Below are 51982 nucleotides of genomic sequence, written 5' to 3'. Positions count from 1 at the left end.
GTTTCATGGCGTAGTTTTGGTGTGGTAATTGAAACTTACCATGTCTCTACCCTCCGCAACCCCTCTTTATGCAACAACGCCGCAAGATTAACTAAATTTTTGCGAAACATTGTCCCAGTTTCTAATGCCTCACTTACCTGAAAAGCCTGTTTGGGGCATCGAACAAGAGAAAAAACTTCATTGCTGTCAATAAAATTCACTGATCCTTTACTCAAACTTCAAAAAGTCTAGCCATAGATTAAAGGAACTGTAAAGAAGAAGCTCGATCGAGATCTACGACGGACTTCTGAGCGGACACATCAGCGAACCCTTACCCAACACGGGAGGATGACTGATGAAACGCCTCACCCCTGCGATCGCTATCACAGCATTAAGTTTGACGGCTGTTTTGGCAATGACCGATCGCGCTCAATCCACCAATCTACCTAACGTTCAGCTAGTGGGTCTGGCTGCCAAAAACACGCTCGTCTCTTTTAACCCCAATAACCCGACTAAAAGTAAGAGTCTACAAGTTCAAGGAATCGCCGGGACTTTGATTGGCATCGATGTGCGTCCCTCCAATGGGCTACTCTACGGTCTGACAAACCGCAGCCAAGTTTACACCATCAATCCCACAACTGGAGAAACGAAACTGATCAGCACGCTGTCGATTCCCTTTAAGCCAGGGTTTAGCACTGCGATCAACTTCAATCCGGTGCCCGATCTGCTGCGCGTCGTCAATGCAGATGGACAAAATCTCCGCATCAATGTAGACAGCGGCATGGTGATGGTAGACAAGCCGTTAAACTATGCTCAAGATGACCCCAATGCAAAGAGTCAGCCGCGTGTGGGTGCCGTGTCTTACACCAATGCTTTTCCGGGGCCGCCTTCACCAACCGGAGTTATGCCTCCAACGCGCACCACTCAACTGTTTGACATCGATTCTCGCCGCGATGTTCTCGTCCTGCAAAACCCGCCCAATGATGGCACGCTTAGAACGATCGGTGCTCTAGGCGTTAACTTCAACACGGTTGCTGGGTTTGAAATCTTCTCGCCGCGTGCAGGGGTCAATACTGCCTTTGCTGTCGCCAATTCCACGCTGTACACAATTAATCTTTCAACGGGTGCCGCTACAACCGTCGGGAACGCTCGTGGAATGAAATTGATAGGGTTGACAGCGCTTCCAATGTCGAATTAAGGATGAGGGAGGAGGGATGAACGGCATTGCTGAATCTGAGTATGAATCGCCGATGAAAGTCCTCCAGAATTGGAGGTTGGGGGGCGAATTTATACTACCGTTCAGCAACGCCGGATGAACTATCGTGGATTCTGAAATCTTCTCTTTACCCTTGCACCTCACATCGATCGCACGTCCCACACCGAAATCCGTCTGCATCCTTCTCAAAGCCAAAAGCTTGAAGCAAAAATTGCCAGCGACAGTTGCGGGTTTTGAGAAAATCACGCATCGACTGAGTGGAATTGAGCGGAGCTTGGGGACGAGTTGAATGAATGATGTAATGAAACGGATCAGTCCAGGTTAGCTGCTGGGTGCTGTGGAGGAGAGAAAGCGCGATCGCACCCTCTTTAAATTGTTTATTAACTTCCTCAATGCTGCCTTGTTTGGGAAGTTTGGGGGCGAGTTTTTGGGCGGTTTGATGTTGCGATCGCGTTTGCTTTTCAAAAAATTCCCAGCGCTGTTTGTCGGCTTGATCGAGCCATCCGCTAGTTAGAATTAAAGCGGTCGCAGGCTTGCCGTCTCGTCCCGCGCGTCCGATTTCTTGCACATATTCGCTTAACAAAAAGGGTGCGTGATAGTGAGCAATCCACCGTACGTTTGACTTGTTGATTCCCATTCCAAAGGCATTCGTACAAACGACAAATTGCAATCGATCGCTTAACCAGGCTTGTTCAATTTTGCGGCGATCGTCTGGTTCCAGTCCTGCATGATAGCAATCTGTTTTGTATGATTGCTGACGGAGCCAATCTGCTAATTCTTCACACTCTCTGCGACTCCGGACGTAGATCAGTCCCGATTCTCGCGGGTGATGTTGAAGGAATTTAAGTAACTGTTGGCGGCGTTCTCTCGGTGTGTTGACGGCTTGGATTCTTAGCTTTAAGTTTTCCCGATAGGGATTGAGTCGAAAAACCTGTGGCACTTCGAGTTGTAGAATGCGTTCGATCGTCTGTTGTACTTGTGGATCTGCGGTGGCGGTGAAGGCAGCGATCGCGATGCGACTTCCAGCAGGTTTGTGTTGAAGGAGGGACGATCGCACCGCTCCCAATCGATAGTAAGCAGGTCTAAAGGTTTCGCCCCAGGCAGCTAGACAGTGAGCTTCGTCTAAAATGATGCCGTTGATCTGTAATTCTGGCTGACACAAACGCTGCCAAACTGCTGGATTCAAAAGCGTTTCGGGCGAAAGGTAGAGTAGCCGTAACTGCTGATTTTCTAATGCCCAAAGGACTTTTCTGCGCGATTGAGGAGCCAGTTCGCCATGCAACAAAGCGGCTGGTAAGCGTCGCTGCTGCAATTCTTGTACCTGATTTTCCATTAGGGCAACCAGGGGGGAAACCACGATCGTCAAGCCCGATCGCATCAATGCGGGAAGCTGAAAACAAATCGACTTGCCGCCGCCCGTTGGCAACACAATGATGGCATCTTGTTGAGCAAATAAGGTTTGGACAATTTCACCCTGGGGCGGTCGAAAATCGCTATAACCCCAAATCTTTTGAAAGGTGGCCTGAAGCGTCGCAAGTGAAGACTGTTGAGAAAGTGTCATACGTTGGTGAGTTACGATCGCCCTAGAATGCCCTTTTTTGACAACAGAATGCGACGGCTCAGACCACCTATTTAAGTTATAAATTTTGCCTTAGTGAGCAAGACTAAAGTAGTCGTTGACAACTGCAAATACGAAGATTGAAACGCCGATCAAAATTCCGGTTGCCCAGAATACAGGAAACGGAACTTTGGGTAAAACGGCTCCTTCGGGAGGGCGAGAATGACTGGGTTCAACGTGGTCGGTGATAGTCGGTTTGTCGCCTGGCACCATAACTTTTGTCTCCATAAAAACGGCTGTTTCTTATAATTGCGAAGCCGCTTGATCTCGACATCTAACTTACGAGTTATTCAGATTTCACTTGAAGGCTTACATTGCGTGACCTGGAAAAATCTCAAATCCTAATCGAAATAAAAATTGCTGAAACAGCTACTTGACGTGAGTCAAAATTCCAGATATTCTCTCAAATCAAGGACATCTTTTCGTTACGGGAAAGTCGTCTGGTCGCCCAAAAAATCTAGTCTGTCGCCGCCCAGAGTTGCTACAACAACCGAGGGCAGCTAACCCACGAGACTGTAGCACCAGTCCGGAGGGCTAATGGAGAATTTTACCACTCCCTTGGCCGCTTTGACCTGTCACGATCGTCGGGGCGGCTAGTTTTTTGGGTTTCTTCGGAGACCTAAATTTGGAGTAATGACGATGGCACGTCTTTTGAACGCTGGCTTTTGGCTGTGCGATTTTGCTTACGCACTTTTAGAAGCAATTCAACTTCGATTTCTTCCCGATTCTATTCCCCGCTTCATTCCGTTTTGTGTTTCATCTCTTGTTCCGTTACAGGATCTTTTACCTGACGCTGCCATTCCTCACTCTGATGAGTTTGAAATCTTGCGCGTGTTGCTGATTGGTTCCTCTGATGGGGTAACGGAGACGATTCAAAATCTACACGTTCGACGATTCGCGAATGCCACCGATTGGAGTCCTTTGCTACCCGCGCCTTCGTTTGGCGAAGTGATGAGCATTCTGACTCGACAGCGCCAAAAAGCAGGGGACGATCGTTAGTCGTTGGAAATTAGTCTTTGGGAAGTCGATCGAGTTCTTAAGCTTCGTTAGTTGCATCTTCTGCCCCCCAACCCTTCATTCTGGGGGACTTTCAGATATTGGTTTTGCTTCAAAGTTCCTCACTGGTGGAAAATTTGGGGGGCTGACTGGATTTGCAACCCTTTGCGAGTAACTCAAATTGATAGCGAATCGATCAGCGTTTTGTCTTCCATGCTATAAACTCGCTCGTCAAAAAACGATAGAAACTCTCACAGTGTTATCGAGGTTTTTGCCATGCTGGTGACTCAACAGCCCGTTCTCAAGCGATTTTGGTATCCCGTCATGCCGTTGGCCGATTTGTCTTTTGAAAAACCCCAACCCTTTGAGCTATTGGGACAAAAAATTGCGCTCTGGCTTGACGCAGATGGACAGCCCGCCGCCGTAGTCGATTACCCCCCAGGGGGAACAGATCATCGCTGTTGTCATCGCACCGCCCAACTCTCAAAAGGCATCGTCGCCAATGGACAAATTCGCTGCCCTTATCACGGCTGGTCATATCGCGCCGATGGCACCTGTGGCAACGTCCCCCAACTCACCGCCCAGTCCATTCCAGCCAGCTACCGAGTGCAGTCTTATCGCTGTGCAAAGCGCTATGGTTACGTTTGGGTATGTTTGGATCAAAATCCGCTCTCGCCGATTCCTGAAATTTTAGAGGCAGAAAATCCTGACTATCGGCTGATTCCAGAATTTTATGAGCCGTGGCACTGTAGCGGTTTGCGTCTGATGGAAAATTCGTTTGACAATGCTCATTTTAGTTTCGTTCATGCCGCTTCTTTTGGCGACCAGGCCCAACCAGAACCCGCTTCCATTCAAACCACAATCTTAGAAAACGGTCTTAATGTCAAAACTCAAGTACCTGTCGTCAATCCACCGCTTCAACAAAAAAATCTGCAAATCGCCCAAACTACAACCCTTCGCACCAATGATATGACCTGGTTTATGCCATTCAGCCGAGTGTTGAAGATCACGTATCCTAATGGGTTGCTACATCTGATTTTTACGGCGGCCACTCCCATTAACGATCGTACTTCTCAAGTCATTCAGTTTTGCGTTCGCAATGACACCGAACTGGATGCTAAAGCGGAGGATATTGTAGCGTTCGATCGTCAAGTCACTCAAGAAGACAAAGCCGTTTTAGAATCTACAGATTACGATACGCCGCTCGATTTGAATGCAGAACAACATATGGCTTCTGACCAACCGGGAATTATTATGCGGCGTAAGTTAGCAGCGCTGTTGGGAGGGATGAGGGAGAACTTCGATGATCTGTTCCCCCTTGGGGGTAATCCGCTGCGCGAGGAGGGATGTTCTGATTCTTGTTGATTGGTTAGTAGTCCCAATCGATCGAGATAATTTGAACTTTGGCACCTGGATGATTGCTTGTTGTCTGAAAGGGAATTGACTGTCCTGGAGCGATCGCCGTCGTGTCAGACTTGACAAACCCCGCGTCGATTTCCTTGCCTTGCTCGTCCTGAATTTCATAGTTGACTGTAATGCTCTTAGCAACTTGATCACTTTGATTAGTCACTTGACCTGTGATCAAATTGCCATCATAATTCACCGCACTCGCCACCATATTAAAGCTAGAAGATCTGAGATTGGAGACTTGATCAGACTGACTACACAACGCACTCAAATTCAACATCTTGCCCCCACTGGTCTGCATATAGCAAAGAGGCGGATCGGCACTCAAAGCAATCGGATTAGCGATCGCCTGCTCAGTCAAAATCGGGAGAAGTGCGATCGCGATCAGTAAGCGTTTTAACATAGCGCAACCAAATGATAAGTGGTCAACAATCTCAGCGATCGATAATCAGAAACTCCAGCCCCTCCAAACCAGCAAGCCCCAAATTCATCCCTCCTCTCTCCTTCCCGATCCTCTATGGATCACAAGTTGCAGGCACAGTCGAAGTGTTTGGTTTGGTGCAGAGCGGCCCTAATTGAGCAGGCGCGATCGGCTTGCTGATAAACGCTAAAGGGCCGGCCTTTTGTTCACCATTAAAGGGAGTTGGTTTGGAGGGGTCAAATCCACAAGCCTTGGCATCTTCAGGATTGTTAAACCAAAAGCCAACATGTAAGGTCTTGGTCGGCTTGAGGTTGACATCGGGGTTAAAGCCAAAAATCTGATCCAAAAGAATTGTCTTAACAGAAGTCGCACCAGGTTCGAGGTCAGTTTGATACCACGCCAAACCAAACGAACCCTTGAATTGAGGATCTTTAGCACCGTTCGCTGCAAAAATACTCCGCTCAACCGTGAACAGATCAAATTTGATTCCTGGCTTAAAGCCCTTCAAATTAACAATCATCAGATCATTGCGATCGCCCCGCGCCACTGCTACATCCACCGTCGGCGTAACGCCTGGACTCGCTGCCATACAGGGAATAAATTGAGCATTCGGATAAAGCTGAAACTGTGTGTAGGGTGGGTCTTGGGCTTGAGCTTGTTCAGTAATAGCAGCTACCAACATCAGACTTGTCGCAAAAGCAGCACTGCGTTTCCAAATCGGGGCGAGACTGTGTGGCATGATGAACCTCTTTTGACCCAAGTTTGTAAAATCCCTTGTCCAAGGAGTTACACGTCACAGTCTCAAACGTTATGCAGTTTCTCAGGATTTGTGACTCAAATAAGCGTGCAGTTAACCCCCAGCATCACTTTGGTTGATGTGAATTCGATGAAATCTTTCGCCGCAGTTGTTAATCCCGGCAGTTCCCTAAATCCCCCACGAGTGAGGGACTTTGAACGAAGAATAGTATCTAATAGTCCCCCAGATTGGGGGGTTGGGGGGCAGAAGCGCTGAAGACCGAAGCGAAAAACTCCCATCGAATTCACGTTTGGTTAATGTGAATTCGATGAAATCTTTCGCCGCGGTTGTTAATCCCGGCAGCTCTCTAAATCCCCCACGAATGAGGGACTTTGAACCGGGATCTTGTCTAAAAGTCCCCCAGGTTGGGGGGGCAAAAGCCGTGAACAGCGAAGCGAAAAAACCTCATCGAATTCACGTTTTATTTAAAGGCTCTCCCACTGACATTCAATTAAAAAACTCTCCTACAAATACTAAAAAAGCGCCTGAGTTTCCCCAGACGCAAATCTTCTTACTTGATTAATTGAACCTAGCCTTGAGCTTCGGCACCGCCCACCACTTCCAGAATTTCCTGGGTAATGGCAGCCTGACGTGCTTTGTTGTAAGTTAGCGACAATCCTTTGATCAGATCAGATGCATTCTCACTGGCATTGTTCATCGCCGTCATCCGGGCCGCCAACTCACTCGCCGCCGACTCTTGCAGCGATCGCAGTAGCTGGTTATTCAAATACAACGGCAGCAACGCATCCAAAATCTGCACCGGATCTTGCTCAAAGATCATGTCCTGCGGAAAGCTCTGCGTCGGAGAAGTCACCTTCTCACGCTCGACTTGAAACTGCCCGCCACGAGTTGTCAACCGAAAGATTTCATCATCTGCCACTTCAAAACCCTGGGGGTCAAGCGGCAGGAGCGTTTGAATCACCGGACGAGAACTGATCAAAGACACAAATCGAGTGTAAATGAGTTCGACACGATCGACCCCATCCGACAAAAACAGAGACAGCAGTTGATCCGAAATTTGGGCAGCTTCGGCAGCGGTCGGAATTTGCTCCAACCCTGTATAGGTGCCTTCGATCGGTTGCTCACGACGCTGGAAGTACTGAATCGCCTTACGACCGACGAGGACAAACTTATAGTTGATCCCCTCAGCCTGTAGCTCTTTGGCGCGAGTTTCGGCCCGACGGATCACATTACTGTTGTAAGCGCCGCACAGACCGCGATCGCCAGAAATCACCAGCAATCCGATCGTCTGAACATCGCGCTTTCTGAGCAAAGGCAGATCCGCCTCTTCAAAGCGTAACCGAGACTGCAAGCCGTAGAGAACCTGAGCCAAGCGATCAGCAAACGGACGAGTCGCCGTCACCTGCTCCTGGGCCCGACGCACCTTAGCCGCCGCCACCAACCGCATCGCTTCTGTAATCTTCTTCGTGTTTTTGACCGACTGAATGCGATCGCGAATCAGTTTGAGATTTGCCATGATTTGTACCGATTTACGCTGCTGCCAGGAAGGTTTTTTTGTACTCGGTGATCGCTTCCTTCAAAATCGTTTCCGCTTCGTCAGAAAGTGCCTTAGAGGTGCTGATGATTTCACCATACTTGGGCTTGCTAGTGGCTAGATAGTCGCGCAAACCTTTGGCGTAGGCGGTGATTTTGTCTACCGGAATGTCATCCAAATAGCCGTTAATTCCAGCGTAGATAATCGCCACTTGATCACCCACCGACAGCGGAGAATACTGAGACTGTTTGAGCAGTTCGCGCAGTCGCTGACCGCGTGCCAGTTGGTTTTGAGTCGATTTGTCCAAGTCAGACGCAAACTGAGCAAACGCTTCCAGTTCAGCAAACTGAGCCAGTTCCAGTTTCACCTTCCCGGCGACTTTCTTCATCGCCTTAGTCTGAGCCGCAGACCCCACCCGCGAAACGGAAATACCCGCATTCACAGCCGGACGTAGACCAGAGTTAAACAAGTCAGACGACAAGAAGATTTGGCCATCAGTAATCGAAATCACGTTGGTGGGAATGTACGCAGACACGTCACCCGCTTGAGTTTCGACGATCGGCAGTGCCGTCATGCTGCCTTCGCCCATTTCAGGACTGAGTTTTGCGGCACGTTCTAGCAAGCGAGAGTGGAGATAGAAGACATCGCCAGGATACGCTTCCCGACCGGGCGGACGACGCAGCAGCAAGGACATTTGACGATAAGCCTGAGCCTGCTTAGACAAATCATCATAGATGACCAGCGTGTGCCGACCTTTGTACATAAAGTATTCAGCCAGCGTTGCACCTGTGTAAGGAGCGAGGTATTGCAGCGTTGCCGCATCGTTGGCGTTAGCAGCCACAATGATCGTGTAGTCCAGAGCACCTCTTTCGCGCAGCACGTTGGCAATGTTGGCCACGGTGGACGCTTTTTGACCGATCGCCACATATACGCAGACCACGTTCTCGCCTTTCTGGTTCAAAATCGTGTCTACCGCAACGGAGGTTTTGCCCGTTTGACGATCGCCAATGATCAATTCACGCTGTCCCCGACCGATGGGAATCATGGTGTCGATCGCCGTAATTCCCGTTTGCATGGGTTCATACACGGACTTACGATCGATAATCCCAGGGGCAGGCGATTCGAGCAGACGCGATTCGTTGGTTTGAATGTCGCCTTTGCCGTCTAGGGGACGAGCCAGGGCATCCACGACGCGCCCAATCATGGCATCCCCGACGGGAATCTGAGCAATTTTGCCTGTTGCGGTGACGTTACTGCCTTCTTGCACATCGCGACCGTCGCCCATCAACACCGCGCCCACGTTGTCTTCTTCTAAGTTGAGCGCAATTCCGACGGAGCCGTCTTCAAACTCTAGCAGTTCTCCCGCCATTGCTTTTTCCAGACCGTAGATCCGGGCGATGCCGTCTCCGACCTGAAGCACCGTTCCTACGTTGGAAACCTTTACACCTTTGTCGTAAGTCTCGATTTGCTGACGAATAATATTGCTAATTTCGTCGGGTCTGATTGCTACCATTGGAACCTCTTGGAAGGGATGAAGGAGGAGGGAGGAGGAATGAAACGTTTTTGAGTGCGGGTTAAATTGCCACTCCGTTTCTAGGTTGCACTACCTAGACGGAAGGAAATTCGACGGAGTTGACCCCGCAGGCTGGCATCAATCACTTGAGAACCCACTTTGATGATCACACCGCCAATTAAATCAGGGTCGATGCGGGTTTCGATGTCCACTTGATTGGCCGAAGTCATCGATTTGACTCGTTCGCGAATCGTGTTCTTTTGATCGTCGTTGAGGTCGATCGCCGAAGTCACTTCTGCCAAAACGGTCTGCTTGAGCTTCCGCAACAGCGTTTGATACTGTCTGCAAATGCCTTCTAGAAATCCGATGCGGCGGCGATCAACCAGCAGATTCAAGAAGTTCTGCATGTAGGGGTGAACTTGCTCCCCAAATACCTGCTGAAGCACGCTGCGCTTGGCATCTAGATTGACGATCGGGCTGGCCAAAAACTCTCGCATATCTGGGGAATCGTTGAACGCAGCCAGAATCGCGCCGACATCTTCACCAAAGCGATCGGTCAAGCCTTGAGACTGAGCCAGCGACAAGAGTGCTTGAGCATACGGCTCCAGAACTTCAGCCGTCAAAATACTATCTTTCATTAAGAAACCTCCAACTGAGCGATGCTGCTGTTAACCAGTCTTTGCTGCACATCATCGTTCAGACGGCCAGGAAGCTCACCTTCTGCGCGCTGCATGGCCAAAACTGCGATTCGCTGGCGCAATTCATTGATGACGCGCTCCTGATCACTGCCCATTTCTTGAGCCGCCGTTTCGCGCATTCGCTGAATATCTTGTTCTGCCTTCGCCAAAATGGATTCTCTCGCAGCCTTTGCCCCGTCTTCAGCAGAAGCACGAATCTTGGCGGCTTCACCTTGCGCTTGAGCTAACTTTTGCTGCTGCTCGGCTAGAGCGGAAGCAGCGGACTGTTTACGTTGTTCGGCTTCCTTGATGGCAGTTTCGATCGCGCTACGACGCTCACCCAAAATCTTACCCAGGAACCCTTTTCCGAAATAAACCACTAAGGCGATCACAATACTGAGATTGATCAGATTGGTTCCCAGGATGTCAGCGTTCAGCCCGAAACCACCTTTCTCTGCTGCCTCTGCTACCTCAGCGCCCAGTAAAGTGGCTCCGGTAGCGAGTTGCCAAAAAATTTCCATGACACTCATCCACAACTGCGTCGTTGACTATCCTATGTCTGCTATCTTGTGCCCAAACGTCTCAGAGCAGTCCGTTAAATTCCGACTAAAAGTTTATCTAGAATTTCACGACTCAGCGATTCAACCTGCTGCTCTAGCGTTTGCATGGCAGCTTGCTTTTGCTGGTCTAACTCTTTCTGAGCTTGCTCTCGTTGAGCTTGAGCTTCTTGTTGAGCCTCTGCCACTTTTTGAGCAGCAATTTTTTGAGCGTCCGCCTGCGCCGTAGCGATCGTCGCCTGGTACTGTCTGCGAGTGTCTGCGAGTTCAGTTTCGTACTGTTTCGCCATGCTCTCAGCTTTGGCCAGTCGTTCTTTCGCGTCGGTATCGTTACTGCGGATGTAATCGCTGCGGTCTTCGATCACTTTTGTCAATGGCTTGTAGAAAACCACGTTCAAAATTGCGGCTAAAAGAAGGAATTGCACTGCCATCAGGGGCAGAGTCGCATCGAAATCAAACATTGTCTTGGGTTAGGGCTAGAAAGTGCAAGCAGACTGCAAAAGGTTTTGAGTGCTGAATCCTCAAGTGAAAGGTTCAACACTCAGAACTGGGAAATCTACCCTATGAGAAGGGGTTTGCAAACAGCAACACCAGCGCGATCACCAGACCGTAGATGGTCAGCGATTCCATGAACGCGAGGGTCAACAGCAGCGTACCGCGAATTTTGCCTTCTGCTTCGGGCTGACGCGCAATACCAGCAACCGCTTCACCAGCCGCGTTACCTTGACCAATACCGGGGCCGATCGCAGCCAGACCAATTGCCAGAGCAGCAGCCAAAACGGAAGCAGCAGAAACGATGGGATCCATAATACTTATACCTTTGGGTTAACAGGACAGACGAGTGTTGCGTCTTGAAAACTGAACTGGGCGAATCCCGGACTAAATTCAGCGTTCAAAACAGTTGAGGATTTTACGGCGCGTGTTCCTCTTCACCGTGACCTTCGATCGCCTCATGAATATAGGCGGCAGCCAGAGTCGCAAACACAAGCGCCTGAATCGCACTGGTGAACAACCCCAACAGCATGACAGGTAACGGCACAAACAGAGGAACCAGCAGCACCAAGACTGCAACCACCAGTTCATCCGCCAGGATGTTGCCAAACAGACGGAAGCTCAGGGAGAGAGGCTTGGTAAAATCTTCGAGAATCGCAATGGGCAGTAAAATCGGCGTGGGTTGGATATACTTCGCAAAGTAGCCCAGACCTTTTTTGCTGAAGCCCGCGTAGAAGTAGGCCAGCGACACCAGCAACGCTAATGCCACGGTCGTATTGATGTCGTTCGTTGGGGCAGCGAGTTCTCCCTCTGGAAGTTTGATCAGCTTCCAAGGAATTAGCGCTCCCGACCAATTGGAGACAAAGATGAACAGAAACAGTGTGCCAATAAACGGCACCCAAGGACGATAATCTTTTTCACCCAATTGATTTCTTGCCAAGTCACGCACAAACTCTAGCGCGTACTCCATCAAGTTTTGAATGCCACTGGGAATGCGCTGAATGTTTCGCGTCGCCAACAGTGAGGCACCGACGAGCAAAGCAATCACAAACCAGGAGACAAGAAAAACTTGCCCATGCACCTTTAAGTTGCCAATCTGCCAATAGAGGTGATGACCAACCTCCAGGCTGGCGATCGGAAGGGATTTGGGAGCGTCGAGGAAATTTAGCATTTCAAGTTCAGGCGGCTTTCCCCAGTTCAAGGAGTAAGAATTTTGTACAAACCCCTGCTCTTCCCTGTTCTAAGAATGATCAGGAGTAAACAGGATTCGCAACGTGTAAACGAGGAGCGTTCCTTTGTAGGTCAAAAATCCCAAAAAAATAGGAAGTACATGTAGCTGATTCCACTGAGTTGCGACTATGATTAGCCCAACAAAAATCGCCATATGAGATTTCCCGATCCGGTCTTTTTGATTACCCAGTTGCTCTACGTTTCGAGCCAACAACTTCAAGTAAACCACACCTGTGACTGCTCCAATTAAATAATTAAGAGCGATGTTCAAGGAGTAGAAATACCAAACGGGGAAAAAGATGATCCCAGTGAGTGCGATCGTCAAGATCAACAACTCCTGTTGGAGCCGATAAAATTCTTGCATCGATCCACTGGTTTCTGGCAGTTGAGTACCTTGGGAGGTTTCCTCCATAGCAGGTGCGTTCCAGGAAGTTAGGTGAACATTGCCATGATAATCATTGGTTTCCAGAGGTGGCTTCCCAAGGAGTCCAAGGCTAACGCGACAGTGATCAAACCAGAAGCAATCATACCACGCAGGGGTAATAATACTTAACGCAAGAAGTCGCTGAATTTAAAGCAAAAAGTCAAGAAACAAGACGTTTTTTACCCAATTGCAGGCATTTGGAAAGCAGAAGACCCTTTTCGATCGAGTTGCAAAACAGCAAAAAGCCCCAACACCAGGTCAGGGCCAATTTTTTCAACAGACAAATGAGCTAAATGAGCGACTTAAGGAACAACTGACAAAGAGTAAATGATTGAAAGCAGCAGAATCTAGAATTTTACAGTTTATTGTCCATCCCTCATCCCTCCTCGCTCTCATCCCTATTCTTTACCTGTTACCTTCTCAACCGCTTCTTTCACGCCTTCTACTACAGGGTTTTCGCCAGGATGCTCTTCCTTGTAGACCTTCATTTCCTTTTTATATTCCTTCTCTAAGCCATTTGGATCTTTGGTCGCCTTAACCGCTTCCTCATAGGCAGCATTCCGACTGGCAGGAGTCTTGACTACTTCACTAAAAGATTTTTCGGTCGCTAGCGGGCTTGCTTCTTCTGCAAAACTAGGCTGACTCCCCATCACAAAACCTGATGTAAGAATAAGAATAGCTAGACTCAAAATCACAACACCGTTGCGAATCGCTTGTTTTAGGGTTGAAAGAAGTTGCATATATAGTTCCTCGTATGGGGATTTAACTGCCCTTCAAGCTTTTTAGTTAAAGGACTGAAACGAATCATACAAATCGGCAGAAACAACGACCTCTATCAGAGGAACGATTGATCGATTGTCAGGGGTTGTTCATTTTTCTTTCGTCCGATCGCTCCTCATTCCTCCCTAAAATATTCAGAATACGTCCGTTCGCTCTGCACAGGACAAATGCTTTGACAGCGTTATGATTTCGTAGCGGTTTAGATCATCTGCATCCACTTCACACTCAACCCCAGTACTTTTCTATGACCTCCAGCCTTCGTTTTCTTATGTGTCCTCCTGACCACTACGACGTGGATTATGTGATCAATCCCTGGATGGAGGGCAACATTCACAAATCGTCTCGTGATCGTGCCGTCGAGCAGTGGCAAAAATTGCATAGTGTCATTCAAAATCACGCGATCGTCGATCTGGTTAAGCCTGAGATTGGCGTTCCGGATATGGTGTTTACGGCCAACGCGGGTTTGGTGCTGGGCAAAACGGTCGTTCTGAGCCGCTTCTTTCACAAAGAGCGTCAGGGAGAAGAACCTTTCTTTAAACAGTGGTTTGAAGATAATGGCTACACCGTTCACGAATTGCCTAAAGATTTGCCCTTTGAAGGAGCCGGAGATGCGCTGCTCGATCGCGAGGGTCGTTGGCTCTGGGCGGGGTATGGCTTCCGTTCAGAATTAGATTCGCATCCTTATTTAGCGAAGTGGTTGGATATCGAAGTCGTTTCTCTGCGGCTGATGGATGAGCGGTTTTATCACCTCGATACTTGCTTCTGTCCGCTTAACAATGGCTATTTGCTTTACTATCCGCCTGCGTTTGATGCGTACTCTAACCGTATGATCGAGATGCGCGTCCCCGAAGCCAAACGGATTCCGATCAGTGAGCCGGATGCAGTCACGTTTGCCTGTAATGCGGTCAACATTGAGGAAGTCGTCATTCTTAACAAGGCCAGCGACGAACTGAGACAACGGCTAACCCAAGCCGGATTTCGCGTGATCGAAACGCCTCTGACCGAATTTCTCAAAGCAGGCGGCGCGTCTAAATGTCTAACGTTGCGCGTCACAGAACCTGTGCGAGTCGAGCTTCATGCGAGTGCGGCGATCGAGAGTCGTACCGTTCGTTTAGACGGGCATTTATTGGATTCGGGGTTGATTAACCAGGCGCTGGATGTGATTGTCGAAGCGGGCGGCAGCTTCCAGGTTCTCAATTTCAATTTGGGCGAACAGCGACAAAGTACCTCATCTGCTGACGTAAAAGTGACGGCTCCCTCCCACGATGTGATGGAAACGATCATGAGTCAGTTGATTGACCTCGGAGCGTTGCCGCCGCCTCAAGAGATGTGTGACTCTCAGCTAGAAGCCGTGATTCAAACTGGGGTGTCGCCGGATGATTTCTATGTGACGACAATCTATCCGACGGAAGTGCGTATCGACTGTCGATGGGTCAAAGTCGAAAAGCAGCGTATGGATGCGGCGATCGTCATTCGTGCGGATGGCTCCCCTCCTGTATGCAAGCTGCTGCGGGATTTAGAAGTGGGCGATCGCGTTGTCGTCGGAGTTGAGGGCATTCGTACCATTCGCAAAACCGAGTCGCGGGAACAGCGCAATACCCAGGAATTTAGCTTTATGGGAGCGGGAGTTTCGAGTGAGCGGCGCGTCGAACTGGTCGTCGAACAAATTGCCTGGGAACTGCGCCAAATCAGAGATCAGGGCGGCAAAGTCGTCGTGACAGCCGGGCCGGTCGTAATTCACACAGGCGGCGGCGAACATCTGGCGCATCTGATTCGAGAAGGCTATGTGCAGGCGCTGTTGGGAGGAAACGCGATCGCCGTTCATGATATGGAGCAGTCAATCATGGGCACTTCTCTCGGCATGGATATGAAGCGGGGCGTTTCGGTTCGGGGGGGGCATCGCCACCATTTGAAAGTGATCAACGCGGTGCGTCGCTGTGGCAGCATCACTCAAGCCGTCGAACAGGGCATCGTCAAAAACGGCATTTTCTACGAATGTGTGCGCCACAAGGTTCCCTTTTCGCTGGCGGGTTCGATCCGCGATGACGGGCCGCTACCTGACACTCAAATGGATCTGATCAAGGCTCAAGAAGACTATACGCGCCTGATTGAGGGAGCCGACATGATTTTGATGCTGTCTTCGATGCTGCACTCGATCGGCGTGGGTAATATGACTCCCGCTGGGGTGAAGATGGTTTGCGTCGATATCAACCCGGCTGTGGTGACGAAATTAAGCGATCGTGGCTCCGTCGAGTCGGTGGGAGTGGTGACGGATGTTGGCCTATTCCTCAGCCTTTTGGTGCAGCAGTTAGATAAGTTGACCAGTCCCTATCATCTGGCTGAAGTCGTGTGAGCCGTTCTTAACTAAGGCTTAGGCTGTTTGTGGAGATCAGCTAGAACCCATCGCTTCTGGTCTCCATTTCTGTATTGAGAACCTGCTTTCTAGCAAAACTCATTTTAGGGATTGCTGACGGCGACGATCGATCCAGCATCTCTCAGAAAATATGCGGATTACTTACCATAATTCAGTGCATATACTGAATCTTTCGGTTCACTCGCTACAAAAGCTTTTGTCTGGATTGATTCTAAAATTCTTTCTCTCAGGCTCATAAGTCTTTCAGAATGTCTGTCTTTAGGCAATTCACAACCCACGCTTTTTAAGGATTCCTGATTTTGTAGGTTGTAGCATTCTATCGGGCTAACTTCTCAAAAAACAATCTTATAAATTAGTCGTAGACAACTACCACAAAAAAGTTTCGGTTAAATAAGTTACATCGGTTTTCGAGGATTACTAGATTAATGAAGTGCTTGTAAACCGACTTTGAAATTGATATTAACCTAACCTTCATCCAGGTACAAAAAAGGGTGTTGCGATCGAGACAGATTTATACTTTGCTAATTAGTCAGTTCTGTGTAGACTAAAGCAATTTTTGAGGATTTTGAACTTAAGGCGCTTGAGCTATTCCCGCTTCTTACACGGCACTACCTTTAGGTAGAATAAGTATACGGGGATGCTACAGTGTCAACCAATACCACTGCTGCTCTTGTAGACACCGAATCGATTTTTCTAATCCTTTAGAGTTGCTAAAAAATCTAACGATTTTAAAATCGAACCTGTCTGTATTCGCTACAAAAAATCTACCTAGAGTCGAACGATCGAAGGCTCATAAAAAAGGATGAATCATCTGGCAGAAGGTGTGTTTCTTTCCGTCTCTTTACGAGGTTGAAGAAATTCTCAATCATTCAAAGATGAGTGTTATTACGGTACTAAATCAACAATTGCTCCTCTATAACTATCGATAAGCGCTCTTACAGAAGGGAATTTGTGGTCTATTTCAAGGCATTAAGCCAACGTTTTGTACGACCCAAAATTTCCAACTTTCTAACACGGTTCAGCTATCTTGCTGATCTGAATTTCATCCTGAAGATGCTAGGTTTGGTTAAATGAAAGAACTGTTTACTTTTGATTGCTTAAAATAAAGCGATTCGATCTAGACGCTTCGCCAAACCTGATTTGAAACTGTTATCCAATTGCAGCGTAATAGGGACTGCTTTCATACGATGAAGTACGATTCCTTGGACTACAAGCCTACGAATCATGAGGTGGGTGTTTACGAGTGTGAGATTCACCTCAAATTTAGGCTCGTTGAGGAGAAAGGGGCACTGAAAGACCGGGAACAACTCCTGGAAATTCTAATTGATGCGTTCACTTGCGGAAGTGACGAATATATGGAACCGCTTCAGGTTGAGGTCGAGGCACAAGAAATTTCCGAAATTGAAGCCTCACCCCAAATGCGTCGCCAATTGATTCGCCTGCGGAACGCCAAAGATTAGATCGAGAAGAGGGCGCGATCGAGACGGATGAGTTCCCCGTTTCTCTCCTGTCCTCTTCTCAATTGCAACAAGTCTCGATTGATCGCAGAATAGAAGCAGTTGCCTCACTCCTTGACTGCGATGATCACTGCTTTAGCTGACACCAAAAATCTTCTCTCTGATCTGATCAAGCGCTACGGTTCTCAAGTTGACCATCTAGCGATCCGTCTAGAGTCCGCCGAAGGAACTGATATCTTGCTCAGAGGAAACAAAATTGAAACCCTGAGCGAAGGGATCTCTTTGGGCGGGCAGGTGAGAGCTTGCTACAAGGGCGGCTGGGGATTTGCCAGCTTTAACCAGCTTGCGACGCTGGCGGATCGGATCGAGGAAGCGATCGCCGCTGCTCGAATTGTAGGCTGTGACGAAACGATTCTTGCGCCCATTACGCCCATCCAGGATATTTGCACCTTGCCGCTCACAGGCACCGATCCCCGACAAATTACGCTAGCTCGCAAGAAAACACTTTGTCAATACTACGGCGAGATTCTGCGAAGCGTCGATCCGAAAATTGCTACGATTTCGGTTCGGTATGGCGACAGTGCCCAGAAAATTGTTTTAGCGACATCCGAAGGCACCCTGATCGAGCAGTCCTGGGTAGACATTGAGATGCGATTTGCGGCGACGGCTCGTGATGGCGAAACAGTGCAAACGGGACGAGAAACGATCGGCTCCCGTAAAGCCTACGAAGATCTGGAAGGATTAGACGAGCAGGTTCATCAAGCGGCACAGCGATCGGTGCAGTCCCTCTCCCTGCCGCCTGTCAAGGGCAACACTTACACCGTTGTCATTGATCCCATTCTCACTGGACTGTTTGTGCATGAAGCGTTTGGGCATCTCTCAGAAGCAGATATGGCCTATGAGAATCCTGATTTGCTGGAAGTGATGAGTCTGGGACGGCAGTTTGGCCCGTCTGAGTTGCAGATTTTTGATGGCGCGGCGATCCCTGAGCATCGAGGCAGCTATTTTTACGATGATGAAGGTGTAGCAGCGACGACGACTCAGCTAATGACCGATGGCGTTCTCACTGGGAGACTACACTCACGCGAGACGGCTGGCAAACTGGGGGAAACGCCGACCGGAAACGCCCGCTGCTTGAACTATCACTATCCACCGATCGTCCGTATGACTAACACTTGGATCGAGCGAGGCAAGACACCTGTGCAAGATCTCTTCAACGACATTCAAGAAGGCGTATATGCCCGCAACTGGCTCGGCGGTATGACCAATGGCGAGATGTTTACTTTTACAGCAGGGGAAGCGTGGATGATTCGCAACGGCAAAATTGCTGAACCTGTGCGAGACGTGACGCTTTCTGGAAATGCCTTTAAGACGCTGGCAGACATCGAAGCGATCGGGGATGACTTTTATTGGGATGAGTCGGGCGGCTGTGGCAAAGGAGGGCAGAGCGGTTTAGCCGTGGGATGTGGTGGCCCAAGCTTGCGGATTCGAGATGTGGTGGTGGGGGGAGAAGCGATCGAAGAGTAGTGTCCCCAATCTCAAAACTCGTCTTTTTCTTCGACCTCTTTTTCTTCGCCAGGGAGTCTGCCACGTCGTTTGCGGGCTTCCATTGCACGTTCTAGTAAGGTTAGCAGTCCAGGGGCTTCTTCTTGCAGCGTGAGGAGGAGCCGTTCGCCTTCTTCTATGTCACCGGGGTCTTCTCCCGTTTCCATAACGGCTTTGAGTCGGGGGAGGGCGAGTTCGTCAACCAGTTGCACCAGACTATGGAGACATCGATTAAACTGTCGCTCAGTCAGTATGGAGTCTTCTAGCGGAAACTCAATAATGGCGCGAATTTCTCCATCGGAGGGATCGTACTCCCATTGCAGCATTTTGGTTTCCCATGAAATACAGAGCATGGTCTGGAGAATGGCATCTTTGTGTGGGTGATCCTTTACGCCAGCCAGCACACGAGGGGCAAATAGCTCAAAAAATTCTCCGTCTTCATCCAATTGGATCACGATGAGAAAATCTTCGATGTTTTCACCATAAACGCCAGTGAGAATGCGGCACTCTTCGGGATCAAGTCGATATTTCCAGCCTTTTTTAGTCAAGTAAGTGGCGATCTGTTCTAGCGTTGTGCCCATAGAGTCGTGAGGGATGAGGGATGAGGGATGAGGGATGAGGGATGAGGGATGAGGGATGAGGGATGAGGATTGTTTTTGCTGGTTACTCGACCGTGGAGGCAATCAGGAGTTTCTAGCCAGTTGGAGTAAAAACCTAGCCCAGTGTAGCTGTCGGATGTGGCGTGGTGTCAAGCTGAGAATGGCGGAGGTGTGGCTGCTTCCGACTTTAGCGCTAAGGCCGAGTCTACCTGTTTTAGCAAATTCTCCAGGGTTGAGGAGTTATCTAGGGTGATAGTTGCTTGATGACATTTCTCAGCGATCGCCATTTGGCTGTCAATTCTCGCTTGTGCCTGTTTTCTAGTCAGGCCGCGCTCAATAAGTCGTTGAATCTGTTGCTCTAAGGGGCAAGACACGACCCAAATTTCTGTTACCAAATCGGTCATTTGCGCCTCAAATAGTAAAGGAATCACCAGCACGATCGTTCCAAATTTTTGAATCAAGCGATCGCGCTCTTGAGTGAGAACTTGCCGTACATGGGGATGAATCTGCTGGTCAAGCCAGATGCGTTCTGAAGGTTGGTTGAAAATGATTTCGGCGAGTTGAGTGCGATCGAGCGTGCTATCTGAGCGCAAAATTTTGGAACTGTAGCGATCGACGATTTTCTCTAGGATTGGGCTTCCAGGCTGGACGGCATCTCTGGCATACAGGTCAGCATCTAAAATTGGCAGATGATTTTGGGCGAGGTAGTTAGAGACGGTGGTTTTGCCCATGCCAATACCTCCTGTTAAGCCAATGATGCGCGGTGACGTGACCCAGCGATTCATTTGAAAACTTACCTGTCTGTCGATCGATTCGCTTCTAGTGTAGACTCCAGACTGGAGGAGCGCGTCACATGAAAGCCTTTTCGCATTACTTAATTTTGCTGGTTGCCATTCTCATTGGGGCTGTCTTGAGATTTTGGAATCTGGATGCCAAGCCACTTTGGATGGATGAAGTGATCACAGCGCTCTTTAGCTTTGGGCGAAATTATTACGACGTGCCGCTTGAGAAAGTAGTTTCGCTGAATGCGATCGAGCAGGTGTTTACCTTCAGATCCGATTCCACTTGCGCTGACATTGCTCAAACGATCTCTGTACAGTCCGTTCATCCGCCTTTGTTTTTTTGTTGGTTACACAACTGGCTTGGATTGTTGCAGTCTGATTCGTGGGTGTGGAATGTGCGATCGCTCCCAGCATTGTCCGGAGTGTTTCTAGTTGCTGCACTTTACTATCTAAATCGCGTTGCTTTTTCCATTCCAGCAGGGTTGTCCGCAGCGTTTGTGATGGCGGTGTCTCCATTTGCAGTTTATCTTTCTCAAGAAGCGCGTCACTACACGATTCCAATGTTGCTAATCACAGTGTCGCTGGTGGGACTGGTGCGAATTGGACAAGACCTGCGATCGCGCCCACAAAACTGGGGAGTCTGGCTGGGATGGGTCGTTGCGAACAGCGTCGGATTTTATGTCCATTATTTTTTTATTTTGGCGACGATCGCTCAAATTCTCACGCTGATTGTGCTGCTCAAGCTCACTCATTCCCGACACTCTATTCTTCCTTTGATTTTGGCGGTTGGAGGAATTGGACTCACTTATCTTCCCTGGCTACCAACTTTTGTCAGTCATTTTAGTCGCCCCGAAACCGATTGGTTGCAGTCTACTCAGCCTATTTGGATACAAGCGATCGCGCCGCTCTATCAATTAGCTGCCGGATGGTTGTTGATGACGATCGCGCTACCTGTCGAGAATCAACCACTTTGGGTAGCCATTCCGTCTGCGCTGTTGATGTTGCTGTTTGGCGGTTGGGTGGTATGGCGAGTGTCAAGGGGAATAAAACGACTTTGGAATGCCCCAGACACCCATTGGGAAACGCTGATACTAACGACTTTTGTCATGGCAGTGTTAATAGAATTTCTGGCGATCGTGTACGGCTTGGGCAAAGATATTACACAGGTTCCCCGCTACAATTTCATCTACTATCCAGCTATCTGTGCCTTGTTGGGCGCAAGTCTAGTTGCAAAACGCACCGACCAATTTAGAAGCCCGCCTCACTCCTCACTCCTCACCCCTCACTTCTCACTCCTCACCCTGCTAATCGTCGGTTTCATCAGTTGTGGATTTGTAGTCAACGATCGCGTCTTTCTCAAGCCCTATCATCCCCAACAAGTCGCTTCAAGTATGCTCACGTCTGGTTCATCGGTCGTTGTCATGGCCTATGAGGATTTTCAAGAGATTGCGTTGGGTTTGAGTTTTGCGTTGGCGTTGGAGCGACCCTTGACAAATGACTCGAAGAGACCGCCCCATTCCGATCGCACGAATTTTGCTTTTTTGGGGCGATCGACACAAAGTTACGAATCATTTTGGCGCAAATTGCCAACCCTCAAAACTGAGATAATTCCACAAAATTTATGGTTGATCGCTCCTGGGCTGAGGAAATCAGACTTTCCGACTCAACTTTCTCTCAATTCAACGCTTTGTCAGATTGATCTCGATCGCTACTACCGAGTGGGTGTTCCTTATCAAGGCTATCGATGCGAAAGTGAGCCGTAGAAAATCACATCGATTACCGCAGTAGAACACGACTTCGAGGGCCAACTGGAGACGCTTTCTGAAACTCTAAGACGACTCGATTGACTTCAAAAAATTGATTGCTGCGGTAGACACTTCCTACATCAATAGGAGAAGCCTGAGAAACTGAATTAGTAGCTGGGTTGCTAATAGAAATTGGATTGCTGACAGGATTTAGATTGCTGATAGGAAGCGGATTGCTAATAAGAGGCGGATTGCTGATGGGAGGCGTTCCGCTGGGGGAAATCGGAGCTAATCCACTCGGTATCGTAATAGTCAACTGAACGGGCATATTATTCACCGGATACGAGAAGACGGTTGGCTGGGGAGCAATTTGAGGCGTTGCCTGCAAGTTGTATTGTGACCGAAAATCAAACACGGTTGGACTCGAACCGCCGTTACGATCGCTATATCGTGGCCCCTGTCCTCGAATGTTAAAGGTGCCTTGATATTGTTGTCCGGTTTGGGGATCGGTTGCTGTTCCAGTATATTGACCCTGCACCACAAATTCGTCCTGAATGTTGCCGTGAAATTTAACAGGGGCGACATTGTTCGATCGCTGAATTAGCTGCAATTCGCCATTGGATAGAACTGGAGATAAAAGCGTTCCATCGGTTGAGACTACCGGAATGCCTCGAAAATCGACAAAATATCGCCCGTTGCTATCCATTCGCACCAGATTGGGATTGATGTCTTGAGCCGAGAAAACCAGCACTCCATTGCGAAAATAACGCCCCTGACTATCTGTGTCTACTCGCGTGGTTCCTTGATTAAAATTGGGATTCCGGCTAGGTGGTGTGATTGTTCCGCTGACGGTTCCGGTACTGTTAATCGTGACTTGTGCCACTGCGTTGAAGGGAATGAGTGCGATCGCGATTCCATTCCCAATCATCCAAGCATATTTGAACATTTTTGTTTGCATGATCATTCTTGATAAAAAACTAGAATCGAAATGTGGCTCGTAGTGCCCCGATCATTAACGTGTCGTTGGCGGCATTGTGACCGGGATTGAAGACAACCAGCACACCCGGAGTCAGGTCGATCGCAGGGCTTAACCTGGCTCGATAAAACAGTTCCAGGTGAAGTGCGCTGTCAGGCTGTCCCCCAGATTCGCCGTCAATGCTAAATCGCGGAAAGTTGTAGCCAGAAGGTAGCGTGCTTGAGGTAATTTTAGGCGGCTGGCCCACCAAAATGCCCCCCAAATTGCCCGGTGCAAACAGATCAGGAAAGGCAGAAAAGACCATCCAGTTTGTCGTTTTGACCGAGCCTGAAACATTCGCCGCTGATGAAGTTGTCCAACCGCCCCAACCGCCGATCGTCCATTTGGGATTGACGCGCCAGGCGACGGTTGCTCCGACTGCATGAGTGTTAAATTCGCTGTGGGTGGGGGCAAAGGGTGACAGCAGTTGAGAATCGCCAACCCCGTTGCCCAAAAAGCCGTCGGGCGAGTGAGAAAACAAGTAATTGATGCCAACCTCGATCGTATTTGTCGGCGCGATCGACAGTTGAACCCCGGCTGTGTAGCGTCCGCCAAACAATCCGCCCTGCCGTTTGTCCCCTGCAAAAGCGGGCATTTCTGCACTATAAACTCCCTGCAAACTGACGCGACGAGCAATCTGCCAGTCAAATCCGATGCCTCCGGTGCCACTGCCGATCGTCAAAATGGGATTGCGCTGGCCCAACAGTGATAAGGCTCCGTCGCCCGACCCTTCGAGCGGATTGATCCCCCGAAAGGTATTGGCCGCATTCACTCCGGCCGGCCCGACCACGATGCCAAACCGATCGCTGAGGGGAAACCGATACGATAAGTCACTGAGGACTAGCTGATTGTCTAGTTCTGACTCGTAGGCGAGCCGTCCCATATTGGTTGAGAGTTGGGGAGCGGACGATCGCAAGTTTCCGGTTTGCAGTCCTGTGAGCAGTAAATCATTGCCGCGAAAGGAGGTGGCAAGTGAGATTTCGACGTGATTGCTGAAGGTGATCTCAGACTTGCCGCTGCGCTCTTGGATGCCATCGCGAGGAAACAAATCGGCTCCGACTTCATTGCTGCCGTGGACTGAGAAAATCGCCTGACCAAACAAGCGGGTTGTGGTCGAAAACTGATTTTTTTCTAGCGCCACTGTTCGCGTTTCCAGGGCATCCAGTTGACCCCGCAGGCTGGCTAATTCTGCCGCAAATTCTTCTTGTAGTTTTTGCAGCGTGATCAGATCTTCTCGTTTGACTTGATCATCAGAAGTGCTGGCGATCAATTCATTCACTCGACTCAGACAAGCATTCAATCCAGCCGCAAATTCATATCGAGTCAGGGCCCGTTGCGAAGCAGTTCCCCCTCTGGGGTAAACGCCGCGAAAGGTTTTGTCAGAATAGCCCTCAATGCATCCGTATCGCTCGACGAGGGTTTGTAGCGATTGGAACGCCCAATCGATCGGCTGTACATCTGCAAGTTGAGAGACAGAATTGACCTGCGCCATTGATGGCTCGTCGTCTAGCTTTTGAGCGGATAAGCCAACAGCAGGTAAGACAGGCGAGGAAACTTCTGGAGGAGTAGACAAATTTTCTGGAGGGTTTGAGAGGATTGAAGCTTCTAGATTGGAGGCGATCGCAGATTCAGTCTTCTCTGATTTGACCGCAGTAGAACTTTCTGAGACTTCTGGCAAAGTGGATGAATCCTCCTCACTGAAAGACTTTTGCTCTACAGTTGCCTGATTTTCTTCTAGGCGTGTTTCTGCTTCCTGGGCTGCTTTTTGACTAAACTCTGGCTGAATCTCCCGCTCTGGCGAAACAGATGGCGCGACTTCGGACGGCTGCACTTGAATAGGAACAACCTGAGACAGCGCGATCGTCGGCTGATTTTGAGCCTGATTGGGATCGAGTCTGGGCTGTTGTGAAGTCGCTAATGTAGCAATCAATCCAAAGTCCGTCATTGCAGTGGGGTTGTAGTTTGACCTTATTCTTATACTTAGAAACTTGTATCAATCAGCACGATATTCTCGCTTGACACTGAAGTTGGGCGTTTCTACGGATAGGTCAATTGACATAATTGGCATTTTCAACCTCTCACCGCTGGTAGATGCCTGACGAGGTAGATATTTATACGGTGGGGTGGGAAAAAGTAGAAGAGAGTGTAAGCTGTGCAAATATTTATTCCAAAAAAATTAAGTGCTGGACGGTTGGCGATGTCGATCGCGCTGTTAATTCCTGTGATGGCATCCTGTGCGTCAGAGATGGTTAAAGCCCCGGCTGATACTTCTCCGACTCCAGCGCAGAATGCCCCTGCGATCGCTCCGACTACACCCCCCACCATTAGCGCGTCGCCAACTAACAAGACATCGGGCGAGACATCGGGCAGCATTGTGGATGTGGCCTCTGCTAACCCTTCGTTAAAGATGATGACGGCGGCAATTCAAGCAGCAGGGCTAACTTCAACTTTGCAAGGAAAGGGGCCGTATACGGTATTTGCGCCCACTGACCAGGCGTTTGCGTCCGTTCCGGCGGCGACTCGGCAACGGGTTCTACAACCTGAAAATCGCGCAATTTTGACTCGCATTCTGACCTATCACGTTGTTCCGGGTGAGATTACTTCTAGCCAGTTGAAGTCAGGAGATGTGAAAACGGTTGAAGGTAAAACGATCGATATTCAAGTCAAGTCAGCCCAAGTGACGGTGAATGAAGCAAAGGTGACACAGCCTGATATTCGAGCCAACAATGGTGTGATTCATGTGGTCGATCGGATTATCATTCCCCCTGACGTAAACCTGTAGATTTAATTTGGGAATAGTTATAGAGAGGAAACGAAACAAATAGGGGCGGTTGAAACCGCAGCTAAGAGAACGAAGTCCGCCTTCGCGGGCTAAAGGATAGGGAAGTGTGAGACGTAACTTTACACAGTTGTATGTGCATCTGGTGTGGGCAACGTGGGATCGATTGCCACTCATCACACCAGACGTTCAAGAAGCACTTTATAACCTGATTGTGTATGAGTGTGAGCAGATGGAATGTCAGATCATCGCGATCGGGGGTATTGAAGATCATATGCATTTGCTAACCGGGTTTTCTTCAAGTTTGGCGATCGCTACCCTTGTCAAACAGATCAAAGGAAGTTCGTCTCACTGTATGACGCATCAGACGAAACCAGGTAACTTTTTTAAGTGGCAAGGAAGTTATGCTGCATTCACAGTCAATCCACAAGACCTTAACCCTGTTGCTGCCTACATTCACAATCAAGCCAATCACCATCGTCAACGGACGGACATTTCTTCCTGGGAAATCCCGATATCTAACTGACCAATAGAGCGTTCTAACCTGCGAAGGCGGGTTTTGTTCTCTTAGCCGCGGTTTCAACCGCCAGGTTATTTTGAAATTTACTTGACGCGAACCAAAAATCCCGATATTCTCTCAGATTAAGGTTGCCTTTTCGTCGCGATGAGGCAACTCGATCGCCCAAAAAATCTAGTCTGTCGCCGCCCAAGATTGCTGACAACAACCAAGGGCAGCTAACCCGCAGGACTGTGATCCCCAGTCTAGAGGGCTAATGGAGGATCTTATCACTCCCATAGCCGCTCTGACTTGTCATGCTTGTCGGGGTGGCTAGTTTTTTGGGTTTTCTTGCAAAACCTAAGATGGAGTCAATCCTCATGGCCGAAGCTATTTTGAACGCAGGGTTCTGGCTTTGCGATTTCGCCTACGCAATTTTAGAAGCGATTCAAGAACGCTATTTTCCCGAATCCATTCCCAAAGTAACGCTGGTGGTCAGGCATCCCCAAACGTCCCTCAAGCTCCAGGACATTCTCGCCGAGTTTGAGATTCCCCAAAGATCTCCCACCTTTGAGTCGCTCCGCATTTTGATCATCAGTTCTCCTGGTGGCGTGACCGAGACGATTCACAACCTACACGCAAGGGGATTTGCCGAAGTCAATGATTGGAGTGCTTTGCTGCCTGCCCCCGTGCCCGGAGAAGTGATGAGCATTCTCAGTCGGCAGCGTCAACGCTTGTAAGTAGCTGACGGTTAGAAGCCGCCTCTACCCAAACAAAGTCTACCTTCGTAAACTAGCAGTGTTTAACCCGCGAAGGTAGGTTTTGTTCTCTTAGGATCGTGAATTAAACAACCTGTAATTCTCGCGGTTTCGCTTCGTTTGATTCGGCTTCTGCCCCCTAAATCCCCCAAATTTGGGGGACTTTGAACCGCGAAACTGCCTTAAATTCTAGAATTTCTGCTTTCTCAAAGTCCCCCAGAATGGGGGATTTAGGGGGCGAAGTCGCTTGGCAATAAACGATCTTATTTAATTCGCGATCCTTAGCTGCGGTTTTAACCACCAGGTTGATTGTTTCAAGGTCTGAGTTGATCTGACCCATCTCACGCCTACCAATTATTCCTTATAGCAGCGCCTCAAGTTTTTTTGTAATTTGTCAACTTGATGGTAAAAATGACGGAGATTACAAGTCACCTGAAAAGCCGTGTTTCGTTTTTTTACTAAATTAGATTACCTGCTGCGAGAAACGCTCCTAGGATTGCAGCGCGGCGGCTGGATGAATTGGGCCGCCATCAGCACCGTCACCGTTTTGCTGTTTTTGTTTGGCATCGGACTGCAAACTTCGTGGCAACTAGAAGGATTACTCAATCAGTTTGGCAGCCAGTTAGAAGTCTCGGTCTATCTCGACACGGGCGTGGGCGCAGAAACCCTCAAGCCGATCGTCGAAAAAATCCCCGAAGTCGCCGCCGTTCAGAGCATTCCTAAAGAAACAGCCTGGACGAATTTAGTTAAAGAATTGGGCATTTCTGACCTCAAAGATGTGACCCAGCAGCTAGAAGGCAACCCGCTCGTCGATGAGCTAAAGGTCAAGGCAAAGTCTTCTGAACAGGTGCCCTCGCTTGCCAAAAAGTTGAAAGCGCTGGGCGGCGTGGACAATGTGCAATATGTCGATGAAGCGGTCAAGCAAATTGCTCAACTCAATCGCGGACTAAATTGGGTCAGCTTGGCGATTACGGGCATGTTGACGCTGACCTCGATGGCGGTGATTAATACGACGATTCGGTTAATTGTCATGGCTCGTCGCCGCGAGATTGAAGTCATGCAATTAGTTGGCGCAACCGCTAGCTGGATTTATTTTCCGTTTATTCTTCAGGGCGTGACGTTTGGTGTGGTGGGCGCGACGATCGCCTGGGGGTTTATCCGCAGTGTCGAACAATTTTTGCAAAACCAACTGTCTCAGCAAGCCGACTTTGTGCAGTTTTTGACCACAGGGTTGCAGCTTAAACCAGAGAATGCGATCGCGCTCCCTCTGATCCTGTTGGGGTTTGGGGGCTTTATAGGATTGTTGGGCAGTCTGTTTGCTGTGCGTCGTTTTTCGACTCGTTGATCGGTTTCGCACTAATGGTCAATTTTCCAACAGTATTGGGCTGCGCTGTCGATCGATTGCGTCATCAAAAGTTCGGTGATGTGGTTGGCGGATAGCGGCGGCGAGAAGAGATAGCCCTGAATCTGATCACACTGCATGGTTTGAAGCGGTTCGAGTTGAGCGATCGTTTCTACCCCTTCGGCCACGACATCCATTCCCAGTTTGTGGGCGAGGACGATGATCGCTTCTACGATCGCCCGATTTTCAGCACTGACATCAAGCTGATGAATAAACGAACTGTCAATTTTGAGTGTGTTAGCCGGAAATCGATGCAGATAACTTAAGGATGAATAGCCCGTGCCAAAGTCATCAACGCTGATTTGAATGCCCAGATGTTTGAGCCGACCCACTTTTGCCCGTGTGACTTCTCCCCGCTGCATAAAAATCGTTTCTGTAATTTCTAGCTTTAGGCTCTGAGGCGGTAACTGCGTCTCGATCAGAATGTGATTAATCTGCTCTAATAAATCAATTTGTAAAAACTGTCTGCCGGATAAATTGACGCTGACTGTGAGCGATCGACAGCCCAAAAATTGCTGTTGCCACACGCTCATTTGAGAACAGGCTTGCTGAAGCACCCAACCGCCCAGTTTAACGATCAGTCCCGTCTCTTCGGCAATGGGAATAAACTTGGCAGGAGAGATCCGTCCTTGAGTCGGATGATTCCACCGAACGAGCGCCTCAAACCCAGTCAAGCAGGCGGTTTGTGAATGCACGATCGGCTGGTAGTAGACTTCAAATTCTTCCCGTTCGATCGCACGTCTCAGATCGGTTTCTAACTGCAATCGCTCAACTGCTTGCGTATGCATGTTGGCATTAAAAATATCATAGCCCGCTTTGCCATTTAATTTAGCGTGATACAAAGCAATATCGGCATTGCGTAAAAAGCTTTCTGGGCGCTTACTGTCGATCGTGCTCAAGACGATTCCAATACTCATGCCAATAAAGATTTCATTCCCATTCACGTTAAAGGGTTGCTCAAACTCTTCTAAAATACGATCTGCAGCTCTCGTAACGTCTGTAATGTCAGTAACTTGATTGAGAAGGATAATAAATTCGTCTCCGCCAAAGCGACCAATGATATCAATCGATCGCAAACACAAACTCAATCGTCTCGCAACTGAGATCAACAACTGATCGCCAATCAAGTGACCCAAGCTATCATTGACAAACTTGAAATGATCCAGATCTAAAAATAGAACCGCAAATAGACTACTGGTAGAATCAGCAGTGGTAATACGGTTGTTTTCTTCATAATGCAGAATGACTTCGTGTAGTTTTTGCTGAAATGAATTGCGATTGAGCAGTCCTGTTAATGCATCGTGAGACGCTGTGTAGACCAGTGTGGTGAATGAAGATTGTAGCTGTCCTGCCATCCGATTAAATGCAGTGGACAACAGAGAAATTTCACTAATTCGAGAGTCCTGAACTCGCTGCTGCCAATCTCCACTCGATAAGGCATTCGCCGTGTTGACCATTCTCAAAATCGGCTCGACGAGCCTTCGGGAGGTCACTGCCCCGATCGCCGAAGCCGCCACCAGCGCCAGCAAGCACAAGAAAATAGTGGCCTGAGTATTATGGTGCGCCACTTCCATAAAATCGGACTCTGGCACCACGACGACAATGAGCCAATCCAAGCCAAAGCGATCGTTCCAGGGACTCACGCTCACAAACTGCTGTACTCCCACGCGCTCAAAGCTAAACTGCTGATTTCCCTGAATTGCATTGAGATTGCCAAAGTGTTGAGATAAGTGTTGTAGCGTCGATCGCGTCACCTCATCTGCACTTTGACTGGCACTTAGCCTTTTGGCTTCCCCGTTGACTACCACAAACGGTTGACCGACTGAACTAGCAACCAGCAACCCATTGCGCTCTATGATAAAGGTTCGACCAGAGGGACTGATTCTCAAACCGCGCAAAAACTCACTGACTTGAGACAGTATCAGATCCACACCGATCACACCCACTAGTTTTTGTGATTTGTCATAGATAGGGTAGCTCGAAGAAATAGATAATACAGTCGGCTTGTCTTGCCATTGATAAATGCGGCTCCAAGTGGGACGGCCCGATTTCACGGCATCTGCATACCAACCTTCGTCATGAATAGAGGCTTGATTGGTCAAAACGGCTTCGAGGCGGGTGCGTCGTCCCTGGCGATCGACTTCATAAACAGAGGTTTTGTCTGGTGATGTTGTACGACTTTCATTGATCAAAAAACTGCCACTGTCGAGTCGCTCAACTCCAATAAATTCGCCTTGCTTGCCGCCAAAATTGATATAACCCACGTTAAAAATTTGCATCTGTTTCCAGAAAAATTGTCCCGTGGTTTTTAGGTCTTTGAGGTTGAGTAATCCCAGTTCGATCGCAGCTAAATTGGTTTGATTAATCTGGTGCGGAATCTGTAAATAGCCATCTAAGTGATGAGAAATCTGATTGCTTGTCTCGGCTTGAAGCTGGCTAGAAAGGTTATGAATCGCTCTTTGATTATTGCGAAGCGAGATCCAACTTGTCAGTCCTACTACAGTTACGATTTGTAAGACAAATGGCAAGACCAAAATCAGGCGTAGCGGGATGCGATGAGGAATCGATGGCGGCTTCAGCATAGGAACGATTCATAAATAATGCGACCCAAAGCGGCACATTTGAGCATTTATTATTATTCCCCGATCGCGTAGAAATTCTAATAGTTAGGATTCTAGATGAGAAACTGGCACATCTTCGCTTCCTAACTTGTTGATAAGTATCTCACTCATTGTTTAGAAATAGTTCACCAATCTATAGCAGTCCTAAATCAGTTGTGAAAATTTTGAAATAGCACGTTCTTACTGATTAATTCTCAGCTATTGATTGGTGACTAACCACTAACCACCGAATTTCTACAACCCAAATGGGACAGCTATATCACTAATCTTTACCTGAACAATACCACGATCTAGAACATTGAATAGTTCAAAATGTAGCGATCGAATTAAAGTTTTGTTGCTTACTTAGAAGCGATCGCTTGCTCTAAATTCACCTGATTGGCACACGTTTGACCCTGCTCAATCTCACTGATATTTGAAAGTGTCGTTTCGGCAATATTCTGCAAAGCTTCTTTAGTAAAAAATGCTTGATGAGCCGTAATCAGCACATTTGGAAAGGTTAATAACCGCTCAAACAAGTCATCTTGAATAATTTGATCAGATAGGTCTTCAAAAAATAAATCTGCTTCTTGTTCATACACATCTAAAGCTAGAGAACCAATCTTTTGAGACTTTAATCCATGAATGACTGCTGTTGTATCAATCAGTGCACCTCGACTGGTATTAATCAACATTACGCCTTTTTTCATTTGAGCGATCGTGGTCTGGTTGATCAAGTGATGCGTCTCAGGGGTTAAAGGACAGTGCAGAGTAATGACATCTGAGTCAGTCAACAGTTTTGTCAGGTCTACATATTTCGCCCCGGTCGCCTCACAAATAGGATTGGGATGCACATCATAAGCGAGAACTCGGCAACCAACCCCTTGCATAATTTGAGCGACAATTTGACCAATTTTTCCAGTGCCAACGATACCAATTGTGCGATCGTGCAGGTCAAATCCTAACAGTCCTTCTAGCGAAAAGTTGCCCTCTCGAACCCGATTGTAGGCGCGATGAATTTTGCGGTTGAGGGTTAACATTAGTCCGATCGTATGTTCTGCCACTGCATGGGGTGAATAGGCTGGAACACGCACGACCCTTAGTTTCAATTTGACAGCAGCCTTGAGGTCAATGTTGTTGAATCCTGCACAGCGTAAAGCAATTAATCGAGTTCCATGTGAGGCTAAAATCTCTAGAACATGGGCATCCAACTGATCATTGACAAACACACAAACGGCTGGAAATCCTTTTGCTAAAAGTGCAGTCTCTGGACTCAGACGAGGTTCTAAAAAGACCAAATCGTGCTCATAGTCATAGTTAGCAGTAATCAAGAATTGGCGATCGTAAGGCTTCGTATTAAAGACAGCAACTTTCATAGGAAGATGGGGAAGATTAATTTTGAAACGAATCGCAAACTGATGAGAATCTAATCAACAAAGCTCTCTGAAAAACGTGACTTCTTAAACATTCGAGAACCAAAATAGCAACCCTCCCCATTTCCTAACGGTTATTCATTTTCTAACATCTGCTTTGCCTTTAAAAGCTGCTGCCGATGTTCTTCTTTTAGAGCCGGATACTCCAAGTCGAGAGAAGCCAACTTAGTACAAATGATGTCAGCTACTGCTAACCGAGTAAACCATTTGTGGTCAGCAGGAATAATATACCAGGGAGCCGCCTCAGTGCTGGTATGGTTGAAGACATCTTCATAAGCATTCATGTAATCATCCCAAAAGCCCCGCTCTTTGGCATCGTTGGCTGAAAACTTCCAATTTTTTTCGGGTTGATTAATTCTGGCTAAAAACCGCTTCTTTTGCTCTGATTTTGAGACATTGAGAAAGAACTTAAGAATGATAATGCCGTTGTCAACAAGGTACTTTTCAAAGTTGTTGATCTCTGTAAAACGGCGTTTCCAGATGTCTTCCTTAACGGCTTGAGTAGGTAATTGTTGCTTTGCCAAAATCTCTGGATGAACGCGCACCACTAGCACTTCTTCGTAATAGGAACGATTGAAAATTCCAATCCGACCACGTTCGGGAAGTGCTTTAGACGATCGCCACAAATAGTCGTGATCTAAATCTTCTGAAGACGGAGCTTTAAAGCTAAAAACTTGACAGCCTTGGGGATTAACGCCTGACATCACATGCTTGATCGTGCCATCTTTTCCGGCGGCATCCATCGCTTGAAAGAGAATTAACACAGCATGAGTATCTTGTGCATAGAGGATATCTTGAAAAGCAGCCAAGCGCTCTACATCACTTTTAAGTTTCCCTTCGCTTTCTGCTTTATCTTTATAATCACCTGTGTATCCAGGATTATAATCTTTAGCTAAAGAGATTTTTGCACCTGGAGGAACGATGAGACGATCGTATTTCATAACAGCCTCCGATCATTTAATTGAGTCATGATCAACAGTAGCGGTTAGCCGCCAATAGACCACTATCTTGAGAAGGGGAAACATGATCAATTTTGCGCCGTGGGATGCTTTACTTCGTCGATATGTCGATGATCGGGGGCGAGTAGATTATCAGTCCTGGCAACGAGAACAGCCCGCAGCTCTAACCAGTTGGCTGTCTGAAATTGCGTCCCTAAATCAGGTTGATGGAACGATCTACGACCAATTAGCATTGTGGATTAATCTATACAATGCCTTTACGATTTCTAAAATTTTGCGGCGATATCCAATTGATTCAATTCGTCCAAACATCTTAGGAATTCCAAACTGGATTGCGTTTCTGAGATTTTTTATGCAGCGATCGTACTCTGTAGCGGGTATACATTACAGCCTGGCCCAGATTGAAAACCAGCGTTTGAGAACTTTAGAAGATCCTCGAATTCATTTTGCGATCGTTTGTGCATCGATCGGCTGTCCGCTGTTAAGAAATGAGGCTTACTATCCCGAAAAAGTTCAGCAGCAATTAGAAGAAGATGCTCAACAATTTATTAATTCAGAAAAAGTTCGGTATGATTCGGAAGCTGATACGCTTTATTGCAGCAAGATCTTTAAATGGTATCGAGCCGATTTTCTCAAAGCTTCTGATTCGATTCAAGACTACATTCGCATCTATCTTAAGAATGATTTGATCAACCCAAAAACCTCAATCAAATATCTCTACTATGACTGGAGTTTGAATCAGCGAACATCCTCATAAAATTGCTTCAAATACTCTGTAGAAACTCCCATTCCCCAAAGAATGCCGATGTATAGATAGATGCCTGTTGCCTTCCAAGCGCCCCATTTTCTGACGCGACGATCGGAGCTTTGTACCACGCGATCGACTTGCCAAATGCGTCCTTTTTGCAGCAGTTTGCGACACAAATCACCATCTTCCATAATCGGCAACGCCTCATCAAAACCGCCACAGTCCCAAAAATCAGTCCGACGACAAAACATCACCTGATCGCCAAACAGCAGGCGCAGCCCTTTAACAAATAAGTGAGGTCTAAACAACAAGGGAGCGTAGTAAGTTTTGAGATAATTGTGCAGCGAAATTCCCCAGCGAGTCTTTTGCTCTCCAACCATCAGCGAAATGAAGCCTCCACAAGCAATTTCGGGGTTTGTTAGCGTTTGCTCCATCACTGAGACGACATCATCGGGCACCCAGGTATCTGCATGAAGAAAACATAAAATTTCTCCTGTTGCAGCATTCGCGCCAGCATTCATTTGAGGAGAACGTCCGCGTCGATCGCTCTGAATAATTTTCGTTTTGATAGCTGAATGAATCGATTCTAAATAACGTTGTGCAAGGGCGATCGTGTCATCCTGACTGCCACCATCCACGATGATAATTTCCCAGGCAGGTGGATGCAAAACCATGAGCTGACGCAGCGTTCGTTCTAAACAAGCCGCCTCATCTAGCGTAGGAATGACGATCGATACCTGAGACATGGTTCTCCTCTTTGTTCTCTTCTATTGAGGCTTTAACCCAAATAGAAAGCGTATCCAGTTCAGTCGTTTGATAGTCAAATCGTACAATACGATCGTGATCACAACAGTTGCTGTACTAATTATCAAGAACTTTTCTACAACCCCAATTTTCCACTGAACCACATAAAAACTAATCGCAACGAGAACGGATTGATGCAACAAAAAGATTGGATACGAGGCTTGATTGAGATACGTTAGAAAACGGTTGTTAAAACTTAAATAACGTTGTCCCAATGCGAGTAGAGCAATCACCCAACACCACGAGTGAACGCCGCGAAACATTTGATACACCACATATTCAAAAGAATAACCACGCACTGGAAGCAAATTTGCAATACTCAGACTCAATAAAATAAATGTTCCGATGATTGCCAACGACAATGAGAGAATTTGATGTCGATCGATTGCTTTCTCTAATCGATCGTCTGAGCTGAGAACAAACCCGTAAATCAAATAAGTTAGATACAGCAGCACATTCGCCCAATCGTCATACAGATTTTGAAAGCCAAACCAATGAGGTCGCAGCGTGCCTTCAATGATCGCTAACGGGATAGCGGGTAAGAAAATAGCTCCCGGTTTTTCGAGAAAGCCGATCCAATTTGAGTATTCAGGCTGCTTGCGCTTAAGAAGCAATAAAAAAGGTAGCGCGACGATCGACAACACCAGCAGATAAATGACAAACCACAAATGCGCCCATTCAAAATTACCGTTTGGACGAATGCCATTAAAAAACTGAGGATAAAACTGAAGATACGACCCCTGAAATTGATGGTGACTGAGCAACTTGTAATAAACCTGGGGCGGCACCAAAACTAGAGTACCCAATACAAAAGGGACAAACAGGCGCTTGAAGCGATCGCTGAGATATTGATGGGGCGATCGTCCCTGGAGCGCAAACCAGGTGGCTGACCCCGACAACAAAAAAAATAGTGGCATGTGCCACTGATGAACAAAAAAGATAAAGGCTGTTAAGGCTGGACTGAACGGATCATTCTGAATATAAAACTCGCCCAATTCACCCCGATAAAAAACAGCCGCCGCATGAAAATAAACCAGCAGCAATACAGCTAAAACTCTTAACCAGTCTAGATCGTAGCGTCGGTTTGGGGAATTCACGGAAGCGCAGCAATTGAAAAAAGTTAACTAAACGCTAACAGCTAAAATGCAAGGCGCGGTCTAGCTCTCAGTAACGTTTACTTGAACCTGCATTTCGACGACTCTGGCTGGAAAGGTCGGCACGCTCACGGTTTCGTCGTCTAGACATTGACCTGTTTGTAGGCTGAAGTTTTGTTTGTAGATGGGAGAAGCGACCTTGACAACGCCGTTGCGATCGCCCACCAGTCCCCGTGACAAAACAAAGGCTTTGCTAAACGGATCGTAGTTAGCGATCGCATACACGTCATCGCTTTCACCGACTCGAAAAATAGCAATCTGCTCTCCTTTGACGAGGGCACAAACGCCTGTATTCGGTAAGATTTGATCAATTGAACAAACAGTAATCCACTGAGTCACGGTTTCTGAATTTGGGAGTGCTTGGATCATAGAGATGAGGGATGAAGGATGAGGGATGAAGCCAGATCAATCAGAGTTAATGGTTTGTCTTGAACCAATCGATTTTTACAGTCGATCGCCTGTTTTCAACAGTTCCTTTTCGTGTTCAAAGGCGGGGCGGGTTTGGCCGCGTTCCTCAATTTTTACCAGGCTGGGATCGGGTTGGTCGGAGTTGATGAAATGATTGAAGCGAGCTAACTTTTGAGGATCGGCGATCGTCGCTTTCCATTCGCAGGCGTAGGTGGCAACTTGATGTTCCATTTCGGCTTCTAGCTCGGCGCAAATACCCAGTGAGTCGTCAATGATCACTTGTTTGAGGTAATCCAGTCCGCCTTCTAATTTGTTGAGCCAGGTAGCAGTGCGCTCCAATCGGTTTGCGGTGCGAATGTAGAACATTAAGAAGCGATCGATGTATTTAATTAGCGTTTCTTGATCGACATCTTCAGCAATCAGTTGAGCGTGTTGTGGTTTCATACCGCCATTCCCACAAACGTATAAATTCCATCCTTTTTCGGTTGCGATAATGCCAAAATCTTTGCTTTGAGCTTCGGCGCATTCGCGGGTGCAACCAGAGACGGCAGATTTGAGCTTGTGGGGGGCGCGCAGTCCTCGGTAACGGAGTTCGACAGCGATCGCTAAACTGGTTGAGTCTTGCACTCCAAATCGACACCAGGTGCTTCCTACACAGGATTTCACGGTTCTCAAGGCTTTGCCGTAAGCGTGACCCGATTCAAAGCCTGCGTCGATTAGTTTCTTCCAAATGTGAGGTAACTGATCGACTCGTGCGCCTAATAAATCAATTCGCTGTCCGCCTGTAATTTTGGTGTAGAGTCCAAATTCTTTAGCAACTTCGCCCAAGACAATCAGCATTTCTGGCTTGATCTCGCCGCCCGGAATGCGCGGAATCACCGAATACGTCCCGTCTTTTTGAATATTGGCCAGAAACGCATCGTTTGTGTCCTGCAAGCCCGCGTGAGGCTGATTGAGAATGTAGTCATTCCACGCAGACGCGAGAATGGAAGCAACGGCAGGTTTACAAATTTCGCAGCCTTTCCCCTGTCCATGTTGCGCCAGTAGAGACTCAAAGGTTTGGATGTGTTGTGACCTGACTAAATGATATAGCTCTTGTCGAGAATAGGAGAAGTGTTCGCAGAGATGATTTTTGACCTCAACGCCTGCTTTTTTGAGTTCTGCCTTCAGCAAGTCTGTGACTAACGGAACGCAACCGCCACAGCCTGTTCCGGCTTTTGTGAATTTTTTGAGGGTGCCAATTTCGGTAAAGTTATTTTCTTGAATGGCGCTGCAAATTTGTCCCTTTGTCACATTGTTGCAGGAGCAAATCTGGGCGGTGTCGGGCAGTCCTTCAACGCCCATTGAGACGGCGGCTTTTCCTTCGCGGGGCGGCAACAACAAATCTTCGGGATGAGGCGGCAGTGTGATTTGGTTTTGCATCAGTTGCAGCAGCGTGCCGTAGGCCGACGCATCCCCAACCAGAATGCCGCCTAACAAGCGATCGCCCTTTTCATTCAGCACCAGTTTTTTGTAAGTGCCCTGGACAGAATCGACGATCGCAAACTCTTTGGCACCGGATGTTTTGGCAAATCCATCTCCAAAGCTGGCGACATCAACACCTAGCAGTTTCAATTTAGTAGACATATCTGCACCCGTAAAGGTGTTGCTACCTTGATTACAAAGCTGATTAGCCGCGGTACTGGCCATCGCATATCCTGGAGCCACTAAGCCATAAATCCGATGATTGTGAAGGGCACACTCGCCGATCGCTAAAATATCAGGATCAGAAGTCTGACAGCGATCATCAATGACAATACCGCCGCGATCGCCAACGGCTAATCCGCACTCTCTAGCCAGTTCATCACGAGGACGAATCCCCGCAGAAAACACAATCATATCAGTGGGCAGTTCGTCACCCTCGGCAAAGCGCATTTTTGTGACGCGCCCATTTTCATTCACAATTTCAGTCGTGGACTTTTGAGTATGAACGGCAACACCCAGTGCTTCGATTCTGTTTTTGAGAATAGTTCCGCCAACATCATCGACTTGGACAGGCATCAAGCGAGGGGCAAACTCGACGACGTGGGTTTCTAAGCCCATATTTTTGAGCGCGTTGGCGCATTCCAGTCCCAGCAGTCCGCCGCCAATCACGACACCCATTTTGCACTGTTTGGCGTAGGCTGACATGGCTTCTAAGTCGTCGATCGTTCGATAAACAAAGGTGCCAGCGGTGTCTTTTCCGGCGATCGGCGGCACAAATGGATAGGAACCTGTCGCCATCACCACTTTGTCGTAGTGAATCACCACACCATTCGCTGACGTGATTGTTTTGCCAGTGCGATCGATGCGTTCTGCTTTGTCACCGATGTAGATTTGAACGTTATTTTCCTGATACAACCCCGGCTCGACTAGCGACAGATCGGCTGCTGTTTTTCCGGCAAAAAAGCCACTTAAGTTGACGCGATCGTAAGCGACACGAGGTTCTTCGCAAAAGGTGATCAGGTTCCAGTTTTGGGAGGCTTCTTTGGCGATCATTTCCTCCAAAAAGCGGTGCCCGACCATGCCGTTGCCAATGACAACCAAATTCTTTTTAGTCATAACAGGAGTTTTTGTAGCACATTCCTTGTTAAGACTAGGCGGAGTTCTAAATTGTGACTAGCCCCTAATTGTAGTGGGTGATACGAAAAGTCCTATAGCTATTCACAAGCTGCATGATCCCAATTCGATTTTTGCATTCAGGATGGGATCTTAATCATTTCGTCTGAATTGAGTTAGAAAAAAGGTTTGAAGGCGATCGACATTAGGTGCTTAAAATCTTTCTACTGTCCAAATCTCAATTCATCCATCTCACTAACGTCTCCAGATTTTTGTAGCAATGCAACCTGAGCGAATAGTTCCACAGTCACCTCTAATCGCTCACTCAAGCCTCTCCTGACCAAAGCATCTTGAGCCGCCTTATAGCTACAAAGAATCTTCTGAGTTTGACGATGCAGATCAATTGAATCTTGATGATAGCGATAGAGATATAAAGGCTGCGATAAATGATAAATGTCGGTAACTTCTGATAGCTTTAGAATCAAATCATAGTCTTGACTAAACTCTAATTCAGGATTAAATCCTCCAACTTGATCATACAAACTTCGACGCATCAACCGAAAATGCATCACCATAAAGCTGACCAACAAGCGATCGCGGGAGTAGGGAATCTGACACCGAGAACCATACTCGACTGGCTCTCCCTGGGAGTCGATCGTGATGTAATCGGTATAGACCAACCCAACATCAGGGTTGCTATCCAGAATCGCCTTTGTCTGTTGTAAAGCTTCTTTGGCAAGTAGATCGTCACTGTCCACAAGCCCAATATAAGTTCCGGTAGACAGTGCAACGGCTTTGATTAAAGAACTGACTCGTCCAGTGTGTGGGGCAGCAATTAGTCTAATTCGATCGTCTTGATCTGCATAAAACTGAGCGATCGCCAACGACTGATCTGTAGAGCCGTCATCCCAGATCACAAACTCGAAGGAGCGATCGATTTGAGTCAAGACGCTTTCGATCGATAGGCTCAGATATTGCTCACGGTTATGAATCGTCATGATCAAAGAGGTGTCAACCATTTGAGTTAAGCAACGGACTCTACCAGTTTTGCCAAGAGCGACCTTGCCACTCACCAAAATTATGGAGAAGTTAGGTGTAATGAAGCATAGGAATCGCATAAAATCTCCTTAAGCTAGTGTTGCATGTACTTATCTCTTGCTATCAAGCTACGGTTCAAATATCTGATGGCTGAATTTCAAGGAAACTACTGTAATGCTGAGTGCTTTCTGGGTTTACTAATAAACTCAAAATTCCTTGCCAACCTTGTCCGTGTCCATCTGTGAACGACCAAAGGCTGACATAACTATTCTCGTTCTGGCTGATAACTTGTAGCTGCCAACCTGCTTGCTGCATCTCAGTGCAATAATAACTGACCAATCCTGCTGATGAAAGTGATGTGATGAAACATGCAGTGGTTATAGTAGTATTTATGGTGCCCCTTCTTTCTGTTCGACGAACTTCAGTTTGAGCAGCCCGTCCTAATGATGGGATGGGTTGCTGACTCAATTTCTCCTGAATCTGTGAGCGAACACTTTCTCTAGGTGGAGTACTCACCTGTTCAGGTGGTGGAGACCAGGAAAGTCTCACATCAGAACAATTGAGCATAGCTGAGTCAACTGCTATCGAGAACTGAGTTCCCTGAGTTGAATGAAAAAAACCGTTCCGAAGGGTTTCCAAGTGCGTAGAGGTTTCAAACCCAATTTCTGCATCATCATTCCAAGCCGACCATTGTTGCCAGCCCAGGTTGATGAGTTGTTCAGCTAACTGTTCACAAACCTGTTCAGGCGAGAACGGTACCTGTAAAAAGACCCAAATTCCGTTAGGCTCTTCAAAGCCCCCCAGGATCTGAGTCTGCGCTGGAAACTGCAACAAGACAGGAAATGTGGAGGGCAGTTGCTCGATCCATAACTGCTGGGTTTCGTCGGGGAGGAAGGTGTCAGACAAGAATTGCCACAGAATAGCTTCTGGAATCGATTCCGTTGAGGCGACTGAAGGAGAAGAGGATGAGGGGAAGAGCCTCTCAAAAACTGTATCCAAGTTCAGCATTTCCAGGTTAGCAGTGTACCAATTAGGGTGGTCTCTGTCTGCAACGAATCTAAGAAATAGTTGCCACAGGTGGTTGCGGCGATCGCGCAGCGTCCAAACACTCCAGAGCAGGTGTTCTTGTGTTTCCCTTGTTTGTCGTGCCCACCCTGCTTGCATCAATTGGCTTTCGTAATGAGCCAGCAAATCAAGACCGCTCAACGATGTTTCGATCTTAGACGTGCTATGCCAGCTTTCGTTTGACCCACCCCCGCGTCGTCCTTGAAGATCAGCATCTGTGGGTGGAACCTCAGCATCGATGGGTGGAATCAGATAAGGAAGCGGTAGCTGATTCAATTCATTCGTCTCCCAGTCCGCCTGACAAGGGGAGCGGTAGGCATTCTCATCAAATAGTTTGAGTTTGATGAACGTAACGTTCTCCGCCATCCGACGAGTTTGCAGGGTGAGGGCAAGCGGTCTCTCCGAGTAATCCGCAGGAGGTTGCGGGCGATAGCAGAACGTAAGGAGGGAGGTTGAATCGTGCCTTAAGCTGTGCCTCATGGTAGATGTACGAACAAATAGTAGATTAAAATCTACTCGATCTTCATCTGAGCGCTTCTGAAGCCAGCCCAAGGTGCGTAAGCGGTTAGAGTATTCAACCTTGATGGACAAGGGAGGCTGAGGTGACTGCATTAAAATCGTAAACGTTGCTCCTTGCCGCAAACTTGCCGTGATTTGAGACTGTTCTAATAGAGGTAGCTCGATCGGGAGTCCCTCTGGCAGTTGTCCTAACCAAATCTGTCGTAAATAAAGAGGTTCGATTCCACCTAGTAGATGCAAGGCGAGTTTCAATGGGACTGGGCGAGAAGATTGAGGCATTATAGTATGTCCGGATAGTGGGTTCTGAAACCATACCTATGCACGAGTGAAGCTTAATGGCTCTAATGAATTGACACCAAAAGATCTCAGATTCTCCATCAACAACATTCCTGGGTTCAAATTTGTGAAAAGGGGAGTTCTTCAGGTTTTGATATCAATCTCAGTAGCAGGGAACATGAACCTACTATCTGTGCTAGTCCTTAGAAGATTTTGACTAAGAAAATTCAAGCGATCGCTTCTCTAATGATGCGCTGAGCCTCTAGTTCAACTGTAAACCTCAGTTTCTTCTAGGCCTAATGATGACTGCTGCTAATGGCACTATCTGTTCAAGTAGGAAAGTTAGGAAACACATTGCAGTGTTCTGTAAAAACTCTCAGAAGACGCATTATTCGTTCTTTTCCTGGATTTAGCTCTTCGTAAGCGGGTAAACTCGTCAACAATTTAAGCTAAATACATCGATACTGCGAACGTTAGGTTAATCGAAGAGGACTTTCTACCGTAGAAAGACTCATCTTGATAATCGACTTTCCTGTAAACAATATACAACGCTATAGCAAAATGAAAATGGACAACTGATATTCGATCGCTCAACCCTCACTCACTTTCCGTTCTGTCACCAGCGTTAGACTCACCCATTCTCCTTGGCTGTTGTAGTTGCGAATTAGGCGTTGGCGTTGGTCAGATTCTACAAGCCATCCCACTTCCAAAAACAGAGGGTTACCTTTGCTAATTTGTATTGGACACGTCGAAGAAGCCCCATCAGGAAGGAGCAGAACCTGTATCGGTTGGGAACCGCGATCGAACAGCAGTTTTGAACCCTCGATCGTCCCTGTAGAAGTGATTTGCCTAGTTTTATCAAAAGAGATTTTCTGAGTAATTTGGTTGCCGTCTTGATGCAAATTTAGGGTAGTTGAGTAGGTTTCTGGCTCTCGTAAATCGGCGTAAATAGTGGTAGCGGAACCGTGCCATTCTCCAAGCAGACTTTCTAGCGTGAGGGGAGATTGCTCTGGAGCATTGCTGCCCGTGCGTTTTTCTCGAATCAGCGTTAATGAATCAAGCTGACCGTCGAGATCAAAGAGTTGCACCAGACGCAGACGACGATCGCCATAAAGCAGCGCCAATTCTCCTCCAAACTGTGAAAACGGAGCCATCTGAATCGGCCCCTGCGAAAAGGCTCCCGTCTCAAAAAACTTCAAACCGCCGCCCACGGTTGTGTAGGATAACTTGACTTCTGGCTTACCTGCTCGACGTAGATTTAGATGCACCGTTTGGCGATCGTCTAGTTCCAAACTCAATACAGAAGGCGTGTCACTCAAGGTTTCTCCCTGGGGCGACAGTTGCGTAAATGATCCGTGCCATTCGCCTAAGTTTTGGAGGAAACAATCCCATTGAGGTTTCATGCCTGTGTCCTGCTAATGTAAATTCAATGAAGTTGTTCACTACAATTTCGATTTGAGTTGCTCCCTTGTTTAGTCTACAGAATTAGGATTCTTGTCTAAAAGTCTCCCAATAACGAAGCCAAAACCTGTAGGGTATGTTAGGCCGCGTGAAACGTACCGATCTCAATCACCCGCTTAATCTTCTATTTTCAAGCAGGTCTAATCAAGCTGCAAGAAAAATTAATTGAAGAACAGCTTATTTCAACCGTTGGCGGTGCGTTTCGCTTGGCTCAACATACCCGATGTAAGTCGATCTATCAATTCAAGTTTTAAGCCTGCACGCCCGCGTAAGAGGCTCCTGGTAGAAAGGTGGCCATATACTTCTCGACTCCTTTGGGATTGGAGAGTAACTGGGCTGACACCTCGATCGCTTGCTGACCTGGATAGGCATCTTCAACTCCATCAGACACCGCTTGCAGGGCGACTTTGACCACTTCGACCGGGGAAACTTTGGGATCGGGCCAGTCTTTTGCAAGCGACGTGTCTACCGTTCCGGGTAAAACTGCAACAACCAACGTTCCTTGGGCAGCCAGTTCTGCGCGAACTCCTTGAGTCATTGAGAGAGCGGCAGCTTTGGAGGCACTGTATGAGCCACTAAACGGTAAATGGGCCCGAGCCAGCAGCGAGAGAATGTTGACGATCGCGCCTCCCCCATTTTTCTCAAGCACTGGGGCAAAAGCCCGACACATCGACAACATCCCAAAGTAGTTGACTTCCATTTCGGCTCTGGCCGCGTCAAGATTGGATGCAGAAATCACCCCCTGATTGAGCGAGGTTCCGGCGTTGTTGATCAGCAGGGTGACATCTGGACATTGGGCAGCAGCTTGAGTTACCGATTGCACGTCCGTCACGTCTAGCTGAACAGGAATAATGCAGTCTGGATCAAGGGCAACGAGGGCGGCTACTTTTTGAGGACTACGGGCAGCGACATAAATCCGGGCGGCTCCTCCTGCTTTCAGGGCTTCTACAAATTGAGTGCCAATCCCGCCGTTTGCGCCTGTAACGAGGGCGATCGAGTCTTTGATTTGCATTGAGTAGCTCCTTTCTGTAATTTACGCTGTTCATAACAGACTTTGAACTTTGGACTCTAGACTTTAGACAGGAAAACACTTTGGGTCTCTGGACTAATGTCTCCGGACTAATGCGCTAACGAAGTCCAGAATATAAGGCGAACTCGATTCCCGTGAATTCGTTTTCAATAACTTTAGATTTTGGAGCAGTTTTTGGGCAGTCGATTTGACAAGGAACTGGGAAACGATCGGGTCACACAGCCTCTAGTTCCGAAGCCACGATAAAGCCACTTCATATTAACCCGGCGATGAAAGTTATCAGAGGCAATCTAAAATGTTTAAGGGTTTCAGCCTCAAAAATGCACTCTCATACCCAATCAATTTGTTAATGCTACAGATCCTTCGCCCCCTAAATCCCCCATTCTGGGGGACTTTGAGAATCCGATACTGCTTTGGCTTGAAGTCTCCCACAAGTGGGGGATTTAGGTTGCTCTCCAAGATCTGTAGCACTCAAAGATCAATTTGGTATCATGATTGCCGGAGTAATATTTGCATCTCTTTGAGCTTTTGTTAACGTCAGTTCGATGAGAGGGACTCGCTTCGTTAGAATCGCCTTCAGCCCCCTAAATTTCCCAAAATTGGGGGACTTCGACCCAGAAAAAGTTCCAGAGCTTAAAGAAATGATGCTGATTCAAAGTCCCCCAGAATGGGGGATTTAGGGGGCGAATCCCTCAATGACGAGGCGAAAAAACTCTATCGAATTCACGTTTTATTAGAAATGCGCTCCTAACAGTTGAATAAGGAACGATCTAACTAATGCGTCAACTAACTAATGCGTCAACTTTTCAACGGTTGCTTGATCGCTGACCAATTGACCATCTTCCATGTGGACAATGCGATCGGCGATGTCAAGAATTCGATTGTCGTGGGTCACGAGTAGAATCGTGCAGTTTTGTTCTTTTGCAAGTTTTTGCATAATCGTCACTACGTCGCGCCCCGATTGACTATCCAGTGCAGCGGTCGGTTCATCCGCTAAGACGAGTTGGGGATGACTGACTAAAGCACGGGCGATCGCAACTCGTTGCTTTTGTCCGCCAGACAGATTTTCGGGGTAGTAATGAGCGCGGGACTGCAAGCCAACTGACGCTAACATTGACAGCGATCGAGCTTGGCGATCGGGCAGTGCAATTTGTGGATGTAGTTTCAGCGACATGGCAACGTTTTCCCACGCTTTGAGACATTTGAGCAAATTGTGAGATTGAAAGATAAACCCGATCTGACTTCGCACCTGCCTTAATTTTTGCTTGTTTGCGTTTTTGAGTTCTTGATCGAGGACGGTCAGGCTACCTTCTTGCAGCGATCGCAGTGCCCCAATCAAGGTTAACAGTGTCGTTTTGCCGCTACCCGATGGGCCGGTCAAAATCACGATTTCACCAGACTGTACCTCAAAATTAATGTCTGTCAACACTGACTTTCGCAGGTCTTTGGCACCAAAGTAATGATTGAGATTGCGAATTGAGATTACGGGAGACATCGGCATACTCTAAAACACATCTGCGGGATCTGCGGAGCGAAGTTTTCCAGAGGCGATCGCGGCGGAGACCAGACACATCACGAGCGTTAATGCAAAAACAGTCACTGCAATCTCAAGGCTCATGATCAGTTCTAATCGAGTCAATTGACCCAAAAACGCATACATTCCCAACGAAGCGGCATATCCTGGAATAAACCCCAGCACGCCTAAGATCATCGCTTCTTGAAAGATCACAATCAAGAGTGCGATATCAGAATAACCCATCGCTTTTAGCGTTGCATATTCTGCTAAATGATCATTCACGTCTGCATATAAGACTTGATAGACAATAACAATTCCTACAATCAATCCCATGATGGTGCCAAACCCAAAAATCGGCCCGACTGCGGTTGTTTCCTGAAATTTTAGTTCTTTATCAATGAGTTCTTTGTGGGTATAGGCTTTGATGCCGGGGACGTTGGCTTCGATTCCTGCTTTGACCGCTTGAAGGTTGGCTCCTGGCTCTAGTGTGATGATGCCAATACTGACTTGTTGCAGCACTGTTGCCCCAAACAACTCGGCATACGTGGATTCGCTCATGATTAAGTTGCCTGATCCCAAAAAGAAAGAGTTTCCTAGACTAAACAGTCCGACGACTGACACCCGACGATTGTTGAGAACAGCCTTCACCGATCCTGTTTGCTCAAACAGTGGAACGATCGGGCCAAAATCAGGTTTAGCCAATCGATCAAACAAAATCTGATTAGGAACCGTCAGACGATGCTGTTGCTCAATCACCTCTGGAATATTAAAAACCGATTGAGTTGGGTTAAAGGCATAAACTCGCCCTTCAAACGACTTTTTTTCGGCAGAATATGACCAGGATGTGGGCGAAATGTAGAGGGGAGTTGTAGCAGCCACGCCTTTGACTCCTGCCGCCTGATAGAGACGAATGCGATCGAACCCATTTGCACCTAAAAACTCTGTACTCGGATTCAATAAAAACAAATCTCCTTTGAGACTTTTAGGCAAAACAGTCGCGCCACCGCTAAAGAGTGACAGAAATCCTAGCTGCATAAAAATCAGCACATTGGCGAAGGCAATTCCGCCCATTGCAACCGTCAACCGGACTTTTTGATGCGATAGCTGCGACCACGCCAAAGGACGCTCTTTAAAGACAGCAAACTTGCTCAGTTTCATAAGGGCAAAAGGTTAAAAGACTGGATTGATTAGCGATCGCGACCCGTCGGAATTTGATCAGTTTGACCAGGGTTCGCGTTTTTAGAAATTTCTAGTTTGATTTTCACTTGCATGTTCGTTAGTGATGCAACTTTTGCGTTATCACCTTTGTTAATTCTGACTTTAACGGCAATCACTCGCGCATTTTGATCAATCACAGGACTATTAACAGCGCTGGCATCTTGAAGTGACTTTTTGCCAATCTGTAAGCCAACCTGCTCAACAACTCCCTTAATCTCGCCTGCAAAGCTACCATACTCGCTGGTAATCGTCGCTTGTTGTCCCGATCGGACTTTGGCGATGTCTGTTTCTGATATCTCTGCGATCGCAAACATACGATCGGTGCGGGCGAGTTCGACAATTCCCTGGGTGGTGTTGACCTGCTCACCAACACGGGTATTAATTTTGAGAATCTGTCCCGCGATCGGAACTCGCACCTGGGCATCTCTTACATTCGCTTGTTGCTGCTCAACGGCGATCGAGGCTTTCTCCAATTGAGCCTGGGCAATCTCCACATCCACAGGGCGAACTTCCTGCAACTCAGAAAGTTTTGCCTGCTCTTGATTAATCTCTGCGGTCAGGGTCGTGGTGGTTTGGGTGAGTTCGGCAGTGCGTTCGGTTAGCGTGGCTTGAGCCGTGGCGACATCTCGTCGAGCAAGATCGACATCGGCTCGATTGATGGCTCCTTCTCTCAATAGAGATTGGCGACGATCGAGGGTCTGCCGCGCCTCTCTCAGGGTAGCTTCCGCGCTGCCGATCGCGGCTCGTTGTCGGAGAATTTGCCCCTTGAGTTGGGCTTCTAATCGCTCGATCGCAGCACGCTGGGCAGTAATCTGAGCTTTTTTGGCATCACCTTGCGTTACTTTTTCAAGTTCTGCGATTCGTAGACGCACATCGGCTTGAGCATCTCGCAGATCAGCTTCTCGGCGATCGATGCCCTGCAAAATAGCAATCACCTGATTCGCTCGCACAAACTCTCCTTCTTTAACCAGGATTTGATTGACTCGGCTATCTTGGGCGTTGGGGACTGATAGTTTGATCACTTCGCCTTCTGGCTCAATCCGTCCTAAAGCAACGACTGACTCGATCGCGGCTGCTTGTGCTGGGTTTTCGGCAGAAGAGTTTGGCGCATTGGTACTGCAAGCGTGACACAGCATGAGAATGCTAATAGAAATAGAAAGTCTAACAGAGTGACGAATCGCATTAGAAAAGTATAAGAATGCTACCATTGATGAAATGGGTAAACGTTGCGACGAGTTCAGTATAGCGATGATACACTCAAAAGACCATTTCTGAGAGTCATGAAACTCAATGACGTTTGGAGTTTAAACTCGTGACGAAAGTCATGATCTAACAGAATTATTTCAGTCTAAAATCGTGGGAAAGAAGTCGTGTGTGGATTATGCGATCGCCCATCCAGCTAGATACCAGTTCTCCAAAATCATTGAGTCTAACCCTACGTTATCTCGATTGGAGCTTGATCGGTGTTGGGCTGCTATTAGGATTATTGGGCGAAGGCTATGCCTATCCACAAACGCTCACTTTTCAAACCTGCATTGCCAGCGTTGCCTATATTATTCTCAGCTTTTTTATTCCGATTAATGGTTCGATTAGTCAAAGAAGAATCTATGTATCGATCAATCTAATTCTGGCGATTTGGCTTTCGTTGGTGAGTCCGATCGCAGCAATCCTACACTGGTCGATTATCAAAAGCTGCTTCTTACTCAATCTCAAAGAAGTTGTTCTAACGATTGCATTAACGAGCATTTTTTATGTGGTGGGCACGCTCTGGAGCATTCCTCAGTTTTCTGAGATGCTGACAATGAACGGAATTCAAGTGCCTGATGCCCCAAAGCTCATTTTGATGGGAAACATCGCTTATTATCTGGGCGCTTGCATCTTCTCGATTTTGATGAGTTTGTTGGTGATGGCAGAGCGCAAAAGCCGACAAACCTCAGAACTGCTTGCTACAGAAGTTGAAACCCTCGCAGCCAGTTTAGAACGATCGCGCATCGCCCGCGAAATTCATGACTCATTAGGCCACACGTTGACCACGCTAGACATTCAGATAGAAGTTGCTCAACGGCTACAACAGCGCAACCCCGAAAAAGCGCTACAGGCTCTAGAGAATGCCAAACGCTTATCCAGTCAGTGTTTACAAGATGTGCGATCAACGGTGCAGACGATTCGACAGCCGACGTTTAATCTCAATCGAGCCTTGACCACCCTTGTCGAGCAGGTTAATCAATCGCAGCAGTTTGCAATGCACGTCGATCTCGATTTGCCCGATCTGCCGCTCAACATCAGTCATCCGCTCTATTGCATTATTCAAGAAGGTTTGACGAACATTCAAAAACATGCCCATGCATCTTCGGTCAGTCTTCACGCTGGGACAGGTGCCAACACGTTAATCATCGAACTCGACGACAATGGCCGAGGATTTGAGCTTGAAAAACCGCGATCGGGCTTCGGCTTGCAGGGCATTGAGGAGCGCGTTTCTCTCTTGGGCGGCGAGTTTACGCTGTATAGTCAACTTGGACAGGGCACCCAACTTCGAGTAAAAATTCCACAATGATTCGATTGTTGTTGGTCGATGATCAGCCTCTTTTTCGGCAAGGACTTGCTGACTTGTTGGAGTTAGAAGACGATTTGCAGGTTGTCGGACAAGCGGAGAATGGAACGGTCGCGATCGCGCTCACGGCTCAACTTCAGCCCGATGTGATTTTAATGGATGTGCGAATGCCGATCTGCGATGGCGTGACGGCGACTCGTGAGATTCATCACTGCTATCCGTGGATTCGGATTTTGATTTTTACGACCTTTAGCGAAGATGAATATGTGTGGCAGTCCCTTCAGTTTGGGGCGTTAGGCTATCTGCTCAAAAGTACGCCGTCTGCTCAAGTAGCCGCAGCGATTCGTACGGTTTATCAGGGGCATAGTCAACTCGGCCCTACGATCGCGTCTAAGGTGTTCTCAAAGATTTCTGTCCCTCTGCCAAAGCAAGATTATCGACATCTTTTTAGCGATCGTGAACACGAAGTTCTCATCCTAATTTCTCAAGGAAACACCAATCAAGAAATCGCCCAACGCCTCCATCTTGCTGAGGGAACGGTTAAAAATCATGTGTCTCGCATTTTGTCTCAGTTAGGGTTGCGCGATCGGACTCAAGCAGCACTTTGGGCACAACAAAATCTTTAACCAGATGGGTAAATCTATTAAAGAAACTCTCCTAAAGCGTTTGGTATCGCATTCCGGGCAATTGGGACACTAAGCCCAACATTTCTAACTGAAACAGAGCGCTGGAGACGAGTCCGGCGGCCATGCCTGTTTGCTGAACAATCGCATCAAAGGCAGCCGATTCGAGATTGGATTGGGTGACGATCGTGCCGACTGATTGCAATACTTGAGCCAATTCAGCACTCAACTCCAACAAGGGTTGGGCAGATTTTGCGGCATCGAGTTGAGGCATCGTTCCCAATAGTTCTAGCAGTTCTGACTCGCCGAGAATCATCTGTGCGCCTTTGCTGATCAGGGTCAGACAGCCTTTTGATTTGGCATTGTCGAGGCTGCCAGGAAGGGCATAGACATCGCGTCCATAATCGTTGGCAAGATAAGCTGTGATCAGAGCGCCTGATTTTTTGGGAGCCTCAATCACCAAAACTGCACGACATAACCCTGCCACAATCCGGTTGCGTCGAGGAAAGTGAGTGCGATCGGGCTGCGTCCCGTTGGGATATTCGCTCAAGGCTAGACCGTTCTCAATGAGTTCTTGATAAAGCTTGCGATTTGACCACGGATAGACGACATCGACACCCGTTCCTAAGACGGCAACTGTCTGACCGCTGGCTTCTAGACAACTCTGGTGAGCTTCGGTATCGATGCCTTCTGCCAGTCCTGAGACGACGATGAAGCCATTTTGTACCAGCGATGCGCTTATTTTTCGCGTCCAGCGGCGACCATAGTCAGAAGGGTCACGAGTGCCGACGATCGCGATCGCAGGTAAATCTGTCAGATCTTTGATCATCGAAGGTTTGCCGCGATAATACAGAACGGGCGGCGGATCGGGGATTTCTTTCAGCAAAGCGGGATATTCGGGGTCGGCGGGTGTCCAAAACTGTGAGTTTTTTTGTTCGTGCTGTTGGAGCAGGCGATCGGGTTGATAGTTGTGTCGATCGGTGGCGATCGCTTCTGCGGTCAATAGTCCAATGCCTTCGACGGCTAGAAGTTGATCAGGGCGAGCATCCCAAGCCTCTGACAAACTGCCAAACTCCTGGTAGAGTCGCTTAATCAAAATCGGCCCCACATTGGGAATTTGCGCCCAAGCCAGCCAAAATGCACGTTCCTGAGTCAATCTCCTACCCTCGCAATCTGGTAATTTTGAGTTGAGTATTCCCTCTATGGCGAGTCTTCTGTCATTTTTAGGGGCTGATTAGAAAAGATAAATCAGCGAAGCTGGACTAGAGAGCCGTAAATCAGTGGAGTATGCGATCGACGACTCTCTAAACCTCTACAGTTGAATTGTCTTTTTGTTGTGCAATTCCTCCAAATGTATTAATGAACCAGCGCCCATGACAATATCGAACTTCATCAGAGAACGTTGCACTTGATAGCCCGCTAACACGCGAATCACTTGATATTCAGTCG

At 47.8% G+C, this 51982-nt stretch carries 46 protein-coding genes; 14 read left to right on the top strand and 32 right to left on the bottom strand.

The window, feature by feature from the left end:
• The first annotated feature begins 334 nt into the window (after positions 1 to 334).
• Positions 335 to 1177 carry a DUF4394 domain-containing protein gene (locus ACJ2PR_RS17185; RefSeq protein WP_446877904.1) on the top strand — a complete coding sequence of 281 codons (843 nt, stop codon included), beginning with the start codon at positions 335 to 337 and terminating at the stop codon, positions 1175 to 1177.
• A 145-nt stretch (positions 1178 to 1322) separates the two neighbouring features.
• On the opposite strand, the gene ACJ2PR_RS17180 is transcribed toward ACJ2PR_RS17185, so the two are convergent.
• On the bottom strand, positions 1323 to 2756 hold the full coding sequence (locus ACJ2PR_RS17180; protein ID WP_446877903.1) for a RecQ family ATP-dependent DNA helicase: 1434 nt from the start codon (positions 2754 to 2756) through the stop codon (positions 1323 to 1325).
• 90 nt (positions 2757 to 2846) lie between these two features.
• Positions 2847 to 3041: a hypothetical protein gene (locus ACJ2PR_RS17175; protein ID WP_446870494.1), complete on the bottom strand. Its 195-nt coding sequence runs from the start codon at positions 3039 to 3041 to the stop codon at positions 2847 to 2849.
• A gap of 411 nt (positions 3042 to 3452) precedes the next feature.
• On the opposite strand from ACJ2PR_RS17175, the gene ACJ2PR_RS17170 reads away from it, so the two are divergent.
• Positions 3453 to 3812, top strand: a complete 360-nt coding sequence (locus tag ACJ2PR_RS17170; RefSeq protein WP_446877902.1) for a hypothetical protein — start codon at positions 3453 to 3455, stop codon at positions 3810 to 3812.
• Between the two features lie 273 nt (positions 3813 to 4085).
• Positions 4086 to 5174 carry an aromatic ring-hydroxylating dioxygenase subunit alpha gene (locus ACJ2PR_RS17165; RefSeq protein WP_446877901.1) on the top strand — a complete coding sequence of 363 codons (1089 nt, stop codon included), beginning with the start codon at positions 4086 to 4088 and terminating at the stop codon, positions 5172 to 5174.
• 4 nt (positions 5175 to 5178) lie between these two features.
• Here the strand turns inward: ACJ2PR_RS17165 and ACJ2PR_RS17160 are convergent, their stop codons facing one another.
• The 11 genes from ACJ2PR_RS17160 to ACJ2PR_RS17110 all read right to left on the bottom strand — a co-directional run bounded on the left by ACJ2PR_RS17160 (position 5179) and on the right by ACJ2PR_RS17110 (position 13561).
• The gene (locus tag ACJ2PR_RS17160) at positions 5179 to 5619 is read right to left on the bottom strand and encodes an FxLYD domain-containing protein (protein WP_446861023.1); all 441 of its coding nucleotides are present in this window, start codon (positions 5617 to 5619) and stop codon (positions 5179 to 5181) included.
• A 112-nt stretch (positions 5620 to 5731) separates the two neighbouring features.
• Positions 5732 to 6376: a hypothetical protein gene (locus ACJ2PR_RS17155; RefSeq protein ID WP_446870491.1), complete on the bottom strand. Its 645-nt coding sequence runs from the start codon at positions 6374 to 6376 to the stop codon at positions 5732 to 5734.
• Between the two features lie 586 nt (positions 6377 to 6962).
• Positions 6963 to 7910, bottom strand: coding sequence for a F0F1 ATP synthase subunit gamma (locus ACJ2PR_RS17150; protein ID WP_446877900.1), 948 nt, complete (start codon positions 7908 to 7910; stop codon positions 6963 to 6965).
• A gap of 13 nt (positions 7911 to 7923) precedes the next feature.
• On the bottom strand, positions 7924 to 9441 hold the full coding sequence (atpA, locus tag ACJ2PR_RS17145; RefSeq protein ID WP_446877899.1) for a F0F1 ATP synthase subunit alpha: 1518 nt from the start codon (positions 9439 to 9441) through the stop codon (positions 7924 to 7926).
• Positions 9442 to 9521: 80 nt separating this feature from the next.
• Complete coding sequence (atpH, locus tag ACJ2PR_RS17140; protein ID WP_446877898.1) at positions 9522 to 10079, bottom strand: ATP synthase F1 subunit delta; 558 nt, start codon at positions 10077 to 10079, stop codon at positions 9522 to 9524.
• Complete coding sequence (locus tag ACJ2PR_RS17135; RefSeq protein ID WP_446877897.1) at positions 10079 to 10639, bottom strand: F0F1 ATP synthase subunit B; 561 nt, start codon at positions 10637 to 10639, stop codon at positions 10079 to 10081. Before ACJ2PR_RS17135 ends, atpH begins: the two co-directional genes overlap by 1 nt.
• Before the next feature lie 74 nt (positions 10640 to 10713).
• Positions 10714 to 11136 carry a F0F1 ATP synthase subunit B' gene (locus ACJ2PR_RS17130; protein ID WP_446861029.1) on the bottom strand — a complete coding sequence of 141 codons (423 nt, stop codon included), beginning with the start codon at positions 11134 to 11136 and terminating at the stop codon, positions 10714 to 10716.
• A 100-nt stretch (positions 11137 to 11236) separates the two neighbouring features.
• Positions 11237 to 11482, bottom strand: coding sequence for an ATP synthase F0 subunit C (gene atpE, locus ACJ2PR_RS17125; protein WP_446861030.1), 246 nt, complete (start codon positions 11480 to 11482; stop codon positions 11237 to 11239).
• A 103-nt stretch (positions 11483 to 11585) separates the two neighbouring features.
• Positions 11586 to 12338, bottom strand: coding sequence for a F0F1 ATP synthase subunit A (gene atpB, locus ACJ2PR_RS17120; protein WP_446877896.1), 753 nt, complete (start codon positions 12336 to 12338; stop codon positions 11586 to 11588).
• A 69-nt stretch (positions 12339 to 12407) separates the two neighbouring features.
• Positions 12408 to 12809 (bottom strand): ATP synthase subunit I, encoded by a 402-nt coding sequence (locus ACJ2PR_RS17115; RefSeq protein ID WP_446870488.1) that lies wholly within the window; start codon positions 12807 to 12809, stop codon positions 12408 to 12410.
• Between the two features lie 410 nt (positions 12810 to 13219).
• A complete protein-coding gene (locus tag ACJ2PR_RS17110; RefSeq protein WP_446877895.1) occupies positions 13220 to 13561 on the bottom strand; it encodes a hypothetical protein in 342 nt (113 codons plus the stop codon).
• A gap of 284 nt (positions 13562 to 13845) precedes the next feature.
• Here ACJ2PR_RS17110 and argZ point away from each other — a divergent pair, with 284 nt between their 5' ends.
• The 3 genes from argZ (at position 13846) to ACJ2PR_RS17095 (ending at position 18959) form a co-directional block, all read left to right on the top strand.
• Entirely contained in the window at positions 13846 to 15954 is a 2109-nt protein-coding gene (argZ, locus tag ACJ2PR_RS17105) for a bifunctional arginine dihydrolase/ornithine cyclodeaminase (RefSeq protein WP_446877894.1), read from the top strand.
• 1208 nt (positions 15955 to 17162) lie between these two features.
• Positions 17163 to 17435, top strand: coding sequence for an Npun_R1517 family heterocyst differentiation transcriptional regulator (locus tag ACJ2PR_RS17100; protein ID WP_446861035.1), 273 nt, complete (start codon positions 17163 to 17165; stop codon positions 17433 to 17435).
• Positions 17436 to 17555: 120 nt separating this feature from the next.
• Complete coding sequence (locus tag ACJ2PR_RS17095) at positions 17556 to 18959, top strand: TldD/PmbA family protein (protein ID WP_446877893.1); 1404 nt, start codon at positions 17556 to 17558, stop codon at positions 18957 to 18959.
• 11 nt (positions 18960 to 18970) lie between these two features.
• Here the strand turns inward: ACJ2PR_RS17095 and ACJ2PR_RS17090 are convergent, their stop codons facing one another.
• Positions 18971 to 19558, bottom strand: a complete 588-nt coding sequence (locus ACJ2PR_RS17090; RefSeq protein WP_446861037.1) for a hypothetical protein — start codon at positions 19556 to 19558, stop codon at positions 18971 to 18973.
• 167 nt (positions 19559 to 19725) lie between these two features.
• Entirely contained in the window at positions 19726 to 20361 is a 636-nt protein-coding gene (gene coaE / locus ACJ2PR_RS17085) for a dephospho-CoA kinase (protein WP_446877892.1), read from the bottom strand.
• Positions 20362 to 20429: 68 nt separating this feature from the next.
• Here coaE and ACJ2PR_RS17080 point away from each other — a divergent pair, with 68 nt between their 5' ends.
• Positions 20430 to 22121: a glycosyltransferase family 39 protein gene (locus tag ACJ2PR_RS17080; RefSeq protein WP_446877891.1), complete on the top strand. Its 1692-nt coding sequence runs from the start codon at positions 20430 to 20432 to the stop codon at positions 22119 to 22121.
• 13 nt (positions 22122 to 22134) lie between these two features.
• On the opposite strand, the gene ACJ2PR_RS17075 is transcribed toward ACJ2PR_RS17080, so the two are convergent.
• Together ACJ2PR_RS17075 and ACJ2PR_RS17070 are read right to left on the bottom strand one after the other, a co-directional pair.
• Entirely contained in the window at positions 22135 to 23061 is a 927-nt protein-coding gene (locus ACJ2PR_RS17075; RefSeq protein WP_446877890.1) for a hypothetical protein, read from the bottom strand.
• 19 nt (positions 23062 to 23080) lie between these two features.
• Positions 23081 to 25063 (bottom strand): iron uptake porin, encoded by a 1983-nt coding sequence (locus ACJ2PR_RS17070; RefSeq protein WP_446877889.1) that lies wholly within the window; start codon positions 25061 to 25063, stop codon positions 23081 to 23083.
• Between the two features lie 207 nt (positions 25064 to 25270).
• Here ACJ2PR_RS17070 and ACJ2PR_RS17065 point away from each other — a divergent pair, with 207 nt between their 5' ends.
• The 4 genes from ACJ2PR_RS17065 to ACJ2PR_RS17050 all read left to right on the top strand — a co-directional run bounded on the left by ACJ2PR_RS17065 (position 25271) and on the right by ACJ2PR_RS17050 (position 28496).
• The gene (locus ACJ2PR_RS17065) at positions 25271 to 25900 is read left to right on the top strand and encodes a fasciclin domain-containing protein (protein ID WP_446877888.1); all 630 of its coding nucleotides are present in this window, start codon (positions 25271 to 25273) and stop codon (positions 25898 to 25900) included.
• A 106-nt stretch (positions 25901 to 26006) separates the two neighbouring features.
• A complete protein-coding gene (gene tnpA, locus ACJ2PR_RS17060) occupies positions 26007 to 26423 on the top strand; it encodes an IS200/IS605 family transposase (RefSeq protein WP_446877887.1) in 417 nt (138 codons plus the stop codon).
• Between the two features lie 335 nt (positions 26424 to 26758).
• On the top strand, positions 26759 to 27133 hold the full coding sequence (locus ACJ2PR_RS17055; protein WP_446877886.1) for a hypothetical protein: 375 nt from the start codon (positions 26759 to 26761) through the stop codon (positions 27131 to 27133).
• 460 nt (positions 27134 to 27593) lie between these two features.
• Positions 27594 to 28496, top strand: coding sequence for a cell division protein FtsX (locus ACJ2PR_RS17050; RefSeq protein ID WP_446877885.1), 903 nt, complete (start codon positions 27594 to 27596; stop codon positions 28494 to 28496).
• 11 nt (positions 28497 to 28507) lie between these two features.
• On the opposite strand, the gene ACJ2PR_RS17045 is transcribed toward ACJ2PR_RS17050, so the two are convergent.
• From ACJ2PR_RS17045 to ACJ2PR_RS17035, 3 genes are all read right to left on the bottom strand, one after another.
• On the bottom strand, positions 28508 to 31135 hold the full coding sequence (locus ACJ2PR_RS17045; RefSeq protein ID WP_446877884.1) for a bifunctional diguanylate cyclase/phosphodiesterase: 2628 nt from the start codon (positions 31133 to 31135) through the stop codon (positions 28508 to 28510).
• A gap of 380 nt (positions 31136 to 31515) precedes the next feature.
• Positions 31516 to 32529, bottom strand: coding sequence for a 2-hydroxyacid dehydrogenase (locus tag ACJ2PR_RS17040; protein WP_446877883.1), 1014 nt, complete (start codon positions 32527 to 32529; stop codon positions 31516 to 31518).
• 131 nt (positions 32530 to 32660) lie between these two features.
• The gene (locus ACJ2PR_RS17035) at positions 32661 to 33527 is read right to left on the bottom strand and encodes a polyphosphate kinase 2 family protein (RefSeq protein ID WP_446877882.1); all 867 of its coding nucleotides are present in this window, start codon (positions 33525 to 33527) and stop codon (positions 32661 to 32663) included.
• Positions 33528 to 33609: 82 nt separating this feature from the next.
• Between ACJ2PR_RS17035 and ACJ2PR_RS17030 the strand changes: the two genes are divergently transcribed.
• Entirely contained in the window at positions 33610 to 34302 is a 693-nt protein-coding gene (locus ACJ2PR_RS17030; protein WP_446877881.1) for a DUF547 domain-containing protein, read from the top strand.
• Here the strand turns inward: ACJ2PR_RS17030 and ACJ2PR_RS17025 are convergent.
• The 11 genes from ACJ2PR_RS17025 to ACJ2PR_RS16975 all read right to left on the bottom strand — a co-directional run bounded on the left by ACJ2PR_RS17025 (position 34284) and on the right by ACJ2PR_RS16975 (position 48567).
• Complete coding sequence (locus ACJ2PR_RS17025) at positions 34284 to 35039, bottom strand: TIGR04283 family arsenosugar biosynthesis glycosyltransferase (RefSeq protein WP_446877880.1); 756 nt, start codon at positions 35037 to 35039, stop codon at positions 34284 to 34286. The two genes, ACJ2PR_RS17030 and ACJ2PR_RS17025, sit on opposite strands and share 19 nt — an antisense overlap.
• Before the next feature lie 21 nt (positions 35040 to 35060).
• Positions 35061 to 36194 (bottom strand): acyltransferase family protein, encoded by a 1134-nt coding sequence (locus tag ACJ2PR_RS17020; protein ID WP_446871131.1) that lies wholly within the window; start codon positions 36192 to 36194, stop codon positions 35061 to 35063.
• A gap of 60 nt (positions 36195 to 36254) precedes the next feature.
• Positions 36255 to 36620 (bottom strand): nitrite reductase small subunit NirD, encoded by a 366-nt coding sequence (gene nirD, locus ACJ2PR_RS17015; protein ID WP_446877879.1) that lies wholly within the window; start codon positions 36618 to 36620, stop codon positions 36255 to 36257.
• 75 nt (positions 36621 to 36695) lie between these two features.
• Entirely contained in the window at positions 36696 to 39239 is a 2544-nt protein-coding gene (nirB, locus tag ACJ2PR_RS17010) for a nitrite reductase large subunit NirB (protein WP_446877878.1), read from the bottom strand.
• 221 nt (positions 39240 to 39460) lie between these two features.
• The gene (locus tag ACJ2PR_RS17005) at positions 39461 to 40255 is read right to left on the bottom strand and encodes a glycosyltransferase (RefSeq protein WP_446877877.1); all 795 of its coding nucleotides are present in this window, start codon (positions 40253 to 40255) and stop codon (positions 39461 to 39463) included.
• A 154-nt stretch (positions 40256 to 40409) separates the two neighbouring features.
• Complete coding sequence (locus ACJ2PR_RS17000) at positions 40410 to 42137, bottom strand: hypothetical protein (RefSeq protein WP_446877876.1); 1728 nt, start codon at positions 42135 to 42137, stop codon at positions 40410 to 40412.
• 587 nt (positions 42138 to 42724) lie between these two features.
• Complete coding sequence (locus ACJ2PR_RS16995) at positions 42725 to 43537, bottom strand: DUF3598 family protein (protein ID WP_446877875.1); 813 nt, start codon at positions 43535 to 43537, stop codon at positions 42725 to 42727.
• Between the two features lie 308 nt (positions 43538 to 43845).
• The gene (locus ACJ2PR_RS16990; RefSeq protein ID WP_446877874.1) at positions 43846 to 44607 is read right to left on the bottom strand and encodes an SDR family oxidoreductase; all 762 of its coding nucleotides are present in this window, start codon (positions 44605 to 44607) and stop codon (positions 43846 to 43848) included.
• Between the two features lie 808 nt (positions 44608 to 45415).
• Positions 45416 to 46126 carry a DevA family ABC transporter ATP-binding protein gene (locus tag ACJ2PR_RS16985; RefSeq protein WP_446867999.1) on the bottom strand — a complete coding sequence of 237 codons (711 nt, stop codon included), beginning with the start codon at positions 46124 to 46126 and terminating at the stop codon, positions 45416 to 45418.
• Between the two features lie 3 nt (positions 46127 to 46129).
• Complete coding sequence (gene devC / locus ACJ2PR_RS16980; protein WP_446877873.1) at positions 46130 to 47299, bottom strand: ABC transporter permease DevC; 1170 nt, start codon at positions 47297 to 47299, stop codon at positions 46130 to 46132.
• A 29-nt stretch (positions 47300 to 47328) separates the two neighbouring features.
• Positions 47329 to 48567 carry an HlyD family efflux transporter periplasmic adaptor subunit gene (locus ACJ2PR_RS16975; protein WP_446877872.1) on the bottom strand — a complete coding sequence of 413 codons (1239 nt, stop codon included), beginning with the start codon at positions 48565 to 48567 and terminating at the stop codon, positions 47329 to 47331.
• Between the two features lie 173 nt (positions 48568 to 48740).
• On the opposite strand from ACJ2PR_RS16975, the gene ACJ2PR_RS16970 reads away from it, so the two are divergent.
• Positions 48741 to 49913, top strand: coding sequence for a sensor histidine kinase (locus ACJ2PR_RS16970; protein ID WP_446877871.1), 1173 nt, complete (start codon positions 48741 to 48743; stop codon positions 49911 to 49913).
• Positions 49910 to 50536 (top strand): response regulator, encoded by a 627-nt coding sequence (locus ACJ2PR_RS16965; RefSeq protein ID WP_446867995.1) that lies wholly within the window; start codon positions 49910 to 49912, stop codon positions 50534 to 50536. The genes ACJ2PR_RS16970 and ACJ2PR_RS16965 overlap by 4 nt, the downstream gene beginning before the upstream one ends.
• A gap of 31 nt (positions 50537 to 50567) precedes the next feature.
• On the opposite strand, the gene dprA is transcribed toward ACJ2PR_RS16965, so the two are convergent.
• Complete coding sequence (gene dprA / locus ACJ2PR_RS16960) at positions 50568 to 51689, bottom strand: DNA-processing protein DprA (RefSeq protein WP_446877870.1); 1122 nt, start codon at positions 51687 to 51689, stop codon at positions 50568 to 50570.
• Positions 51690 to 51982 lie beyond the last annotated feature (293 nt).

The organism is Phormidesmis sp. 146-33, from assembly GCF_052939515.1.
The sequence above is the reverse complement of the archived record's forward strand: the minus strand, read 5'-3'. Positions and strand labels throughout refer to the sequence as shown.

Excerpts from the sequence above, each read along its gene's own strand:
- ACJ2PR_RS17185 (WP_446877904.1), top strand. The coding sequence starts at position 335 with ATGAAACGCCTCACCCCTGCGATCGCTATCACAGCATTAAGTTTGACG.
- ACJ2PR_RS17180 (WP_446877903.1), bottom strand. The coding sequence starts at position 2,756 with ATGACACTTTCTCAACAGTCTTCACTTGCGACGCTTCAGGCCACCTTT.
- ACJ2PR_RS17175 (WP_446870494.1), bottom strand. The coding sequence starts at position 3,041 with ATGGAGACAAAAGTTATGGTGCCAGGCGACAAACCGACTATCACCGAC.
- ACJ2PR_RS17170 (WP_446877902.1), top strand. The coding sequence starts at position 3,453 with ATGGCACGTCTTTTGAACGCTGGCTTTTGGCTGTGCGATTTTGCTTAC.
- ACJ2PR_RS17165 (WP_446877901.1), top strand. The coding sequence starts at position 4,086 with ATGCTGGTGACTCAACAGCCCGTTCTCAAGCGATTTTGGTATCCCGTC.
- ACJ2PR_RS17160 (WP_446861023.1), bottom strand. The coding sequence starts at position 5,619 with ATGTTAAAACGCTTACTGATCGCGATCGCACTTCTCCCGATTTTGACT.
- ACJ2PR_RS17155 (WP_446870491.1), bottom strand. The coding sequence starts at position 6,376 with ATGCCACACAGTCTCGCCCCGATTTGGAAACGCAGTGCTGCTTTTGCG.
- ACJ2PR_RS17150 (WP_446877900.1), bottom strand. The coding sequence starts at position 7,910 with ATGGCAAATCTCAAACTGATTCGCGATCGCATTCAGTCGGTCAAAAAC.
- atpA (WP_446877899.1), bottom strand. The coding sequence starts at position 9,441 with ATGGTAGCAATCAGACCCGACGAAATTAGCAATATTATTCGTCAGCAA.
- atpH (WP_446877898.1), bottom strand. The coding sequence starts at position 10,079 with ATGAAAGATAGTATTTTGACGGCTGAAGTTCTGGAGCCGTATGCTCAA.
- ACJ2PR_RS17135 (WP_446877897.1), bottom strand. The coding sequence starts at position 10,639 with ATGGAAATTTTTTGGCAACTCGCTACCGGAGCCACTTTACTGGGCGCT.
- ACJ2PR_RS17130 (WP_446861029.1), bottom strand. The coding sequence starts at position 11,136 with ATGTTTGATTTCGATGCGACTCTGCCCCTGATGGCAGTGCAATTCCTT.
- atpE (WP_446861030.1), bottom strand. The coding sequence starts at position 11,482 with ATGGATCCCATCGTTTCTGCTGCTTCCGTTTTGGCTGCTGCTCTGGCA.
- atpB (WP_446877896.1), bottom strand. The coding sequence starts at position 12,338 with ATGCTAAATTTCCTCGACGCTCCCAAATCCCTTCCGATCGCCAGCCTG.
- ACJ2PR_RS17115 (WP_446870488.1), bottom strand. The coding sequence starts at position 12,809 with ATGGAGGAAACCTCCCAAGGTACTCAACTGCCAGAAACCAGTGGATCG.
- ACJ2PR_RS17110 (WP_446877895.1), bottom strand. The coding sequence starts at position 13,561 with ATGCAACTTCTTTCAACCCTAAAACAAGCGATTCGCAACGGTGTTGTG.
- argZ (WP_446877894.1), top strand. The coding sequence starts at position 13,846 with ATGACCTCCAGCCTTCGTTTTCTTATGTGTCCTCCTGACCACTACGAC.
- ACJ2PR_RS17100 (WP_446861035.1), top strand. The coding sequence starts at position 17,163 with ATGAAGTACGATTCCTTGGACTACAAGCCTACGAATCATGAGGTGGGT.
- ACJ2PR_RS17095 (WP_446877893.1), top strand. The coding sequence starts at position 17,556 with ATGATCACTGCTTTAGCTGACACCAAAAATCTTCTCTCTGATCTGATC.
- ACJ2PR_RS17090 (WP_446861037.1), bottom strand. The coding sequence starts at position 19,558 with ATGGGCACAACGCTAGAACAGATCGCCACTTACTTGACTAAAAAAGGC.
- coaE (WP_446877892.1), bottom strand. The coding sequence starts at position 20,361 with ATGAATCGCTGGGTCACGTCACCGCGCATCATTGGCTTAACAGGAGGT.
- ACJ2PR_RS17080 (WP_446877891.1), top strand. The coding sequence starts at position 20,430 with ATGAAAGCCTTTTCGCATTACTTAATTTTGCTGGTTGCCATTCTCATT.
- ACJ2PR_RS17075 (WP_446877890.1), bottom strand. The coding sequence starts at position 23,061 with ATGCAAACAAAAATGTTCAAATATGCTTGGATGATTGGGAATGGAATC.
- ACJ2PR_RS17070 (WP_446877889.1), bottom strand. The coding sequence starts at position 25,063 with ATGACGGACTTTGGATTGATTGCTACATTAGCGACTTCACAACAGCCC.
- ACJ2PR_RS17055 (WP_446877886.1), top strand. The coding sequence starts at position 26,759 with ATGGAGTCAATCCTCATGGCCGAAGCTATTTTGAACGCAGGGTTCTGG.
- ACJ2PR_RS17045 (WP_446877884.1), bottom strand. The coding sequence starts at position 31,135 with ATGCTGAAGCCGCCATCGATTCCTCATCGCATCCCGCTACGCCTGATT.
- ACJ2PR_RS17040 (WP_446877883.1), bottom strand. The coding sequence starts at position 32,529 with ATGAAAGTTGCTGTCTTTAATACGAAGCCTTACGATCGCCAATTCTTG.
- ACJ2PR_RS17035 (WP_446877882.1), bottom strand. The coding sequence starts at position 33,527 with ATGAAATACGATCGTCTCATCGTTCCTCCAGGTGCAAAAATCTCTTTA.
- ACJ2PR_RS17030 (WP_446877881.1), top strand. The coding sequence starts at position 33,610 with ATGATCAATTTTGCGCCGTGGGATGCTTTACTTCGTCGATATGTCGAT.
- ACJ2PR_RS17025 (WP_446877880.1), bottom strand. The coding sequence starts at position 35,039 with ATGTCTCAGGTATCGATCGTCATTCCTACGCTAGATGAGGCGGCTTGT.
- nirD (WP_446877879.1), bottom strand. The coding sequence starts at position 36,620 with ATGATCCAAGCACTCCCAAATTCAGAAACCGTGACTCAGTGGATTACT.
- nirB (WP_446877878.1), bottom strand. The coding sequence starts at position 39,239 with ATGACTAAAAAGAATTTGGTTGTCATTGGCAACGGCATGGTCGGGCAC.
- ACJ2PR_RS17005 (WP_446877877.1), bottom strand. The coding sequence starts at position 40,255 with ATGGTTGACACCTCTTTGATCATGACGATTCATAACCGTGAGCAATAT.
- ACJ2PR_RS17000 (WP_446877876.1), bottom strand. The coding sequence starts at position 42,137 with ATGCCTCAATCTTCTCGCCCAGTCCCATTGAAACTCGCCTTGCATCTA.
- ACJ2PR_RS16995 (WP_446877875.1), bottom strand. The coding sequence starts at position 43,537 with ATGAAACCTCAATGGGATTGTTTCCTCCAAAACTTAGGCGAATGGCAC.
- ACJ2PR_RS16990 (WP_446877874.1), bottom strand. The coding sequence starts at position 44,607 with ATGCAAATCAAAGACTCGATCGCCCTCGTTACAGGCGCAAACGGCGGG.
- ACJ2PR_RS16985 (WP_446867999.1), bottom strand. The coding sequence starts at position 46,126 with ATGCCGATGTCTCCCGTAATCTCAATTCGCAATCTCAATCATTACTTT.
- devC (WP_446877873.1), bottom strand. The coding sequence starts at position 47,299 with ATGAAACTGAGCAAGTTTGCTGTCTTTAAAGAGCGTCCTTTGGCGTGG.
- ACJ2PR_RS16975 (WP_446877872.1), bottom strand. The coding sequence starts at position 48,567 with ATGGTAGCATTCTTATACTTTTCTAATGCGATTCGTCACTCTGTTAGA.
- ACJ2PR_RS16970 (WP_446877871.1), top strand. The coding sequence starts at position 48,741 with ATGCGATCGCCCATCCAGCTAGATACCAGTTCTCCAAAATCATTGAGT.
- ACJ2PR_RS16965 (WP_446867995.1), top strand. The coding sequence starts at position 49,910 with ATGATTCGATTGTTGTTGGTCGATGATCAGCCTCTTTTTCGGCAAGGA.